Genomic DNA, 56042 nt, shown 5'->3' on the forward strand with positions numbered 1-56042 from the left:
CTGGCCGTCGTTCTCCAGCCGGTCAAGCGACAGCGAAAACCAGAACTTGCCGACGCGGTTCGCGATCCGCGCGGTCTGGTGATTGCCGCCGAAGCTGTCCGCGAACCCGTAACCGTCGTGATAGCGCTGCGTGAAGAACTGCGTCGACAGCGACGCCTCGAGCGCGTCGGGGCGCCGCGTCGTCAGCAGCACGGTCGAGCCGATCGCGTTGCCGGGATACAGCGCGGAAAAGGGACCATACAGCACGTCGACGCGCGCGATATCGTCGGGCGCGATCAGCGACCAGCGCGGCGGATACGCATAGCTCGAACCGAGCAGGTTCGACAGCAGCAGGCCGTCGGCGTAGACGAGCCCGCGCGCGCTCTGCAACTCGTTGAAGTCGCGGCCGGCGAACACGCTGTTGCGGTCGCCGATGTAGCGCTTGCGAACCATCAGGTTGGGCGCGTACTTCAGCGCGTCCTCGGTGGTGACGTTGGTGTGCGCGTCGATCTGCTCGCGCGTGATCGACTCGACGACGGCCGGCGTATCGGGATCGACGGGTTGCCGCCGGGCGGAGACGCTGACGGCGGTCAGCGTGTCGCCCGTCGGCGCGAGCGCGGCAACCGGTGCGGCACGGCCGGCCGGGTTGCCCAGACCGCCGGGCGCGGGGTCGGCGGATGCGCCATCGATCGTGGCGGCCTGCGCGGCAGGCCAGACAAAAGCGGCCGCGCAGGCGAGCGCGAGCCGGCCGCGCGACGACCGCGCGGGGAAGGTGAACGACATGGATGAATTCCTGAAAACGTGACCAGACGCCGCCGGGCGCGAGCCGACGCGCCGGGCGCACATGGCGCGGCGCGCGGACCGGGCCGCGGGCGGCACGCGCGCCACCGGAGCGCGCGTACGAAATCAATCAGATCGGGACGTTTTCAGGCGGACCGCGCGGCTGCGCGAGACGGATGCCCTTGCGGGGAAAAACGGGAACGGCCGGGGCGGCCGCCCGGTACGCGAATGCGCGCACGAAGCCCGGCAACGCAGGCAGGCTCGTGCCGAGCGCCACGTTCGCCGCGAAGCCGGGACAGTACACGCAGTGCGGCACGCCGGCATGGTCGAACGACGATGTGCCGCGGTCGTCGCCCGACTGCGCGAAGGCGATGTGGCGTACGCCTGCCGCACTGCACAATTCGAGCGTGAGCTCGCCGGAACCGCTCGATGCGAGACGCGCGTAGCCGATGACGGGCGACAGTACGTTCAGTACGAGCGCCAACCATACGAGGCCGATCCATCGCGTCGTTCGTTTCATCGCGGTCCAGGAAAAAGAGCGCGCAAGTATAACAAGCGGCCCGATTGTTGCCGACGTGCGAGGTGCAATAGTCGGAATCGCACAGTGCGCAGCTGCGCATGTGCCGTTAATACAACAGAGACAAAATCTAACGATTCGCCACTGGCATAAATCCAAGCGCGAGGTTGATAATCATTGAACCTGCTGGAGAAATGACCATGGACGAAAGACCAACCCGCATGCCCCCGCCCGAGCAAGTGATGAGCCCGGATCCGGAACCCGTCGGCGTGGAATTCCTCGCCGAGTTGCCCGAGCATGTCCGGGCATTCTTCGACGAGCAGCACAAGCTGTACTCGCCGAAGTGAACCTACGTTCCGTTCTGTAACCGCCACGTGTCGATCGATATCGTGCGGTACATCGCTGCGTTTTCGGCGCAGATCGCTTCGCACCCGGGCTGCAACGGCCTGACGGTGCCGGATCAGCGCGTCCGCTGATTCTTCTGTCGCGTCGTTCCGCCGCGCGACTGTCTTCGTCTATTCTTCTGGTTTTCCACCTCCGGCCCGCCCGGCTCTCCCGATCGTTCCGATGAAACAAGCCATTCGTGCCAGCGTCGCTGTCGCCGCGCTCGGCGTCGCCTTTTTCTCGTCACCGCACATCGCACGCGCGGACGGCGACGACACCGCGCTCACCAATCTCGTCGCGCTCGCCTCGCAGCGGCTCGCACTTGCCGAACCCGTCGCGCGATGGAAATGGGCGAACCACAAGGCGATCGAGGACCGGCCGCGCGAAGCGGCCCTGCTCGCATCGGTGGAAAAGCGTGCCGCACAGTCCGGCGTGGATCCCGCGTTCGCACGCACGTTCTTCGAGGATCAGATCGCCGCGAGCAAGGACGTGCAGAACGCGCTCTTTGCAACGTGGCGCGCGACGCGGCCGCCGGAAGGCTCGCCGCCCGACCTCGCGACCAGCACGCGGCCGGCGCTCGACCAGCTCACGCAAAAGATGCTGGCCGGCCTCGCGCAAGTCGCACCGCTGCGCGACGCACCCGATTGCCAGGCGCGGCTCGCGCGCAGCATCGCGAACTGGAAGACGCTGACGCGCTACGACCCCACCCAGACGCGGGCACTCGGCCTCGCGCTGTCGCACGTCTGCTCGGCCGGCGGCGCCAGCGCGATCGGCTGATGGCACGCGGCCATGGCGCGCTGCAGCCGGCGGCGCTCATCAGTCGGCAGGCGTGAGCGCCGCTATCGGAATCAGTTGCAAGCCGCGCGCGAGATGCGTCTGCAGCAGGCGATGGGTATGCGGCTCGACCGCACCGTCCGCACCGTCGGCCGCGAGCCGCGCGGCCGCATCGAGCGATTCGGCCACACCGAGGTAGCGCCAGCCGTCGATCACGTGAAACAGGCGGCGCTCGCCGCTCGCCTCGAACGCGACCGGGCCGTCGAACGGCCAGGGCACATTGCCGGCACGGGCGCTTTCGGCCGCGGGACGCCGGTTGTATGACGGACGCAGGCGAGCGATCCACTGCGCTTCCGCAAGCATTGCGCCGAGTTCGTTGCCGGTCTCCCGCCATTCGACGCGCCGCACCTGTTGCGCAATCCGCATTTCCTTCGACGAACGCCGCTCGCCGGTCAGCAGCGCGCGCAAGCGCTGCCGCACGCGCACGCTGCGGCCAACGTACAGCGCTTCGTCGCCCTCCCCGAACAGCGCGTACGCGCCGCATCCGGCCGGCGCGGTATCGAGCCACGCTTCGGTCATGCCGCCCGCGAGACGGAAGTGGCGCGTCGTGCGCGCAATCTGGTCGCGCAGACGCTCGAGCGGCACGATCTCGTGCAATTGCCGCCAGAACTGCCAAAGGAGATCCGCATCCGCGAGCGCCCGGTGGCGGGCGGCGGGAACGAGGCCATGCCGCTCGATCAGCGCATCGAGTCCGTGTCGCGCCTCCCGCGGAAACAGCGCGCGCGACAACCGCACCGTGCACAGCACGTCCGGATTGAATGCGAAGCCGGCGCGCTCGAATTCGGCACGCAGGAAGCCCCGATCGAAGCTTGCGTTGTGCGCGACGAACAGCTTGCCGTCGAGCCGCTCGAACAGCGCGGGCGCGAGCGACGCGAACGACGGCGCGTCGCGCACCATCTCATCGGAAATGCCCGTCAGTTGCTGGATGAACGGCGGAATCGATTGCCCCGGATTGACGAGTGTCGTCCATGTCGACACGCCCAGCGGGCCGATTTCGACCACGCCGATTTCAGTGATACGGTGCTCGGCGGACGAACCCCCGGTGGTTTCGAGATCGACGAAGACGAGCGACTGTTCGCAGGCGGGATCGGACGGACGGAAATCGGACATGAAAAGGCGGGAAAGACGATGCTTCCGTGAGTATGCACCGGCAGGCGTGTTCGCGACCAGTCCGATGCGGATTCGATTCGCCGGTCACGGGTTTTCGTGCCCCAAAAAGCAAAAGGCCCCCGCGATGCGGGGGCCGGACGTGATCGGCAATGCGTGGCGCGTCAGACCGCCTGGATATTCGCTGCCTGCTTGCCTTTCGGCCCGACTTTCACATCGAAAGAAACGCGCTGGTTTTCCTTCAGCGTTTTGAAGCCGTCCATCCGGATTTCGGAAAAGTGCGCAAACAAATCTTCGCCACCATTGTCGGACGTAATAAAGCCGAAACCTTTAGCATCGTTAAACCATTTTACGATACCGGTATCCATACCTTCGTTCCCCACTCGATTAGATCAAAAAAGCTACTGTTTATAGCCGCTTCCCGAAATCCCGCAACGGCGCGCCGACACTCACCCCCAGCGCTCCGCCCGGGGACGGAGTGCTGACTTTATAAATTGGACAATCCGGGTGCGTCAAGGGAATTTTTGGTGCTTTCTTTATCAAAAAAACGTCAATACCACTGGAATCGGTACACCATCGTCTTTTATTAATTGATCCGCATCAAAAACCTGTCAATATTACCGGGATCGAATCACTCATAATCGAAAACATGAAAAACCTACCGGGGACAAATCGGACCGGTAAAATCATCGGGTTTTTTCCGGATTGCAAAGAACCGAAGACGTTGCGATGCTGGCCCAAGGCATTGGAAGGAGAAGGTCATGTGGCTGGACGGAATCAAACGCCTTGCGAGCCGGCTCGCACGCGTACGCCGCAAGTCCCGCGCGCTGGCCGAGTCTCGTGAAACGCCATGCGACACCGAGTTCGACCCGACTTGGCACGGCGATCATTGGCAGAACCTGCTGGCTTCACCACTGGACGCCCGTCACTACGTGATGGAAGACTGGACGTACACGCCGCCGCTGGCCGAGGCCGATGACACGCAGCCGACAGGCAAGCGCAAGCGGCGCTCGTACAAGCAATAGGGATCCGGGAGACGGGCAAAAAAAAGCGCGACTGGGAAGTCGCGCCGACAAAGGTTTGGAGATCTTTTCCGTCAACGAAAAAGTCTGCTTCGGAAAGCAGAGATCGCAGTATAGCGAGAGAACATCCTTTCATTATCCATGCTACACACAAACCTCTATTGCCGATGCGTCAATAATCGCGCTACGTCTGCCCCGGCCCGCCACTGATTGCCTGTCGCGATCGCGCAACGCCCACGACACCCGTTATGCAGTCCTGAGCACATTCTCCGCCTGCTGCGCTGCCGCAAAGTCTTGATGGCCGGGGCTCCCGGCGCATACACTCATTCTTGCGGGATTCAAAATACAGTATTGCCGGAAGCAATTTCCTTCTGCACCCGGCCCCATCCTTACACTGCAAATGGATTTCCGATGAAGGCGCCGCGCTCAACGCGCACGGCGTTGCCGACCCGCGACGCCGCCGATGCCCGCAACAGGTTCGATCGACACCATCCTGTTTGGAGACAGATCATGAAAAAGCCCCTGATCGTCGCCGCATTGACCGGCGTGTGTGCCACTGCCGCCCATGCGCAAAGCAGCGTCACGCTGTACGGCCTGATCGATGCCGGCATCACCTATACGAACAACCAGGGTGGTCACAGCGCGTGGCAGGAGACGAGCGGCTCGATCAACGGCAGCCGCTGGGGCCTGCGTGGGACCGAGGATCTCGGAGGCGGGCTGAAGGCAATCTTCACCTTGGAAAACGGCTTCGGCATCAACAACGGTTCGCTCAAGCAGAACGGCCGCGAATTCGGCCGCCAGGCTTTCGTCGGCCTCGCGCACCAGAGCTACGGCTCGCTCACGCTCGGCCGCCAGTACGACAGCGTCGTCGATTTCCTCGGCCCGCTATCGCTGACCGGCACCCAATACGGCGGCACGCAGTTCGCGCACCCGTTCGACAACGACAATCTGAACAACTCGTTCCGGATCAACAACTCGGTCAAGTATCAGAGTGCCAATTACGGCGGCCTGAAATTCGGCGCGCTGTACGGCTTCTCGAATTCCAGCGATTTCTCGAACAACCGCGCATACAGCGTGGGCGCGTCGTACAGCTATCTGGGCTTCAACGTCGCGGCCGCGTACATGCAGCTCAACAACAACATCAACGCACTGTCGCTCGCAGCCAGCGACCCCGGCGCGGTGGCCGGCGACTGGACGTTCGCCGCCAGCCGTCAGCGCACCTGGGGCGCAGGCCTCAACTATACGTTCGGGCCCGCGACGGCCGGCTTCGTGTTCACGCAGACGCGCCTGACCGATTCGGCCGGGATCAGCGCCGGGCAGTCCGGCGTGTCGGGCGGCATCCCGCTCACCGGCGGCACGCGCTTCAACAATTACGAAGTGAATGGCCGCTACGCGCTGACACCGGCATTCTCGTTCGCGGGTTCGTACACGTACACCGACGCCCGCCTCGACGGCCAGACGCCCAGCTGGCACCAGTTCAACCTGCAAGCCGACTATGCGCTGTCGAAGCGCACCGACCTGTATCTGCAGGGCGAGTACCAGCGGGTCAATACGGACGGCCTGGCGGTCGGCGCGAACATCAACGGGCTCGGCACCGCGTCGTCGACGAACAAGCAGATCGCGGTCACGGCCGGCATGCGCCACCGCTTCTGAGCATTCCGATCGGCCCCCGCCCGGCGAGAACCGTCATGACGAAGCGCCCCACCCGGGGCGCTCATTGTTTCAGCGCTGCGCTGCGCGAATGCGCCGCGCCCTGCTCACGCGCTGCCCGGTGCCGGATAGCGAACGTCGAGCACGTCGATCGGCTGGGGACCAGCCGGCGTCATCAGCGTGACGGTGTCGCCGATCTTCGCCTTGATGAGGGCGCGCGCGACCGGTGAAATCCAGCTGACATGGCCGCGATCGAGATCGACCTCGTCGATCCCGACGATCGTGACGGTGTGATCCTCGCCATCCGGCGTCGCGTAATCGACGGTCGCGCCGAAGAAAACCTGGTCGACATTCTCCTGCCGGCTCGCGTCGACGACTTCGGCGAGATCGAGCCGCTTCGTCAGGAAGCGGATCCGGCGGTCGATCTCGCGCAACCGCCGCTTGCCGTAGATGTAGTCGCCGTTCTCCGATCGATCGCCGTTCGACGCGGCCCACGACACCAACCGCACGACCTCGGGACGCTCGACGTCGATCAGGTTCAGGAGTTCGTCCCTGAGCCGCTTGTGGCCGGCCGGGGTGATGTAATTCTTCGTGCCCGCAGGAATCGCGGGTTGACTCGGGTCGAGATCGTCGTCGTCGCCGTCCGACTCTTTGACAAACGCCTTGTTCATGATGCAGATTCAACACTTGGATGACTGATGCATCAAGGGTACACGAACGTGGCCGCCCACGATCGGGTGACATTTTTTGCGAACAAGGCTTCCATTTTTATACAACCCTGCTATACTTCCGCTTCTGCGTGCGGCTGTAGCTCAGTTGGATAGAGTACTTGGCTACGAACCAAGGGGTCGTGGGTTCGAATCCTGCCAGCCGCGCCACCTTTTTCGAGGGCCTTCCAAACCGAAGGCCCTTTCAGTTCGATGTTGTAGCGTTTTGTTTTTGCGTGCGGCTGTAGCTCAGTTGGATAGAGTACTTGGCTACGAACCAAGGGGTCGTGGGTTCGAATCCTGCCAGCCGCGCCACCTTTTGGGGGCCTTCCCATCGCAGAAGGTTCCGACAGTTGAAGTAGTACCGCTTTGCGTGCGGCTGTAGCTCAGTTGGATAGAGTACTTGGCTACGAACCAAGGGGTCGTGGGTTCGAATCCTGCCAGCCGCGCCACCTCAGAAGGGCCTTCCTCCGGGAAGGCCCTTTTTTCTTTTCCACCCCCTCTTCTGTTCGCCCACCGCCCGCTCGAGTCGGGTTGCCACTTCACGACACCGCCCGCCCCGGGGCACACATGAAAACGGCGGCCCGTGGCCGCCGTCGCATCCCGCCGCAAACCACCGCGCGGCGTCAGTAATCCTGCCGCTCGCGCTCGATGCGCATGCCGCCGTCGTGACGCGCATGCACGCTGTCGTCGGTCGAGCGCTCGCGCATGATCCGCATCACGTCCGGATTGGTCCGCACGCGCCGCATCACGTTCGCGAGATGCACGCGATCGCTGACCTGGATCACGAACCGCAACACCGTCGATTCGTGCGTGAGATCCTCGTCCATCGCGATGTGAACGATGTTCGCGTCGGCCGACGTGATGTCCGCCGCGACGCGCGCGAAGATGCCCTTCGTGTTCTTCACCAGCGCCTTCACCGCGACGTCGAACAGGCGACCTGGCTGCGGCGCCCACTCGACGTCGATCCAGCGGCCCGGATCGCGACGATGGATGCGCTGCGCGACCCGGCAATCGGTCGTATGAATCGCCATCCCGAGGCCGATGCCGATATAACCCATGATCGCATCGCCCGGAATCGGCCGGCAGCACGCCGACAGTTGCACGGACATCCCTTCGGTGCCGGTAATCACGACCGGCGGCGCATTGTGCGCGGGATGCCGCTCGGACTTCGGCAGATCGTCGTCCGCATCGCGGCCGGTCATCAGCACCTCGATGCGCTTGGCCATCACCGCGGCGACGCGGCGGCCGAGGCCTATGTCCGCGAAGATTTCCTGGCGGCTCTTGTTGCCCGTCCACTGGACGAGCTTCTCCCACACCTCCGGCGTGACATCGGCGAGCGCGAGCCCGTAACCCTTCAGGCTCTGGTCGACGAGCCGCTCGCCGAGCTGCACCGACTCGTTCAGGCGCATCGTCTTCAGGTAGTGACGAATCGCCGAACGCGCCTTGCCGGTGCGCACGAAACCGAGCCACGCGGGGTTCGGCTTCGAATACGGCGCGGTGATCACCTCGACGATGTCGCCGCTCTTCAGCTCGGTGCGCAGCGGCAGCAACTCGTTGTTGATCTTCACGGCCACGCACTGGTTGCCGAGATCGCTGTGGATCGAATACGCGAAATCGAGCGCCGTCGCGCCGCGCGGCAACGCCATGATTTTCGACTTCGGCGTGAACACGTAGACCGCATCCGGGAACAGGTCGATCTTCACGTGTTCGAGGAATTCGCTCGAATCGCCGGCTTCGCTCTGGATGTCGAGCAACGACTTCAGCCACTGATGCGCGCGCTTTTGCACGTCGTTCAGATCCGCGCCGCCGTTCTTGTACAGCCAGTGCGCGGCCACGCCGGCCTCGGCGATCTCGTGCATCTTGCGCGTGCGCACCTGGAACTCGATCGGCGCGCCGAACGGGCCGACGAGCGTCGTGTGCAGCGACTGATAGCCGTTGATCTTCGGGATCGCGATGTAGTCCTTGAACTTGCCGGGCACGGGCTTGTACAGCGCGTGCAACGCACCGATGCACGTGTAGCAGTCGAGCGGACTCTCGACGACGACGCGAAAGCCGTATACGTCGAGCACCTGCGAGAACGACAGCTGCTTGTCGCGCATCTTGCGATAGATGCTGTAGATCGTCTTCTCCCGGCCGGTGATCTCCGCGTCGAGCTTCGCGTCGCTCATCGCGCGCTGAGCGGCCTCGAGGATCTTGCTGATCACTTCGCGGCGGTTGCCGCGCGCGGCCTTCACGGCCTTCTCGAGCGTCGCGTAGCGATGCGGGTTGAAGTTCGCGAAGCTCATGTCCTGCAGCTCGCGATACGTGTTGTTCAACCCGAGGCGGTGCGCGATCGGCGCGTAGATGTCGAGCGTCTCGCGTGCGACGCGCCGGCGCTTTTCCATCGGCACCGCGCCGAGCGTGCGCATGTTGTGCAGACGGTCGGCGAGCTTGACGAGGATGACCCGCACGTCGCGCGCCATCGCGAGCAGCATCTTGCGAAAGTTCTCCGCCTGCGCTTCCTCGCGGCTGCGGAACTCCATCTTGTCGAGCTTGGACAGGCCGTCGACCAGTTCGGCGACCTTCGGGCCGAACCGTTCGGCCAGCTCGCTCTTGGTCACGCCCTGGTCTTCCATCACGTCGTGCAGGAGCGCGGCCATCACGGCTTGCGCGTCGAGCTTCCAGCCGGCACAGATTTCCGCGACGGCGACGGGATGGGTGATGTAGGGTTCGCCGCTCTGGCGATATTGACCGAGGTGGGCTTCGTCACTGAAGTGGAACGCCGCCTTGACCTCTTTGATTTCTTCCGGAGGGAGATACTCGGCAAGCGCGGCCGTCAGTTTCGCGATCGAAACGACGCCGTGCTTGCGCGGCTGCTCCGGCGTGGCGGTCGGCCCGAACAGATGCCGGAAGGACTGTTCGAGGACCGCGTCGATGTACTGGCGCGCAGGCGACTGGGCCGTGGCTTCGGTGGTCGAATCCGCGGAGGCGGACGATGGGGTGGTGCTCATATTCGCCTCCAGGTCGAGTCGTTGCGCGCGTGGACTACATGGCTGGAACGGGCCGGATGCGCGTTACACCGGCACCTTCTTCAGCATCTCGACGCCGACCTGGCCGGCAGCGATTTCGCGCAGCGCGACGACGGTCGGCTTGTCGCGGCTCTCGATCTTCGGCGTATGGCCTTGCGCGAGCTGCCGCGCGCGGTAAGTGGCGGCGAGCGCCAGTTCGAAGCGGTTGGGGATTTGCTTCAGGCAGTCTTCGACGGTAATGCGAGCCATGTTGGTAATTCCTTCTGAATATAGTCCCTATTCTACCTTATGTCCCTCTACCCCCGCGTCATTCCGCGTGGGGCAAATGGATGCCGAGCTCGATGAACAGCTCCGTGTGTCGCGCGTACTGCGAAGCAAAGCGCAGGCGCGTCGCCGCGACGATGCATTCGAGCTCGGCCAGTGCACGATCGAAATTTTCGTTGATCACGACGTATTCCGCTTCCGACGCGTGCGCCATCTCGCTGCCCGCGGCGAGCAGGCGTCGCGTGATCACGTTCGGCTCGTCCTGGCCGCGCTTCTTCAGACGTTCCTCGAGCGCGTCGAGCGACGGCGGCAGAATGAAGATGCCGACCGCGTTGCGGAACTGCTTCTTCACCTGCTGCGCGCCCTGCCAGTCGATCTCGAGCAGCACGTCGTGGCCGCTCATCATCTGCTCCTCGATCCAGACGCGCGACGTACCGTAGTAGTTGCCGTGCACTTCCGCGCTTTCGAGGAATTCGTGCGCGGCGTGGCGCGCGCGGAAATCCTCGACGGTCGTGAAGTGGTAATGCTGGCCGTCCTGCTCGCCCGGGCGCGGCTTGCGCGTCGTGTACGAAATCGACAGGCAGATGTCGCTGTCCTTCGACAGCAGCGCGTTCACGAGCGTCGACTTGCCGGCGCCCGACGGCGCGATGACCATGAACAGGTTGCCAGGATAGACGCCGCCGTGCAGCGCATGCGACGCGTGGCCGTCGTGAATGGGATGGGTCATGTTGCGTTACTCCAGGTTTTGCACTTGCTCACGCATCTGCTCGATCAACAGCTTGAGCGCCATCGATGCGTCGGCCAGTTCCTTCGCCGCCGCCTTCGAGCCGAGCGTGTTTGCTTCTCGATTCAGTTCCTGCATCATGAAGTCGAGACGCTTGCCGACGCGGCCGCCCTTCTCGATCACGTGACGCGTTTCGTTCAGGTGCGCGGTGAGCCGCGACAGCTCTTCCGCGATGTCGATCCGGATCCCGTACATCGTCACTTCCTGACGAATGCGTTCCGCGGCTTCCTCGCGCGTGACGATCGGCGCGCTGCCTTCGGGCGCCGCGATGCCGAGCGCCTCCTGCAGCCGCTCGACGATCTTCTGCTGATGCTTCGCGATCAGCTCCGGCACGAGCGGCGTGATGCGCGCGACGATCGCCTCCATCTCGGTGACGTTCGACAGCAGCATCGTCGCCAGCTGCGCGCCTTCGCGCGAACGCACGACGACGAGTTCACCGATCGCTTCCTTGCCGCACGCGAGCACCGCGTCGCGGATCGCTTCCGCCGACACGCCGCTCTCGGCGAGCACGCCTGGCCAGCGCAGGATCTCGCCCGCACGCAGGCGACCGACACCCGGAAACGAATCGAGCACCGAGCGCTCGAGCTCGGCAAGCTGGCCGAGCGCCGTCTGGTTCAGCGCACCGGCACCGATGCTCTGCTCGCCGCGCTGCAGGTTGATGCGCACGTCGACCTTGCCGCGCGACAACTTGTTCATCAGCATTTCGCGCAGCGCGGGCTCGCACGCGCGCACGTCGTCCGGCATGCGGAAATTCAGGTCGAGGAAGCGCGAGTTCACGGTGCGCAGTTCGACCGACACGCTGGTGCCGCCGTTGCCGGTGGCCGTCGCGAGTTCGCGCGTCGCGCTCGCGTAGCCCGTCATGCTGTAGATCATGGTTCGTCTCGCCGTCTGGGTGCCCTTCTCGGGCGGGAATATGTCGAGGCGCCCGGCGCATTGCAAGGCGCGGGGCGGGAAGCGCGCATTATCCCATTTTTGCGCCCCACCCCGCCGGGCAAGGCCGCCGTTCGGCGCTAAAATCGGGGTTTCCTCTTCCGTCCACGATTCCCCATGACGTCTTCCCTGTCCCGCCCGAGCGGCCGCCGCGCCGACGAACTGCGCAAGGTCGCCCTCACGCGCCATTACACGAAACACGCCGAAGGCTCGGTACTCGTCGAATTCGGCGATACCAAGGTGATCTGCACCGCGAGCGTCGCCGAACGCGTGCCCGAATTCCTGCGCGATCGCGGCCAGGGCTGGCTAACGGCGGAATACGGGATGCTGCCGCGCGCGACGCACACGCGCAGCGACCGTGAAGCCGCGCGCGGCAAGCAGACGGGCCGTACGCAGGAAATTCAGCGCCTGATCGGCCGCGCGCTGCGCGCGGTGTTCGATCTCGAAGCACTCGGCCCGCGCACGATTCACATCGACTGCGACGTGATCCAGGCCGACGGCGGCACGCGCACGGCCAGCATCACCGGCGCCTTCGTCGCCGCGCACGACGCCGTGTCGAAGCTGATCGCGGCCGGCAAGCTCGCCCGCTCGCCGATCACCGACCACGTCGCCGCGATCTCGGTCGGCGTGTACGAAGGCGCACCCGTGCTCGATCTCGATTACGCGGAAGATTCGCGCTGCGACACCGACATGAACGTCGTGATGACGGGCGCCGGCGGCTTCGTCGAAGTCCAGGGCACCGCCGAAGGCGTGCCGTTCTCGCGCGCCGAGATGAACGCGCTGCTCGACCTCGCGCAAAGCGGGATCGGCCAGCTCGTGCAGTTGCAGAAGGACGTGCTGGGCGCCGGCCATGTCTGACGATCGCACCCTCGCGCCGCTGTCGCGCATCGTGCTCGCGTCGAACAACGCCGGCAAGCTGCGCGAGTTCACCGCGCTGTTCTCGACGGTCGGCATCGAGATCGTGCCGCAGGGCGACCTGGCCGTGCCGGAGGCGGACGAGCCGTTCGGCACGTTCATCGAGAACGCGCTGACGAAAGCACGGCACGCGTCGCGGCTCACCGGCCTACCGGCGATCGCCGACGATTCGGGCCTGTGCGTGCGCGCGCTGCGCGGCGCACCGGGCGTCTATTCGGCACGCTACGCGCAGCGCGCGGGCGGCGACAAGGGCGACGCGGCGAACAATGCGTACCTCGTCGAGCAGCTGCGCGGCGTCGACGACCGGCGCGCATACTATTGCTGCGTGCTCGCGCTGGTGCGCCACGCGGACGATCCCGAGCCGCTGTTCGCCGAAGGTCGCTGGGAAGGCGAGATCGTCGACACGCCGCGCGGCGAGCACGGATTCGGCTACGACCCGTATTTCCACCTGCCGTCGCTCGGCGCGACGGCGGCCGAACTCAAGCCGGCCGTGAAGAACACGCACAGCCATCGCGCGCTCGCGCTGAAGGCACTGCTCGCGCGGCTCGCGGAGGAACCGGCATGATCGTCTTCGTTACGCATTCGCAACTGGAGGCCGCATGAGCCAGGCGGCGGAAACAGGCGCGCGCGTCGTCGCGACCTTCGCGTCGCCCGGGCAGGTACGGCTCACGTCGCTGCCGCCGCTCGCGCTGTACGTGCATTTTCCGTGGTGCGTGCGCAAGTGCCCGTACTGCGATTTCAACTCGCACGAGTGGAAGGGCGAACGGTTTCCGGAAACCGAGTACCTCGACGCGCTGCGCGCCGATCTCGAACAGGCGCTGCCACTCGTCTGGGGCCGGCAGGTGCATACGGTGTTCATCGGCGGCGGCACGCCGAGCCTGCTGTCCGCGGCCGGCCTCGACCGGCTGCTGTCCGACGTGCGCGCGCTGCTGCCGCTCGATGCCGACGCCGAGATCACGCTGGAGGCGAACCCGGGCACGTTCGAGGCCGCGAAGTTCGCGCAGTTCCGCGCGAGCGGCGTGAACCGCCTGTCCGTCGGCATCCAGAGCTTCAACGAAGGCCATCTGAAAGCGCTCGGCCGCATTCACGACACCGCGCAGGCGCGCGCGGCCGTCGAGATCGCCGCGAAGACGTTCGACAACTTCAACCTCGACCTGATGTTCGCGCTGCCGAACCAGACGCTCGACGAATGCCGGGCCGACATCGAGACCGCGCTGTCGTTCGCGCCGCCGCATCTGTCGCTGTATCACCTGACGCTCGAACCGAACACGCTGTTCGCGAAGTTTCCGCCCGTGGTGCCCGACGACGATGCGTCGGCCGACATGCAGGAATGGATCCACGCGCGCACGGCCGAGGCTGGTTACGGCCGCTACGAAGTGTCCGCTTACGCGAAGCCGAATCATCAGTGCAAGCACAACCTGAACTACTGGCGCTTCGGCGACTATCTCGGGATCGGCGCGGGCGCGCACACGAAGCTGTCGTTCCCGAACCGGATTCTGCGGCAGGCACGCTACAAGCATCCGGCGACCTTCATCGAACAGGCGATGGCCGGCACGCCGGTGCAGGAAGAACGTGAAGTCGGTGCGCGCGACCTGCCGTTCGAGTTCATGCTGAACACGCTGCGGCTCGTCGAGGGCTTCCCCGTGCACAGCTTCGTCGAACGCACGGGCTTGCCGATCGGCACGATCGAGACGGCACTCAAGGATGCGGAGCAGCGCGGACTGATCACGCGCGATTTTGCGCAGATCGCGCCGACGCCGCTGGGTCAACGGTTCCTCAACGACCTGCAGGAATTGTTCCTGCGCGACGATTGAGGCGGAACGACGCGGTATTTCGGTTACAATGCCGCCTCGTGTGGAAGCGTGGCCGAGCGGTTTAAGGCACCGGTCTTGAAAACCGGCGACGGGAAACTGTCCGTGAGTTCGAATCTCACCGCTTCCGCCAGGAAGTTCGCCAAACCCCGTCCATTCATCGAATGACGGGGTTTTTGTTTGTGCGACGCGCGCCGTGCACGGTGCCCGCCCCGCGTGCCGACGCATCTCGCCCGATGCCGTTACAATCCGGCGCTCCGATTCGCGAAACGGGAAACCACGTCATGAAGTCCTTCATCGCCTCGTCGCTCGTCGCGCTGGCTGCCGTTGGCACGCACGCCGCGGCCGCCGATTCCGCCTCCGGCACCGACGCGCAAACGCCGTCATGCGCGATCGCGTACGTGAAGGGTGTCGGCGGCTCGCCGCGCAGCCTGCGCGAATATCTCGCGAGCCCGACGCCGTACAACTACCTGAAGGAAAACGAGATCCAGTGCAAGGTGTCGGATGACGGGCGCGCATCGAACTGCACCGGCGTGACCTATATCCGCAACGAACAGGTCAGCGTGTACGACGATTCCGATCCGGCGACGCTGACGGTCGTCGCGCCGGTGGAACTCGAGCACGGCCAGAAGTATCCCGTGATCCTCGTGGTGCAGCGCAAGGACGCGCGCTGCGCGCGGTAACGCGCGCCACAGCACGCCCGCCGTCCGCCGACGACGATGCTCGCGAGCCTCACGGGCCGGGCCGCCATCGCCTAGAATTCGATCAGCACGGCGACACGACCGCCGCCGCGACTCGATGCCGCCCGCGCCACCCGCGCGTGCGGCCCACGGAGACCGCCATGACCGAACTGTCGACAGCGACGGATCACGTCGATTACGAAGGCTTCGAGATCCATGTGGTGCCGGGCATCGCGCCGGGCACCGACACGCGTTACACCTACACCGGCTATGTCTGCCATCCTGGCGCGAATCCCGCGCTGCCCGATCATGCGGTGCCCTTCCATGCGGACGGCGAGGAAAGCTTCGCGAGCGTCGACGAAGCGGTTCAGGAAGCCGTGCACATCGGCAAGAGCATCATCGACGGCACGCATCCGGACCTCTCCGTTCTGTCGCTCGTAACACACGGCTACTAAGCCGGCCGGTCGGGCCACGCCCACCGCCCTGCGTGCGACGCGCGTGCGCAAATCGCGCCCGCGCCGTCACATGTCACGTCACATCGGGACCCATGCCGGTCGGCCCGCCGATCGCCATCATCCGCGAATCGCTACGTCGCGCTTCGCGCACTATGCGTTTCTCCCGATAACAGGTCGCGGCCGGACGCCTATCATTTTTTTATCGTCACCCTCCGGCAGTCCGCCATGTCTCACCTTCCCCACCCAGGCGCCAGCCGGCTGTGTGTTGCCTCGCTGGTCGCCGCCGCGTTGCTTGCCGCCTGCACGATCACGCCGCCGCCATCGCTGCGCTCGCTGCAGACGATCCCGTCCGCCATCCGCAACGCGAGTCGCGACCAGTACCGCGTGGAAGTCGCGCGGTGCGTCACCGAGCACAATCCGTCCGGCGTCTCGCGCGGGACGCCGCAGGCGATGCTGCGCTCGCTCGTCGTCGTCGCGTTCACCGTCGATGGCAGCGGCCGCCTCCTCAACGCATCCGTTTATCGCAGCAACGGCGACAGCGAAGCGGAAGGGCTCGCGCTCGCGTCGCTGCGTCGCTCGGCGCCGCTGCCGCCACCACCGTCGAAACTGCTGGACGGCAATGGCCGGCTCGAGATGATGGAAGGCTGGCTGTTCAACGACGACGGCCGTTTCCAGTTGCAAAGCACCGCATCCGCACAGGCGCAATCGATCGACTGAGCCCGCGCCCGCCCGCGATTGCCGCTATGCCGAGGCGCTGGCTATAATTTTCCGCAATCGCGCGGCCACCCTCCCGCGCGCGTTCGCGCGCCGCACCCGGCATGCGAGCCGACCACGCCGGCACAGGGCGGCGGCGACCTATCCGTCTCCATCGTCGACCGGCGGGTGACGTCCGCGCCACGACGCGCGTTCACGCCGCTACCGCATCATCCGCCCGGCTGCGCTCTCCCGGCAGGCGTCCACCTGTCTGCCCGAGCGCACGCTCAGTCGAATGCCCCAAAGACAAAACGGAGACATCCATGTCCGCATCTCCCCCGGCCGTTGCACACGCAACCGGTTCGGCCGGCGCCGTCAGCCACCGGCGCATCGTGTTCGCGAGCTTCATCGGCACCGCGATCGAGTTCTACGACTTCTACGTCTACGCGACTGCCGCCGCACTCGTCATCGGCCCCGTGTTCTTCCCGCACGGCTCCGCGACCGCACAGGCGCTGTCCGCATTCGTCACGTTCGGTATCGCATTCATCGCGCGGCCGATCGGCTCGTTCCTGTTCGGCCACTTCGGTGACCGCATCGGTCGCAAGTCGACGCTCGTCGCGTCGCTGCTCGTCATGGGCGTGTCCACCACCGCGATCGGCTTCGTGCCCGGCTACGACACGATCGGCACACTCGCGCCGGTGCTGCTGTGCGTGCTGCGCTTCGGCCAGGGGATCGGCCTCGGCGGCGAATGGGGCGGCGCGGCGCTGCTCGCGACCGAGCACGCGCCGCAAGGCAAGCGCGGCTGGTTCGGGATGTTCCCGCAACTGGGCCCGTCGGTGGGCTTCCTGATGTCGAACGGGCTGTTCTTCGCGCTCGCGCTGTCGCTGTCCGACGAACAATTCCGCAGCTGGGGCTGGCGCATCCCGTTCCTCGTCAGCGCGGTGCTCGTCGCGCTCGGCCTGTACGTGCGGCTGAAGATCACCGAGACGCCGGCGTTCCAGGCCGCACTCGACCGCAACGAACGCGTGCGCGTGCCGGTCGCGACGCTCGTCTCGCAACACTGGCAGCCCACGTTGCTCGGCGCGCTCGCGATGGTGGTCTGCTACACGCTGTTCTATATCTCGACGGTGTTCTCGCTGTCGTACGGCGTGTCGACGCTGCACATTCCCCGCCAGAGCTTCCTCGGCCTGCTGTGCTTTGCTGTCGTGTTCATGGGGCTCGCCACGCCGCTGTCGGCGTGGGCGTCGGATCGCTTCGGCCGCAAGCCGGTGCTGGCCGTCGGCGCGATCGCCGCACTGCTGTCCGGCTTCGCGATGGAGCCGCTGCTCGGCAGCGGCTCGATGCCGCTCGTCGCGTTGTTCCTGACGCTCGAGCTGTTCCTGATGGGCGTGACGTTCGCGCCGATGGGCGCGCTGCTGCCCGAGTTGTTCCCGACCAACGTCCGCTATACGGGCGCGGGTGTCGCGTACAACCTCGGCGGGATCCTCGGCGCGTCGATCGCGCCGTACATCGCGCAGCTGCTCGCCGCGCGCGGCGGCCTGTCGTGGGTCGGCGGCTACGTGTCGGTCGCGGCAGCGATCAGCCTGATCGGCGTGCTGCTGATGCGCGAAACCCGCGACGCATCGCTCGTCTGAGCCTCCGGGGCGCCTCGGGTTGTGCGGCGGGCGACGCTGACTATACTCGATCCGGGGGCGCCATCGCGCGCCCCCGGGATCCCCGAAGGAGCCGCCGCGATGAACATCCACCTCAACAACGCCGACCTCGTCCTGATCCTGGCGCTCGCGCTGGGTGGCGCCCTGCTGCTCGCGGCACGCTTCCGGCCGAAAACCTGGCGCGGCCTCCTGTTCGAGGCGCTGCTCGCCAACCTGGCCGCCATCGCCGCGGTGCTCACGGTCGAAGCACTGCTCGCCTGAACCGGCCGGCTCCGTTTCCGCAGCGCCCATTCACGACGATAGCGGCCCTGTGCAGGCCCTAGGCCATCAGCCGCTCGCGCTGCGCGCCGTAGGCCGGCCCGACCGCATCGATCGCATCGAGTGCCTGCGCGACCGACGGCGGCACGCCGGGCTCGCCGATCGACACCGCATTCGGTGCCCCGCCGATGCCGCAATGGTGGCGCGAGGTCGCGACAAAGATCATCACGGACGGCCGCCGGAGCGCGTGCGCCATGTGCACGAACCCGGTGTCGACCCCGACCACGAGCGCAGCCCGGCCGATGGCCGCGCCCAGCTCGCGCACCGACATCGCGGGCAGCACGATCGCGCCCGGCGCGCGCGCGGCAATGTCCTGCGCATCGTCGTGCTCGGCGGCCGATCCCCACGGCAACAACACGCGCACGCCACGCGCCATCATCTGGATGGCTAGCGCGGCCCAGTCGTCGGCCGGCCATTTCTTGTCCGGATTGGACGTCGCATGAAACAGCAGCATGAACGGGGCGCCGTCGGTCACGGCGGGCGGCAGGCTCACATCCTGCGGCGGGACGATTCCGTACTCGGCGATGCCTTCGGGGACATAGCCGAGCGCCTCGCCGGCGCTCACGCGCATTCCGTGCCACGCGTCGCAGTCCGGCCGCGGGCCGAAGCGATGCGAGTACGCGAAACGGGCGCCCGTCTCGCCGAGATCCTGCGTCTGATAGCCGACGCGGCGGGCGGCGCGCGCGAGTGCCGAGATGATCGCGCTCTTGTAGACGCCGTGCAGGTCGATGACGGCATCGTAGCGATGCACGCGCAGCGCGCCAATCGATGCGGAGATCGCCTTCAGGTCACCGCCGTTGCGGAGCCTCTTGAACCGCCGCAGCGGCGCGCAGAGCACGTCGCTCACGCCCGGGTGCCAGCGCACGACCTCCGCGCACGATTCATCCACGGCCCAATCGACCGTCACGCCCGGGAAGGCGCGATGGAGGTCCGCGACGACGGGCAGCGTCTGGACGACGTCGCCGAGCGACGTCACTTTCACGATGAGGATGCGTTTCACGTTCGTCAGGAGGAATGGCTGGCCATTTCGCCATGCTAACGACGCTTGCGGCGCGCAAACATTACGCCGGCATTACATTTGCAACAAAGTGCGACGCTTTTGTGAATGTTTGTCGAGCCCCGGCCACGTCGGGTTCTTTCTATAATGCGTTCTTTGCCCTCCCGGCCCGCTGCCGATGCAACGCCCCGCCCTTTCTCCTCTGTTTCCTGCCCTCACCCGCCGCTCGCTGCGGATCTGGCGCCAGTACGGCGTGTTCTGGCTCGGTGCGATCGCCGTCGGCCTCGCGGCCGTGCTGTACGCGCGGCTGATCGACTGGGGCTACGACACCTTCCGCACGATGCGCGACCACGCCGCGTGGCTGCCGCTGCTGCTGACGCCGTCGATCGCCGCGGCGTCGGTATGGCTCACGCGCCGCTTCTTCCGCGGCGCCGAGGGCAGCGGGATCCCGCAGGTCATTGCGACACTGCATGCGAGCCCGAGCGCATTCGGTGCGCGGCTGCTGACGCTGCGCATCCTGTTCGGCAAGGTCCTGATCTCGCTCCTGGGAATCCTCGGCGGCTTCACGATCGGCCGCGAAGGTCCGACCGTGCAGGTCGGCGCGGCGCTGATGTTCAACCTGCGGCGCTTCTACCCGCGCTCGAACGCGCAGATCGAACGGCAACTGGTGCTCGCCGGCGCGGCGGCCGGCCTGTCGGCGGCATTCAATACGCCGCTCGCCGGGATCGTGTTCGCGATCGAGGAGCTGACCCGCAGTTTCTCCGCCCGCGCAAGCGGCGTGCTGATCACCGCGATCATCCTCGCCGGTGTCGTCGCATTGGGACTGAACGGCAACTACACGTACTTCGGCACGATCGACGCGGGCCAGCACTTTCCGAAGATGCTTGCCGTCGCCGTGCTCGTCACCGCGATCGTGACGGGCATCGCGGGCGGTCTTTTCAGCTGGCTGCTGCTCAATACGGGCCGCTGGCTGCCCGCGCGCCTGCTCGGCCTGTATCGCGAGCGCCCGATCGCGTTCGCGGCGCTGTGCGGCTTCGTGATCGCGGTCGTCGGCCTCGTGTCGGGCGGGACGACGTTCGGCAGCGGCTATGCCGAGGCACGCGGCCTGCTCGACGGCCACGAACGGCTGTCGGTGCTTTATCCATTCCTGAAGATGGTGTCGATGGTCGCGTCGTACCTGCCGGGCATCCCCGGCGGGATCTTCGCGCCTTCGCTGTCGATCGGCGCCGGATTCGGCAACCTGCTGCACATCGTGTTCGGCAACATGAGCCTGCCGATGCTGATCGCGCTCGCGATGGTCGGCTACCTCGCGGCGGTCACGCAGTCGCCGATCACGTCGTTCGTGATCGTGATGGAGATGATCAACGGTCACGCGCTCGTGATTTCGCTGATGGCGACCGCGCTGGTCTCGAGCCGCATGGCGCGCTTCTTCGCACCGCCCCTCTATGAAACGCTCGCCGAGCGCTATCTCGCGCCGCCCGCGGCCACCGCTGAACCCGCCCCGGCACCGGCGGCTGCGGCCGTCGAGCCGCAGGATGCGGCCGCCGCGCCCGCCGATCCGCTCGACACGCTGCGCGAGCAGGACGGCGGCGAGCCGGAGGCCCCAGTGGCCGGCGACGTCGCCACGCACACGCCGGCGACGTCGCACGAGCCCGGCCTGTCCGCATCCGGTGCGAGCGGCCCGGCGCGGGCGGCCCCGCGTGACCTTCAGTAGATCACCACCGGCGCCGGCCGATAGTAGACGGGCCGGGCCGGCACGACGATACAGCCGGCGAGCGTGATCGCGACGAGCGCGATGGCGATGGCGGTTCGTTTCATCGCATGCCCCCGTCAGGCCCAGTGGCCACGGGTCCAGAACCAGTTCGGGCCGCGCTGATCCCAGTGGCCCGGCACCCAGTGCATGCCGATGCGCTCGGTTTCCCAGTGGCCGCCGATCCAGACGTAGCGACCATGATCCCAGTGCCAGTGCCCGCGCTCCCACACATAGCCGACGCGCGCGTCGGGCACGACCTCGTAGCGCACGGGCGGCGGCGCGTTCGGCGCGACGACGACGACTTCCTCGACGGGCGCGGCCACCGGTTCGGCGACGACCATCCGGCCCGACTGCACCATCACCGGCGCACCGACGAGGATTTCGTCCGCGCGTGCGGCGAGCGGCGCGGCGATGGCTGACAGGCCCGCGGCGAACAGCGCGAGCGAAACGATACGACGTCGAACGGTAGAGACAGCCATGACAACCTCCTGATTAACAAATGACGCGAGCGTATTCGTTCAATGCGGGAGGTCGACCAACGGCCGACAGACGCCGTGTTACGGCGAGCCCTAAAGTGCAACAGGGCGTAAGACGCGCACGGCGACGTGCGCCGCCGTGCGGGGGGACATGCAAGCGTCAGGCTTGCGGGATCTCGATCTTCACTTCGAGGACTTCGAGATCGTCCTGGCGCTCGAGGCTCACGCGGATGTCATCGTTCGAAATATGGACGTACTTCGAGATGACCGCGACCAGCTCCTTCTGCAGCGCCGGCAGGTAATCGGCCGGCGGCCGGCCGCCAACCCGCTCGTGCGCGATGATGAGCTGCAGGCGCTCCTTCGCGACCGATGCGGACTTCTTCTTCTCGCCGAGGAGAAACGAAAGGATGGACATGGGCGGCCTCCGTTACTTGCTGCCGAAGAGGCGCTGCAGCAGGCCCGGCTTCTGATAGTCGGTGAAGCGCAGCGGCTTGTCCTCGCCGAGAAAGCGAGCGACGACGTCCTTGTACGCTTCGGCAACGTCGGTGCCGTCGATATGCACCGCCGGCAGACCCTGGTTCGATGCGTGCAGCACGGCTTCCGATTCCGGAACCACGCCGATCAGCTTGATGCGCAGGATCTCGCTGATGTCCTCGAGCGACAGCATTTCGCCTTCGCTCACGCGCTTCGGGCTGTAGCGCGTGATCAGCAGATGTTCCTTGATCGGATCCTTGCCTTCGGTCGCGCGCTTCGTCTTCGACGACAGGATGCCGAGAATGCGGTCCGAGTCGCGCACCGACGACACTTCCGGGTTCGTGACGATCAGCGCTTCGTCCGCGAAGTACATCGCGTGCAGCGCGCCCGCCTCGATGCCGGCCGGCGAATCGCAGACGATGAATTCGAAGTCCATCGCGCTCAGATCGTTCAGCACCTTCTCGACGCCGTCACGCGTGAGCGCATCCTTGTCGCGCGTCTGCGACGCCGGCAGGATGAACAGGTTCTCGCACTTCTTGTCCTTGATCAGCGCCTGGTTCAGGTTCGCTTCGCCCTGGATCACGTTGACGAGGTCATACACGACGCGACGCTCGCAGCCCATGATGAGATCGAGGTTGCGCAGGCCGACGTCGAAGTCGATCACGGCCGTCTTGTGGCCGCGCAGCGCGAGGCCGGACGCGAAGCTCGCGCTCGTCGTCGTCTTGCCCACGCCGCCCTTGCCCGAAGTCACCACGATGATTTTTGCCATTTACCCAATACCCTGTGTTCGTCAATGAGAGCCGATCGATCCGGAGCGTGCCGCGTGAATCACGTCAGGCGCAGCGGTTCGATCATCAGTTTTTCCTCTTCGAGCCGGATCTGCACCGATTTGCCCAGTATGTCGGCGGGCAACGGGTTCTCGGTCGTTCGATAGATACCCGCGATCGAAATCAGTTCCGGTTCCAGACACGTGCAGAAAATGCGCGCGTCGTGATTGCCGTGCACGCCCGCGAGTGCGCGGCCGCGCAACGGCGCGTAGATGTGGATGTTGCCTTCCGCGATGATCTCGGCGCCGTGACTGACCGGCGCAAGCACCACGAGGTCTCCTTTCGCGTAAATCTGCTGTCCCGAACGCAGCGGCCGATCGATCACCAGCGTCTGGCCGCCCGCCGGAATCGACGTCGGGCCAGGCTCCGGCGCAGGTTCGGCCGCCACGGCAGCCGCCGCGGCAACGACAGGCGCCGGCTCCGCTTCCTCGGCCGGCTTCGCGGTCGACACGCGGCGGTCGCGCGCCTCGAGCAACGGCAGGCCGGCTTCCCCCGCCCAGCCCTGCGTGGCGAGTGCCACGACGCCCACCGGGCGCATCCGCACGTCGTTCAGCATCTGGCGGATGTCGGCAAGCGCGACGCGTTCGCCGTCCGCGAGGCGGCGGACGTCGATCACGACGACATCATCGGCGAAAAACTCGGGAGTCGCTTCGAAGCGCTTGACCAGTTCGGTACGCAACGCATCGAGATCGGTCGTCTTCACGGTGAACAGCAACGTATCGACCGATCCGCTGCGCAGCTCGAAGAATGGCGATTTTTTAAGCGACATGGACACTCTGCAAAAAATTTTTGCGTATTTTACAGGCGTCCACGCGTGCGGCCATTATTTTTGGGGAACCGGGTGGCGCCGGTCGCGGCGAGCGCGCAACCGGCAAGCCGGTAGTCGGGCGGGCGGCCGGGCCTTCATCGCACCGTGCGGCCCGCGCATTCATGCGTCAGGGCGTGTTGAAGTGCGACACGAACAACGACTTCATCGCGCCGGGCATCCGCGCGATCGGCGCATGCTCGCCCGTGTTGCCGAAACCCGCGCGTTCGTAGAAACGAATCGCGTTGCGGTTCGCATCGGCGATCCATGCATAGACGTCCTGCGCACCGCGTTCGGCCAGCCACGCAGTGGCCGTTTCGAGCAACAGCACGCCGCCGCGCAAGTGGCGGACCGCGTGCGCGACCCACAGCTCGCTGACGAACGCGCGCCGCTCGGGCGTGTTGTCGAAATACGCGCCAATCATGCCGGCCGGATGACCTTCGGTATACAGCAGGAAAGTCGTCGACTCGTCGGACGCGGCGCGCAGCGCGGCAACGGCCGCCGCCGCGTCGGCATCGACGTTCAGCAATTCGGCCTCCGGCGCTTCACCGGGCGCGTAGGGCTCGCGCAGCGATGCGGCGCGGAGTTCGCGATACACGCGGCCTTGGTCGGCAGCGATACGACGAACGGTCAAGGTCGAACTCATGCAGGCACAGCCCCCTTCGGACAGCAAGCTATTAGCTTCAACCGAAAGCGGGGCATGAGTCAAATCGTAATTTTCAAATGACAGCGCCGATCGAAAGGCAACAGATGTCGTGCACACGCCGGTGTGCAGGTGCAGCATCGATGCGTCGACGTGCGCCAACGCATGCAACCCCAACTGCGAGACCGGACGCGTCGCCTCGCTCGCCTTGTCATGCATGGCACGCATGCGGCGAGCGTCCGGCATTTCATCATCGAGGCCGTAATGGTTCGTTACATCTGTATGCAAAAGAACCGCGCAGCCGGGCGGCGTCGCGCCAGACCTGCTGCATCGCAACATTCGTTGCGGACTTCGCCGATGGATGCACGCATGCGTCACGCCAGGCATTCATCTGACAAGAATGCCGGTCGCGCCAGCGGATCGGCCCAAGGCTGCGTGTTTCAATCACCCCGTGCCGGCCCTTCCCGACCGTCGTCATGCACGGCGCACCGTTTGGAGTTGCACGCCTAGCGCCAGGATTTGGAAAGCGTGCGCGACGGTCGTATAACTGGCACAACCGGACGACCGATCCGGTGCCGCGGACCCACGACGATTCGAACGATGACAAACGCGTCACTCGGCCACTGCTTCCGCACACGCGGGAGCCGGCCCCAACAAGGAGGGAGACAATGGCAATGACCGACACATCGGCCTCGGGCTGGTCGGATGGCAAACGTTATCTATGGCTGCTCGGCGCGGTGACGATCACGCTGCCGATCCTCTCGGCCCAGCTCGCACTGTCGACGGGCCTTCACGTGTTCTGGTGGTTCGGCCCGCTGTTCGCGTTCGGCGTGATCCCGGTCCTCGACACCCTGATTGGCGACGATCGCGACAATCCGCCCGAAGCCGCCGTACCGCACCTCGAACGCGAGCGCTACTACCGCTATATCGTCTATCTCGCGACGCTGGTCGAATACCTCGCGTTCTTCATGTGCGTATGGATCGTCGGTACGCATGCGCTCGCGTGGTACGACTACGTCGGCTTCGCGCTGTCGCTCGGCGCCGCGACGGGCATCTCGATCAACACCGCGCACGAACTCGGGCACAAGACCAACCGCTTCGAGCGCTGGCTCGCGAAAGTCACGCTCGCGCCGGTCGCTTACGGGCACTTCTTCGTCGAGCACAATCGCGGCCATCACGTGCGCGTCGCGACAGCCGAGGATCCGGCAAGCGCGCGCTACGGCGAATCGTTCTGGGCATTCCTGCCGCGCACCGTGACGGGCAGCATCCGCTCGGCGTGGCGGCTCGAGACAGCGCGCCTCGAGCGCCTCGGGCATTCGCCATGGACCTGGCGCAACGAGGTGCTGCACGCATGGGCGATGACCGTCGTCGTGTGGGGCATCGCGATCGCGATGGCCGGCAAGGTCGTGATTCCGTTCCTCGTGATCCAGGCCGTGTACGGCGCGTCGCTGCTCGAAGTCGTCAACTACGTCGAACACTACGGGCTCGGCCGCCGCAAGCTGCCGAGCGGCCGCTACGAACGCTGCACGCCGCAGCATTCGTGGAATAGCAATCACGTCGTCACGAACCTGTTCCTGTATCAGTTGCAGCGGCACGCCGACCATCACGCGAACCCGACGCGCTCGTACCAGGCGCTGCGCCACTTCGACGACTCGCCGCAACTGCCGGCCGGCTACGCGACGATGATCCTGTTCGCGTACGTGCCGCCGCTCTGGTTTCGTGTGATGAATCCGCGTGTCGTCGCGCACTATGGCGGCAACATGGCGCAGTCGAACATCAAGCCGTCGATCCGCGCGCGCGTGCTCGCGCAGTATTCGACCGCGGCCTGATACGCGACGATATCGCCGATCGCGATCGGCGATATCGTCACGCGGCCTGCGGCAGCCTGAACACGGCGACCGCGTGTCGCAGCGCGCTCGCCTGCTCGGCCAGCGCCTGCGTCGCGGCAGACGCCTGTTCGACCAGCGCCGCGTTGCGCTGCGTCGCCTCGTCCATCTGCGTGACGGCGACGTTCACCTGCTGGATGCCGCCGCTCTGCTCCTGCGATGCCGACGAGATCTCGCCGACGATCGACGTAACTCGCTGAACCGCGCCGACGATCTCGTGGATCGATTCGCCCGCGCGGCCGATCAACACCGCGCCCTCGTCGACCCGCCGCGTCGATTGCTCGATCAGCGCTTTGATCTCCTTCGCGGCGGCCGCGCTGCGCTGCGCGAGCGTGCGTACTTCCGACGCGACGACCGCGAAGCCGCGCCCCTGCTCGCCCGCGCGCGCCGCCTCGACGGCCGCGTTCAGCGCGAGGATGTTGGTCTGGAACGCGATGCCGTCGATCACCGCGATGATCTCGCCGACCTTCGCCGAGCTGGCGGCAATCCCGCTCATCGTGTCGACGGCGTCGGTCATCACGCCGCGGCCAGCGGACGCGATGTCGGAGGCGTCCCGCGCCAGCTGCGCCGCGTGCTGCGCGTGCTCGGCCGACTGGCGCACGATGCCCGTCAGTTCGGTCATGCTGGCGGCGGTTTCCTCGAGCGACGCAGCCTGCGCCTCGGTTCGCGACGACAGGTCGTGATTGCCCGCCGCGATCTGCGCGCTCGCGGTCGCAACGGCTTCGGCATGCGTACGTACCTCCAGCACAACGCCCGACAGGCTTGCCTGCATCGTCCGCAACGCGCGCAGCAGATCGGCGATCTCGTCCCGACCGGCCGCATCGACGTGGCGCGTCAGGTCGCCGTCGGCCACCGCCTGCGCACAGGCGACGGCGCGATCGAGCGGCCGCAGGATCGCGCGGCTGAACAGGTACGCACCGATCATCGCGATGCCGAGCACGATCAACATCAGCACGACGCTCGCCGCGGTGGCGTGGCTCGCATCGCGGCTCGCCTGCGCTGACACGGCGGCGCTCTCGTCGGCAATCGCCTTCGCCGCGCGCTCGAGCAGCGCGGCGGGCGCACGGTCGACGCCCGCGACGGCCGCATCCCCGGCCGTCGGCTCGAAGCCTGCGGCCTTGAATGCGTCGAACCCGCGCCGGTAGCCGTCACCCATCGCCGCATGCGCGCGCATGAACTGCTCGACGAGCGTGCGGCTCTCGCCGGGCGGCAACTGGTTCACGAGCTGCGCGGCGAGCGTATCGACCGTGCGCTCGCGCGTCTGGAATGCCTGCCAGTACTTGTCGAGCTTGTCGGGCTGCTTGCCGCGCAGCAGCGTGTCCTTCCATTCCTGAACCTGCAGCTTGAACTGCACGAGTGTCGCCGACACGAGCCGCTCGTCGGCGACCCGGGTCTGCACGTCGTTCGCGAACGTGTCGATCGAGCGATTGAGGATGCGGATGCCGTACAGCGCGCCGCAGAACATCAGCAGCAGCGCAACGGCGAATGCGAAGGGAATCTTGTAGCTCAGCTTCATGGGACCTTGAATCGACGGTAAACGGCGACGACGCAAAAGACGCTTGCCGCCGCCCTCTGTTAACGGCACGCGAAGCCAAGGCTGAAGCGGGACATCGGCAGCGGGAATCCGGCGCACCGGCCGCGAGGAAGACGGCGATCCGGCGACAGTGAGAACCGGGGCCGCCTGCAAGCGAGCGGGCATTGCGACTCTGGCGTCGCGCGATCAGGTCGGGCTTGCCGCGTGCGGTCCGGCCGCCTCGATCGCGCGTCGACCGGCCATCCAGCGCCGCACCGCGGCGATCGACAACGCGCCGCACACGATCCCGGCGATCACGTCGGCGAAATAGTGACCGCCCTGCGTCGGCGTCGACGCGATCATCACCGCATTCAGCACGATCGCCGCCGGAAACACGTAGCGGACATGCCGCACCGCATACGCGAACAGCAGCGCCAGCATCACGTGAAACGACGGCAACGACACGAGCCCCTGCGCGTCGGTCAGATTCAGTTGACGAAGCTGCCCGCTGCGCAACAGGTCGTAGTGCGTCACCGTCGATGCGGTGCCCGGGTCGGTGATGGCGAAATGGATGAATGCGCTGGCGGCGGGGAACGGCGTGGAGACGAGCACGACCACGATCACCGCGAACATGAACTGCGCGACGAACTCGGCCAGATCGTCGACGCGGCGGACCGCCGCGAGGATGAACGGCACCGCAAACAGTTGCGGCATGCCGCTGCGATAGGCGAGGTCGAGCATACGGTGCACGCCGGCGTGCGCCGTCACCCATCGGTACAGGTCCGGCCAATGGAAACCGAGCATCGCATCGAAGCGAACGAGATGGTTTTCGATCGACGGCGGGGCGATCGCCACGCAAAGATAGTCGAGCACGGCGACGGCCGCGCTGAGCGTTGCGAGCAGCGCCACGCTCAGTAGCGCGAATGCGAATTCGCGACAGCGCAGCGTTCGCGTGATGTCGCGATAGCGGCGCACACGAGACAGGACGGCAAGGAACGCGCTTGCGGCGAACCCGAGCGCGACGTGCTGCGCGAACGCGACGATGCTGCCAGGATTCACGACCCAATCCGCGTGCATGACGCACAGGCTGGCGGCAAGCACCGTCAGCAATACGGCGCCGGTCAGCATCCCCCAGATTCGCGTGCTCGCTCTCATCGTGGCTTTTGTGTGGTTCGTGTGGCCGGCCCGTACGCCTGCGCGCTATCGTACACCGCCATCGACGCAGCGTTCACTCGCGCGCGACCCAAACGAAAAACCCCGTGATCCTTTCGGATCACGGGGCTTCGTATTTTGGCGGAGAGGGTGGGATTCGAACCCACGGTACGGGGAAACCGTACGCCTGATTTCGAGTCAGGTACATTCGACCACTCTGCCACCTCTCCTTCCTTGCTGCTTCATTTCCCGGTTGGTCATGTCCGGGAAAGAAAAGATTATAGAACGATCTCTTCGAAACTCACAAGCCCTTTTTGCAAATTTTTTTGGGCCTTCGAAGACCGATCGCGGAGCGATCTTACGACGCCTGCGCAGGCGCTTCGATTCGCTCCATGCCGCCCATGTACGGACGCAGTGCCTCCGGCACCGTGACCGAACCGTCGGCATTCTGGTAGTTCTCCAGCACGGCGACGAGCGTGCGGCCGACCGCGAGGCCGGAACCGTTCAGCGTATGCACGAGTTCCGGCTTGCCCTGCGCGTTGCGGAAGCGTGCCTGCATGCGGCGCGCCTGGAACGCCTCGGTGTTCGAGCAGCTCGAGATCTCGCGATAGGTGTTCTGCGCGGGCAGCCACACTTCGAGGTCGAACGTCTTCGCGGCCGAGAAGCCCATGTCGCCCGTGCAAAGCGTGATCACGCGATACGGCAGGCCAAGCTTCTGCAGGATCGCTTCCGCGTGGCCGACCATCTCGTCGAGTGCCGCGTAAGAAGTGTCCGGCGCGACGACCTGCACCATCTCGACCTTGTCGAACTGGTGCTGACGGATCATGCCGCGCGTGTCGCGGCCGTACGAACCGGCTTCCGAACGGAAGCACGGCGAATGCGCGGTCAGCTTGATCGGCAGCGCGGCGCCTTCGACGATCGATTCGCGCACGGTGTTCGTCAGCGAAATTTCGGACGTGGAGATCAGGTATTGCGTGATCGTGTTTTCGGCGCCGCCCTTCTCGACGCGGAACATGTCGTCGGCGAACTTCGGCAGCTGGCCCGTGCCGTAAAGGATTTCGGGATTCACGATGTACGGCGTGTACGTCTCGCTGTAGCCGTGCTGCAGCGTGTGCGTGTCGATCATGAACTGTGCGAGCGCACGGTGCAGGCGTGCGATCGAGCCGCGCAGCATCGTGAAACGCGCACCGGCGAGTTTCGCGCCGGTTTCGAAATCGAGGCCGAGCGGCGTGCCGACGTCGACGTGATCCTTCACCTCGAAGTCGAACACGCGCGGCGTGCCCCAGCGGCGCACCTCGACGTTGTCGGCCTCGTCCTTGCCGACCGGCACGCTTTCGTGCGCGATGTTCGGCATGCCCAGCATCAGGTCGGACAGGCGCGCCTGAATCTCGCCGAGCTTGGCCTCCGACGCTTTCATCTCGTCGCCGATCCCGCCGACTTCGGCCATGACGGCCGACGTGTCCTCGCCCTTCCCCTTCATCGCGCCGATCTGCTTCGACAGGCTGTTGCGGCGCGCCTGGAGCTCTTCGGTACGGGTCTGGATCGCACGGCGTTCCGCTTCGAGCGCGGAGAACGCGGCGACGTCGAGGGTGTAGCCGCGATCGGCGAGGCGCTTCGCGACGCCGTCGAGGTCTTTGCGCAGCAACTGGATGTCGAGCATGGGAGGACTTGGAAAATCGTTGTGTAAGACGGGAATTCTAACGCACCGCGGGGCCGCCACGGCACTGGCCGGATGGACAGTGCCGCAAACGCGCGACGGGCGTGGGCATATCGCTTCGCCGGCTGCGCGTTTGCAGCCGGCAATGCGCGTTGCGCGGCGCCGCTGCTCAGCTTGCGACGGCAGCCCCCGCAAGCGCTGACGCGCCCCGGGGCCGCACGCGGCCGGTCAGTCCTTCTTGCCGGCCTCGCGGTCGAGTTCGCGCAGCCACGCGAGCTTGTCGGCGATCTTCGATTCGAGCCCGCGCGGCACCGGCTTGTACCAGCGCGGCTCGCGCATCCCTTCCGGCAGGTACGACTCGCCGGCCGCATAGGCATTCGGCTCGTCGTGCGCGTAGCGATACGCGTGACCGTAGCCGAGTTCCTTCATCAGCTTGGTCGGCGCATTGCGCAGATGCACGGGGACCTCGCGCGACTTGTCCTGCTTCACGAACGCCATCGCCTGGTTGAACGCGTTGTAGCCCGCGTTGCTCTTCGCCGCGCACGCGAGATAGATCACCGCCTGCCCCAGCGCCAGCTCGCCTTCCGGCGAGCCGAGCCGCTCGTACGTCTCGGCCGCGTCGTTCGCCACCTGCAGCGCGCGCGGGTCGGCGAGGCCGATGTCTTCCCACGCCATCCGCACGATCCGGCGCGCGAGATATTTCGGATCCGCGCCGCCGTCGATCATCCGGCAGAACCAGTACAGCGCGCCGTCCGGGCTCGAACCGCGCACCGACTTGTGCAGCGCCGAGATCTGGTCATAGAAGTTGTCGCCGCCCTTGTCGAAGCGCCGCGCGTTCAGCGTCATCGCGCTGCTGACGAAATCGGCATCGATGGTCGTGACTCTGGCGGACGATGCGGCCGTCTGCGCCTGCTCGAGCAGGTTCAGGAAACGCCGCGCGTCGCCGTCGGCATAACCAATGAGCGTGTCGATCGCCTTGTCGTCGAACGCGAGGCCGCCGAGCGCGATTTCCTGCGCGCGCTTGAGCAACTGACGCATCTCGTCGTCGCTCAGCGACTGCAGCACGTACACCTGCGCCCGCGACAGCAGCGCCGAGTTGACTTCGAAACTCGGGTTCTCGGTCGTCGCGCCAATGAAGGTCACGAGCCCCGACTCGACGAACGGCAGCAGCGCATCCTGCTGCCCCTTGTTGAAGCGGTGGATTTCGTCGACGAACAGGATCGTGTGGCGGCCGGTGCGGTTCAGCGTGTCCCTCGCCTGCTCCATCGACTCGCGGATGTCCTTCACGCCGCCGAGCACCGCGGACAGCGCGATGAACTCGCAGTCGAACGCGAGCGCGGTGAGGCGAGCGAGCGTCGTCTTGCCGACGCCGGGCGGCCCCCACAGGATCATCGAATGCGGCTTGCCGGATTCGAACGCGAGCCGCAGCGGCTTGCCTTCGCCCAGCAGATGCGTCTGGCCGATCACCTCGGCGAGCGTCTTCGGCCGCAGCGCCTCGGCGAGCGGCCGGCGCGGCTCGACTTGAAACAGGTCGGACATGAACCCTCGCTCCAGATCAAACGATGGCGGCCGAACCGGCCGCCGGACCTCACATTATGACAGCCGCACGACGGCACCGCCGCGCCCGGTGCCCGCGCCGGATGCCCGCGCCGGATGCCCGCGCCGGATGCCCGCGCCCGGTGCCCGCGCCCGGATGCCCGCGCCCGGATGCCCGCGCCTGGTGCCCGCGCCGCAAAACAACACGGGCCTGCCGTTGCCGGCAGGCCCGTGTCGGGAAAATGGCGCGGCGCCGTTCAGCCCGCGATCACGTCCGCGCCCTTCGGCACGACGAACTTGAATGCATCGCTCTTGAGCGGCGGGTTCGTCTGGATGTTCGTGAAGGTGAGCAGCGTGACGTTGCCGAACACGTCGTGCAGTTCCATCGCGGCGAGCGTGCCGTTGCGAAAGCCAATGCCGATCCGCTGGAACTGCGTGTCCTGCGCCTTCGGCAGCATCTCCAGCCACTCGATGCCGCCCTTCTCGCCGGCGTCGCGCAGCGTGTAGTTCTTGTCGAGATCGTTGCTGCCGAACAGGATCGCGGCCGGGCTCGCGCCCAGCGCGCCGTTCAGCTTGCGCTCGGTGACCTGGTTCAGGTCGCGGTCGTACACGTAGAGCTTGTCGCCGTCGGCCTGCAGCACCTGCTGGTACGGCTTCTGGTACGTCCAGATGAACTTGCCCGGACGCGAGAACACGAACGTGCCGCTCGAGTTGTCATTCGGCTTCGGCGCGGCCTGTGCGGCGCTCGCGCCCTTGGCCGGCGCCTTGACGATCTGCTGCGTGAAATCGCCCTTCGCCGAATGCACCTGCGACACGAAAGCCTTCAGTTGCTCGGTGCCGCCCGCGAACGCGTGCGTCGCCGCGAGCATCAGCGATGCGCCGGCGAGCGCCGCGCCGAGCCAGCGCCGCGTCGAACGAAGGGAAGGGACGAACGAAAGTTGCTGCATGTTGCGGTTTTCTCCCTGGGTGGCCGGCGCTGCGTGCGCCGCGGACTCATTCCGCGTCGCGCGCCGGCACAAGAATTTCGCGGTTGCCGCTCGACGACATCGCCGACACGAGCCCCGACTGTTCCATCTGTTCGAGCAGCCGCGCCGCGCGGTTGTAGCCGATCCGCAGATGGCGCTGAACGAGCGAAATCGACGCGCGGCGGTTCTTGATGACGATCTCGACCGCCTGGTCGTACAGCGGATCAGACTCGCCGCCGCCTTCGCCGGTTCCCGCGCCGGCCGAACCCTCGTCGCCGTCGGCGGTGCCGCCCTCGAGCAGCCCTTCGACGTAATTCGGCTCGCCCTGCTCCTTGAGCTTCTCGACGACGCGATGCACTTCGTCATCGGCGACGAACGCGCCGTGCACGCGCACCGGCAGCCCGGAGCCCGGCGGCAGGTACAGCATGTCGCCCATCCCGAGCAGCGATTCGGCGCCCATCTGGTCGAGAATCGTGCGCGAGTCGATCTTCGACGACACCTGGAACGCGATCCGCGTCGGCACGTTTGCCTTGATCAGGCCCGTGATCACGTCGACGGACGGACGCTGCGTCGCGAGAATCAGGTGGATGCCGGCCGCGCGCGCCTTCTGCGCGATGCGCGCGATCAGCTCCTCGACCTTCTTGCCGACGACCATCATCAGGTCGGCCAGCTCGTCGATCACGACGACGATGTTCGGCAGGCGGCCGAGCGGCTCGGGATCGTCCGGCGTCAGGCTGAACGGATTCGGGATCTTTTCCTCGCGCTTTGCCGCTTCGTCGATCTTGTTGTTGTAGCCCGCCAGGTTGCGCACGCCGAGCTTGCTCATCAGCTTGTAGCGGCGTTCCATCTCGGCGACGGTCCAGTTCAGCGCATGGCCGGCCTGGCGCATGTCGGTGACGACCGGGCACAGCAGGTGCGGAATGCCCTCGTAGACACTCATTTCGAGCATCTTCGGATCGATCAGGATCAGGCGCACCTGCTCGGCGGTGGCCTTGTAGAGCAGCGACAGGATCATCGCGTTGATCCCGACCGACTTGCCGGACCCGGTCGTGCCGGCGACCAGCAAGTGCGGCATCTTCGCGAGATCCGCGCACACCGGCTTGCCGCCGATGTCCTTGCCGAGGCTCAGCGTCAGCGCCGACGACGCGGCCGCATAGACTTCCGAGCCGATGATCTCGGACAGGTGGACCGTCTGGCGGCGCTGGTTCGGCAGCTCGAGCGCCATGTAGTTCTTGCCGGGGATCGTCTCGACCACGCGGATCGACACGAGCGACAGCGAGCGAGCAAGATCCTTCGCGAGGTTGACGATCTGGCTGCCCTTCACACCGGTGGCCGGCTCGATCTCGTAGCGCGTGACGACCGGGCCCGGATACGCGGCGACGACGCTCGCCTCGACGCCGAAGTCCTTCAGCTTCTTCTCGATCAGGCGCGACGTGAATTCGAGCGTATCGGCGGAAATTGCTTCCTGTGTCTTCGGCGCGGGATCGAGCAGCGACACCGGCGGCAGCGTCGAATCGCCCGGCAGGTCGGTGAACAGCGGCACCTGGCGCTCACGCTCGACGCGCTCGGACTTCGCCGGCGTGACGACCGGCGGCACGATCGTCACCGGCTCGTGATCCTCGATGCGCACGCGCTCCTCTTCGACCTTCCCCTCGCGGCGCACGGCCGCGGCCTCGCCGAGCTTGCGGTCGCGTTCGGCCTCGCGGCGCAGCTTCGCGACGTTGACGGCGGACAGGATCGCGCCGCCGACGCGCTCGGCGACCGACAGCCACGAGAAGCGGAAATACAGCGACAGGCCGATCGCGAGCAGGATCAGGAGCAGCAGCGTGCCGCCGGTGAAACCGAACGCGTGCGACATCGCGCCCGCCACGGCCTCGCCGATCACGCCGCCCGGCGCGCGCGGCAGTTGCACCTTCAGCGACCACATCCTCAGCGCCTCGATACCGTCACACGCGAGCACGACGAGCACGAACGCGAAGACCTCGGTGAGCCAGCCGATCGGCCGCTCGGGTTCGTCGGCGACTGGCTCGTGACGCGTGATGCGCCGGTAGTTGACCGCGATGCGCCGCCCGAGCGGCACGATCAGCCAGTAGGCCGACAGGCCGAACAGCAGCAGGATGATGTCGGCCGTCCACGCGCCGACACGGCCGGCCCAGTTCGAGATGTGGTCCACCTGCGCGGCGTGCGTCCAGCTCGGATCGCGCCGGCTGTAGCTCAACAGGGCCATCACCAGAAAAGCGCAGAGCGCGACCTGGAGAATCCAGCGGATCTCCGTGAGGAGCTTCGACATCCGGTGCGGCAACGCCTGTGCCTGGGCGGAATAAGGAGCTTTTGCCATGAATCCGTATAAAGAGGACGGGCCGCGCGCCCGCCTGTCGTTCGATCGCGCTTATTGTAAACGCTGCATCGGGGCGTCAAGTGTAAATGACGGTTACATAACAGGGACGGGGTGCCAAACCGGGCGCCTCAAGCGACCGCAAGCCGGACGGACGCGCCCTTGCCGGGGCCTGCGACATCGCGCCGCCGCCCGGCCCGCCGCGCCGGCCCGGGAGGCGCGCCGCGAAACGCTATCGCCACGATTGAAACTCTCGTTCGGCAGCGCAGCAACGAGGCCTTTATAATGCGCGTCTGATACCCATCTACGACGGCATCCCGGTCAACCCGGACCGTACGGCGGGCCTACCCCACCCGCCGCGGCCGCCTTTTACGGATTCGCACATGTCCACGCCCAAACACGCCAAAGTCCTGATTCTCGGTTCCGGCCCCGCCGGCTACACGGCTGCCGTCTACGCGGCACGCGCCAACCTGTCCCCGGTGCTGATCACCGGCATCGCGCAGGGCGGCCAGCTGATGACCACGACCGACGTCGAAAACTGGCCGGCGGACGCGAAGGGCGTGCAAGGCCCGGAACTGATGGCGCGCTTCCAGGAGCATGCCGAGCGCTTCAATACCGAAATCGTATTCGACCACATCCACACCGCGAAACTGCACGAAAAGCCGATCCGGCTGATCGGCGACTCGGGCGAATACACGTGCGACTCGCTGATCATCGCGACCGGCGCGTCCGCGCAGTATCTCGGCCTGGCTTCCGAGGAAGCGTTCATGGGCAAGGGCGTGTCGGCCTGCGCGACCTGCGACGGCTTCTTCTATCGCAACCAGGAAGTCGCGGTGATCGGCGGCGGCAACACGGCCGTCGAGGAAGCGCTCTACCTGACGGGCATCGCGAAGAAGGTCACGGTGATCCACCGCCGCGACAAGTTCCGCGCCGAGCCGATCCTGATCGACCGCCTGCTGGAGAAGCAAAAGGAAGGCGTCGTCGACATCAAGTGGGATCACGTGCTCGACGAGGTGACGGGCGAGGAGTCGGGCGTCACGGGCCTGCGCATCAAGAACGTGAAGACCGGCGCGACGGAAGACCTGCAGGTCCAGGGCGTGTTCGTCGCGATCGGCCACAAGCCGAACACCGACCTGTTCCAGGGCCAGCTGGAGATGAAGGACGGCTACATCCTGACGAAGAGCGGCCTGCACGGCAACGCGACGTCGACGAGCGTGCCGGGCGTGTTCGCCGCGGGCGACGTGCAGGACAACGTGTACCGCCAGGCGATCACCAGCGCGGGCACGGGCTGCATGGCCGCGCTCGACGCGCAGCGCTACCTCGAAAGCCTGCACGACAAGAAGTAAGCTGCGGGCCTTGCCGCGGCGGGCGCTACAATGGCGTCCGCTGCCGCGAAGCGGGCTCGACCGGAAAGCCGCTGCCGCCGCGCAGCGGCTTTTTTCTGTCCGCGCGCCCGAACGCGCCTGCCCTGTTACCGAATCATGGCAAAGAACCAGCCCCATCCGAGCGATCCCGCGAAGCGGCAGATCGCCGCCCGTCCCTCGAACCCCGCGCCCGCCGCGCCGCCGCCCGCGCCCGATCCCGCCGCGTTGCGCGGCCAGGGGCTCGCGGGCCTCGGCGCACTGCGCAAGTCGCTGCAAGGCGAAGCCGATCGGCGCGACCGCGAGCGCATCGAAGCGGCCAAGGCCGAGCGCAAGGCGGAAGCCGACGCGAACCTGTTCCGCAACGAGATCGGCGCCGTCCGGCCGCTGAACGCACCGCCGCGCGCGGCGGCCGGACGCACGCCGCCCGATCCGGTGCCGAAGCAGACGCAGCGCGACGAGGAAGCCGTGCTGAACGCGACGCTGTCCGACGAATTCGATCCCGAGACGCTGCTCGACAGCGACGACTCGCTGTATTACCACCGCCCCGGCATCAGCCGCGACGTCGTCCGCAAGCTGAGGAGCGGCGCGTGGATCGTGCAGGCGCAGATCGACCTGCACGGCATGCGGCGCGACGAAGCGCGCGATGCGCTCGCCGAATTCATCCGCGAAGCCGGCAAGAAAGGGCTGCGCTGCCTGCGCGTGATCCACGGCAAGGGGCTCGGCTCGATCGGCAAGGAGCCCGTGCTGAAGGGCAAGGTCCGTGCGTGGCTCGTGCAGAAGGAAGAAGTGATCGCATTCTGCGAGGCGCGCGGCCACGACGGCGGCGCGGGCGCGGTGCTGGTGCTGCTGCAGCCGTTCGCGGCGCCGGGCGACCGGGGGCCGCGTGCCGCATCCTAGGCTGACGCTCGCGATCGCGATACTGGAGGCAATCGCCACGCTGGCCTTTGCGATCTCGGGCTTCATCGAGGCACGCAAGAACCGCCTCGACTCGGTCGGCACGTTCGTCGTCGCGCTCGCCACCGCGTTCGGCGGCGGCACGCTGCGCGACATCCTGCTCGAGCGCCGGCCGTTCTACTGGGTCGTGCACGACGACTACGTGATCGCGATCTTCGTGCTCGCGCTGTTCGCGCCGTTCGTGCTGCGCATGCTGTCGCGGCTGTCGGCCGAGCGGTTGCTGCTCGTCGCCGATGCGATCGGGCTCGGCATCTTCAGTATCTCGGGCACGGCGATCGCGCTCGATGCCGAGATGCCGCGCTTCATCGCGGTGATGATGGGCGTGATTACCGGCGTGGTGGGCGGGATCGTCCGCGACGTGCTGTGCAACGACATCCCGCTGATCCTGCGCGATTCGCGGCCGTATGCAACCTGCGCGTTCGTCGGTTGCTGGTTCTACCTGCTGCTCGTGTGGCTGCAGTTCGACTCGGTGTACAGCGTGTTGCTCGCGACCGGCTTCATCCTCGTCGCACGGCTCGCGACGTTCAAGTTCGACGTGAGATTGCCGCACTGACGCCGCCGTGCCGCCGCGTCGCACTGCCGTGCCTGGCCGGCACGCCGGAACAAAAAGGGGCCGTTCAAGACGGCCCCTTTACTTTCGTTCAGCGCATACGCGTCCTCACGCGATCCGCTCTTCCGACGCCGGATCGAACAGCACCGCCTTCGACACGTCGAACAGCAGCGACTGCGTCTGCCCCGGCTGCGGATTCGCGGCCGGATGCACGCGGCTCACGATCCGCTTGCCGTTGACCTGCGCGAACACGTGCGTGTCCGGCCCGGTCGGCTCCGTCACGTCGACGCGCACGTCGATCGGCTGCAGCTGCGACGTCTCGCCGTGGTGCGCGTTGCGCGCGTCGGTGATGCGCTCCGGGCGCAGGCCGAGGATCACCTCGCGGCCGACGTGGCCGTTCATTCGCTTCGCATCGAACGGCAGGTTCAGCGCGCTGCGCGCGAGGCCCGTGTCGATCTCGAGCGCAATCCCGCTGCCCTGCTCGACCAGCTTGCCGTTGATGAAGTTCATCGGCGGCGCGCCGATGAAGCCCGCGACGAACAGGTTCGACGGCGAATCGTAGATCTCCTGCGGCGCGCCGAACTGCTGGACCACGCCGTCCTTCATCACCGCGATCCGGTCGCCGAGCGTCATCGCCTCGATCTGGTCGTGCGTCACGTAGACGATCGTCGTGCCGAGGCGCTGGTGCAGCAGCTTGATTTCCGCACGCATCTCGATGCGCAGCTTCGCGTCGAGGTTCGACAGCGGTTCGTCGAACAGGAACAGCGACGGATCGCGTGCGAGCGCACGGCCCATCGCGACGCGCTGGCGCTGGCCGCCCGACAGCTGGCCCGGCTTGCGGTCAAGCAGATGCTGGATCTGCAGCATCGCCGACACGCGCTCGACGATCTGCTGCTGCTCGCTCTTCGGCACCTTGCGGATGTTCAGGCCGAACGAGATGTTCTCGCGCACCGTCATCGACGGATACAGCGCGTACGACTGGAACACCATCGCGATGTCGCGATCCTTCGGCGACAGGTCGTTGACGACCTTGCCGTCGATGCAGATCTCGCCGCTCGTCACGGTTTCGAGCCCGGCAATCATGTTGAGCAGCGTCGACTTCCCGCAGCCCGACCCGCCGACCAGGATCAGGAACTGTCCGTCCTCGATCTCGATGTCGACACCCTTCAGGACCGGCACCCCGTTCGGGTAGGTCTTGTACACGTCACGGATGGAAAGGCTTGCCATGCTGTGAATCCTCTGTCTCGTCTCGCGCGGCGCGCTGCGGCGCCGCGTCGGGTTCGTTTCGATGCGCCGCGCGTCGTGCGCGGCCGGTTCGTCGTTCCGGATGAAACCGCGCTTACCCCTTCACCGCGCCCGCCGTCAGCCCGCGCACGAAGTAGCGGCCGGCGACCACGTAGACGAGCAGCGTCGGCAGCGCGGCGATGATCGCGCCGGCCATGTCGACGTTGTATTCCTTCACGCCCGTCGACGTGTTGACGAGGTTGTTCAGCGCAACCGTGATCGGCATCGAATCGACGCCGGAGAACACGATCCCGAACAGGAAGTCGTTCCAGATCTGCGTGAACTGCCAGATCAGGCACACCATGAAGATCGGCAGCGACACCGGCAGCAGGATCTTCGTGAAGATCGTGAAGAAGCCCGCGCCGTCGATGCGCGCGGCCTTCACGAGCTCGGCCGGCACGCTCACGTAGAAGTTGCGGAAGAACATCGTCGTGAACGCGATGCCGTACACGACGTGCACGAACACGAGGCCCGGAATCGTGTTGGCGAGGCCGAGCATCCCCTGCAGGCGCGCCATCGGCAGCAGGATCACCTGGAACGGGATGAAGCAGCCGACCAGCATCATCGTGAACAGCGCATCCGCGCCGCGAAAGCGCCAGTGCGTGAGCACGTAGCCGTTGAACGCGCCGATCAGCGACGAGATCAGCACGGCCGGGATCACCATCTGCAGCGAATTCAGGAAGAACGGCTTCATGCCGTCGCAGCGCACGCCGGTACACGCGCCGCTCCACGCCTTCACCCACGGGTCGATGGTCCAGCTGGTGGGCGGCGTCAGCAGGTTGCCGGTGCGCAGCTGGTCGAGATCCTTGAAGGACGTCGACAGCATCACGTAGATCGGGAACAGGAAATACAGCGCGAACAGGATCAGCGCCGCATAGATCACCGCCCGGCTGATCGTCATCTTAGGCTGCATTACGGGTGCTCCTCGATTCCATATACATCAGCGGCACCAGCACGGCGACCACGGTCGCGAGCATCATCACCGACGACGCCGCGCCGAGCCCGAGCTGGCCGCGGTTGAACGAAAACGTGTACATGAACATGGCCGGCAGCGACGACGACGTGCCGGGGCCGCCCGCCGTCAACGCGACCACCAGATCGAAGGTCTTGATCGTGATGTGGCAGAGAATCAGCAGCACCGAGAAGAACACCGGGCGCATGCTCGGAATAACGATCTTGCGGTAGATGGTCGGCAGCGTCGCGCCGTCGACCTGCGCGGCCTTGAAGATCTCGGCGTCGACGCCGCGCAACCCGGCGAGGAACAGTGCCATCACGAAGCCGGTCGACTGCCACACGGCGGCGATCACGATACAGAAGATCGCCTTGTCCGGATCGTCGAGCCAGCCGAACGAGAAGCTCGTCCAGCCCCAGTCGTGCATCACCTTCTCCAGGCCGAGGCCCGGGTTCAGGATCCACTGCCATGCGGTACCCGTGACGATGAACGACAGCGCCATCGGATACAGGAAGATCGCGCGCAGCGCGCCTTCGTTGCGGATCCGCTGGTCGAGCAGGATCGCGAGGAACAGCCCGAGCGCGACGCAGATCGCGATGAACGGAATCCCGAACCAGCCGAGGTTCGCGGCGGAGGTCCACCACACGTCGTTCTGGAACAGGTCCGTGTAACGGCCGAAGCCGTCGAATTCGTAGTTCGGCAACAGCCGCGAGTTGGTCAGCGACAGATAGCCGGTAATCAGAATGAAGCCGTAGATGAACACCACGGCGATCGCGAGGCTCGGCGCGAGCACGAGCTTCGGGATCCAGCGATCGGCGAAGGCCGACATCGGCGACGTGCGCCGTGCGGCGGCAGCGCCGGATCCGTTTCCGCTAAGAGGGGCAGCCACTTGATTCGACTCCTGGAACGAGGGTGACGCAGGCCGGGCCGGCGCCGGGTACGACACGGGCCTCGCGGGCGAGCCCGTTTGCTGCACTTGCAAAAACGCCCGGCCGACGAATTGCTTCGGGCCGGGCGCCTATCGCGTTTTACTTCACCTTCGCGGCTTTCGCGAGCGCGGCGACCGCGCTCTTCGAATCCTGCTGCGAGTTCATGAACTTCGTCACGACGTCGGTGATCGCGCCGGCCGTCGCGTCGCCCTGCGCCATCCCGTGCGCGAGCGACGGCACGAAGCCGCCCGACTTGATCGCGGTCTGCTCGTCGGCGTATGACTTCTTCGCGCAGTCGTCGAACTTGTCCATCTTCACGCCGAGACGCACCGGCACCGAACCCTTCAGCAGGCTGAACTGCTCCTGGAAGGCCGGCGTCATGATCGTCTTCGCGAGGGAGAGCTGGCCCGGCGTCGCATCCTTCTGGCCCTTCTGCTGGAAGAACACGAACGAGTCGACGTTGAACGTGTACGAATTCGCCGTACCCGGCACCGCCGCGCAGATGTAGTCCTTGCCCGCCTTCTTGCCCGCGTTCTCGAACTCGCCCTTCGCCCAGTCGCCCATGAACTGCATGCCGGCCTTGCCGTTGATGACCATCGCGGTCGCGAGGTTCCAGTCGCGGCCGTTACGGCCGGTATCGAAGTAGCCCTGGATCTTGCGCACCGTGTCGAACACGGACAGCATCTGCGGCGACGTCAGCGTCGCCTGGTCGAGATCCACCAGCGCCTTCTTGTAGAACGCCGGGCCCTGCGACAGCACGACGTCTTCCCACAGCGTCAGGTCCTGCCACGGCTGGCCGCCCATCGCGACCGGCTGGATGCCCGCGGCCTTCAGCTTGTCGGCGACCGCGAAGAATTCAGGCCAGGTGGTCGGCACCTTCGCGCCGACCTTGTCGAGCGCGGCCTTGTTGATATAGAGCCAGTTCACGCGGTGCACCGAGAACGGCGCCGCGACGGTGTGGCCCTTGTACTTGATGATCTTGTCGATTTCCGGCGGCAGGTTCTGCTTCCAGTCGCCGGCGGCGGAATCGATGTTGACGAGCACGCCCTGGTCGGCCCAGTCCTGGATCAGCGGGCCCTTGATCTGCGCGGCCGACGGTGCGTCACCGCTGATCACCTTGGTCTTCAGCGCGGTCATCGCCGCGGCGCCGGCGCCGCCCGCGACCGCGAAGTCCTTCCACACGTAGCCCTGCTTCTGCAAGTCGTCCTTCAGCACGCCGACGGCCTTCGACTCGCCGCCCGAGGTCCACCAGTGCAGCACGGTTACGTTCTCGGCCGCCTGCGCCGCCACGGCGCCAGCCATCAGACCCGCGGCGCAGAGCGCACCCATGATCGAGCGAACTTTCATTACTTATCTCCTCCAGACTGAATCAACTCGTGAGGTTCCCTGACGGGGAACCGGCTTCTTGATAAACGACGGGGAAATCGAGCCGCGGGACGCATGCAGCGTACGGGCCGATGACCGGCCGGGCTCTTACAGAAAGCGTGAATCGAGATTCAACGGCGTGTCTCCTCTTTGTGTTTCTGGCCCGCCGCGATGCCACGGCGCGAGCCCGGGGGCGACGGCGCGCGGACGATGCGCACCGTCAATGTCCGATAACATTCGGCACAAGGCGTTCCCGAAGGCGAAGCTCGCGCAGTTCATCGACCGCACTTCTTTTTTTCTTCGCCCAGGAGCTACCCCTTGCGGCGGATTGTAGTTAAACTACAATTCAGTGTCAAAAATATTTTTATCGCACTACGGATCGCTTCCCAGCACCCCAACCGGCGGAGACACATGCATACCGATTCCAGCTTTACCTTCGTACTTTTCGGCGGCACCGGCGACCTGTCGATGCGCAAGATCCTGCCCGCGCTGTTCGAAGCGCACCGCGGCAACATGCTCGCGGAAAGCGGCCGGATCGTTGCCGTCGCACGGCACGAATCGGATCGGGCCGGCTATCTCGAATGGGTCGACACGCACGTGAAGCCGCACGCGGCGAAGGCCGCCGGCAAGGCCTTCGACGAAACCGCGTGGAAATCCTTCCTCGAACGCATCGAATACGTAAAGCTCGACCTCGGTCGCGCGGAGGACTACGTCGTGCTGCGCGACGCGGTCGCGCAGCTTCCCGGCATCCGCGTGTTCTATCTCGCGACGGGGCCGTCGCTGTTCGTGCCGATCTGCAAGGCGCTCGCGTCGGTCGGCCTGAACGAAGGCGCGCGCATCGTGCTCGAGAAGCCGCTCGGCTACGACCTGCGCTCGTCGAACGCGATCAACGACGCGGTCGGCGAGATCTTCGCGGAAGACCAGATCTACCGGATCGACCACTATCTCGGGAAGGAGCCGGTGCAGAACCTGCTCGCGCTGCGCTTCGGTAACGCGCTGTTCGAGCCGCTGTGGCGCCGCGAATGGGTCGAGAGCATCCAGATCACGATCGCCGAGGAGCTCGGCGTCGAGGCGCGCGGCGATTTCTACGACAATACGGGCGCGCTGCGCGACATGGTGCAGAACCACCTGCTGCAGCTGCTGTCGATCGTCGCCATGGAGCCGCCGCATTCGATGGACTCCGACTCGGTGCGCGACGAAAAGCTGCGCGTGCTGCGCGCGCTGAAGCCCGTCGATTCGCGCGACATCGGCAAGGTCGCGGTGCACGGCCAGTATCATGCGGGCGTGATCAAGGGCGCGCAGGTGCCGGCCTACGCGACCGAGCCTGGCGTGAAGCCGGACAGCCAGACCGAAACCTTCGTCGCGCTGAAAGTCGAGATCGAGAACTGGCGCTGGGCCGGCGTGCCGTTCTTCCTGCGCACCGGCAAGCGTCTCGCCGATCGCGTCGCGGAGATCGTCGTCAACTTCCGGCCGGTGCCGCACTCGGCCCTCGGGCCGACCGCGCTGCGCGCCGGCTCGAACCGCCTCGTGATCCGGCTGCAGCCGAACGAGACGATTCGCCTGTACTGCCTCGCAAAGCAGCCCGGCGAAGGGATGAACCTCGCGAGCGTGCACCTCGACCTCGCGTTCGACCGTTTCTTCAAGGAAGGGCAGATGGAGGCGTATCAGCGCCTCTTGCTCGACGTGATCAACGGCCGCCTCGCCCTGTTCGTGCGTCGCGACGAACAGGAAGCCGCGTGGCGCTGGGTCGAGCCGATCCTGAACGAATGGGCCCGCTCGCTGAAGCCGCCGAAGCCGTATGCTGCAGGCACGTGGGGGCCGGCCGCGGCGAGCGCGATGCTTGCGCAGCACGGCACCTGCTGGCTCGAAGAAGAAAACTGATGAAAACCGTTGCCGTGTACACGCGGCAACGTGCCCCATGATTCGCACGAATTGAACAGACAAAGCAGTCCGGAGGAGATGTGATCGAGATCCACGCTTTCGACACCCAGGAAGCGCAAAGCGAAGCGCTCGCGCGCGCCGTCGGCGATGCGCTGCGCGCCGCGCTCGGCGGCCCCGCGCGCCCGACGCTCGCGGTGTCCGGCGGCACGAGCCCGCGCCCGTTCCTGCAAACGCTGTCGCACGCGGCGCTCGACTGGGCCGGCGTCGACGTCACGCTGGTCGACGACCGCTGGGTGCCGGAAGACGACGCGGCCAGCAACGCGCAGCTCGTGCGCGACACGCTGCTGCAGCACGCGGCGGCCCCTGCCCGCTTCCTGCCGCTCGTCGACACGCGCGCGGCGCTCGACGCGCACGTCGCCGCACTCAACGCGAACGCCGACTACCGCGTGCCGACCGTCGCCGTGCTCGGCATGGGCGAGGACGGCCACACCGCGTCGATCTTCGCCGATGCGCCCGAATGGGATCGCGCGATCACGACGCCCGAGCGCTTCGTCGCCGTGCATCCCGGCGCCGCGCCGCATGCGCGTGTGAGCTTCTCGCTCGATGCGCTCAAGCGCGTCGACCGGCTATTCCTGCTGATCGCGGGCGAACGCAAACGCGCGGTGCTCGACGCAGCAGCCGCATCGCTGCAGAAGAACGCGATTTCCCAACTGGCCAACGACAAGGGGACCAAGCTCGATGTCTACTGGTGCGCAAAGTAAGGCCGTCGTCGCGGGCCAGCATGCCGACGGCCCGCGCCTGCTCGCGGACGTCGGCGGCACCAACGCGCGTTTCGCGCTGGAAACCGGCCCCGGCGAGATCACGCAGATCCGCGTCTACCCCGGCGCCGACTATCCGACGCTCACCGACGCGATCCGCAAGTATCTGAAGGACGTGAAGATCAGCCGCGTGAACCACGCGGCGATCGCGATCGCGAACCCGGTCGACGGCGACCAGGTCACGATGACCAATCACGACTGGAGCTTCTCGATCGAAGCCACGCGCCGCGCGCTCGGCTTCGACACGCTGCTCGTCGTGAACGACTTCACCGCGCTCGCGATGGCGCTGCCGGGCCTGACCGATGCGCAGCGCGTGCAGATCGGTGGCGGCGCGCGCCGCCAGAACAGCGTGATCGGGCTGCTCGGGCCCGGCACCGGGCTCGGCGTCTCCGGCCTGATTCCCGCGGACGACCGCTGGATCGCGCTCGGCAGCGAAGGCGGTCACGCTTCGTTCGCGCCGCAGGACGAGCGCGAGGATCTCGTGCTGCAGTACGCGCGCAAGAAGTTTCCGCACGTGTCGTTCGAACGCGTGTGCGCGGGACCGGGCATCGAGGTCATCTACCGCGCGCTCGCCGCGCGCGACAAGAAGCGCGTGGCCGCGACCGTCGACACGGCGGAGATCGTCGAGCGCGCGCATGCGGGCGACGATCTCGCGCTCGAGGCGGTCGAATGCTTCTGCGGCATCCTAGGCTCGTTCGCGGGCAGCCTCGCGCTGACGCTCGGCGCGCTCGGCGGCGTGTACATCGGCGGCGGCGTCGCGCTGAAGCTCGGCGACCTCTTCACGCGCTCGTCGTTCCGCGCGCGCTTCGAGGCGAAGGGCCGCTTCACGCAGTATCTCCACAACATCCCGACCTACCTGATCACCGCCGAATACCCGGCCTTCCTGGGCGTGTCGGCGATCCTCGCGGAGCAGTTGTCGAACCGGTCGGGCGGCGCATCGTCGGCCGTGTTCGAGCGGATCCGCCAGATGCGCGACGCGCTGACGCCGGCCGAGCGCCGCGTCGCCGATCTCGCGCTGAACCATCCGCGCTCGATCATCAACGACCCGATCGTCGACATCGCACGCAAGGCGGACGTGAGCCAGCCGACGGTGATCCGCTTCTGCCGCTCGCTCGGCTGCCAGGGGCTGTCGGATTTCAAGCTGAAACTCGCGACCGGCCTCACCGGCACGATTCCGATGAGCCACAGCCAGGTGCATCTCGGCGACACGGCCACCGACTTCGGCGCGAAGGTGCTCGACAACACGGTGTCCGCGATCCTGCAGTTGCGCGAACACCTGAACTTCGAGCACGTCGAGAACGCGATCGAGATCCTGAACGGCGCGCGCCGCATCGAGTTCTACGGGCTCGGCAACTCGAACATCGTCGCGCAGGACGCGCATTACAAGTTCTTCCGCTTCGGGATTCCGACGATCGCGTACGGCGACCTGTACATGCAGGCCGCATCGGCCGCGCTGCTCGGCAAGGGCGACGTGATCGTCGCGGTGTCGAAATCGGGACGCGCGCCGGAATTGCTGCGCGTGCTCGAGGTCGCGATGCAGGCCGGCGCGAAGGTGATCGCGATCACGTCGAGCAACACGCCGCTCGCCAAGCGTGCGACCGTCGCGCTCGAGACCGACCACATCGAGATGCGCGAATCGCAGCTGTCGATGATCTCGCGGATCCTGCATCTGCTGATGATCGACATCCTCGCGGTCGGCGTCGCGATCCGTCGCGCATCCACCAACGGCGAGCTGCCGGAGGCCGTCGCGCAGGCGCGCGCACGGGCGAGCGACGACGAGACGGCCGACGTGCTCGACTGGCTGAGCCACGGCGCCTCGCCGGCGGCGAAGGACGTCGCACGGGACTGACGCCCGACACGGCACGGCACGGCACGGCGGCCGCTTTCCGCCCGCCCGAAAAAAAACGCCACCGACGCATCGCGCGGTGGCGTTTTTTCATGCCGCGACGGAAGCTGCCGCGCCGGCTCAGGCGCCCGCTTTCGCCGGCCGGCCATGCCAGCGCAGCACGAGGGAGCGGCCGACGAAACACAGCAGGCCGGTGACGCCGATCGTCACGCCCATCGCGAACGGCGTGCCGTCCGCGAGTGCGCCGATCGCGACGCTCGCGATCGCGCCGAGCGCGAGCTGCATCGCGCCGAACACGGCCGCCGACGCGCCCGCGTTGTGCGGATAGCGATGCATGAGGTCGGTCGTGCAGTTCGCGGACAGGATCCCGACCACGCCGACCACGAAGAACAGGCACACGACGATCGACCACAACCCACCCCACCCGGTCAGCGCGACGAGCGCGACCGCCAGCGACGCGATGCAACTCACGAGCGACGCGGCCGAGATGATGCGCAGCGAGCCGATGCGGCCGACGAGCCGCGTGTTCGCGAAGTTGCCGATCATGATCCCGACGACGTTCAGGCCGAACAGCAGCCCGTAGTGCTGCGGCGACACGTGGAAATACTCGATGTACACGAACGGCGTCGCGGTGATGTACGAGAACATCGACGCGAACGCCATCCCGCCGCACAGCATGTGCCCCCACGCGACCGGATCGGACAGGATGCGCCCGTACGATGCGAACGACGCGAGCACGGCCGCGCTCTTGCGCCGCTCCTTCGGCCAGGTTTCCGGCACGCGCAGGTACGCGGTCGCCGCGCACACCGCGCCGAACACGGCGAGCACGACGAACACGCCGCGCCAGCCCGAGAAGCGCAGGATCTGCCCACCGATCAGCGGCGCGAGCAGCGGCCCGACCGCAGTGACGATCGCAACCATCGACAGCACCTTCGCCGCATCGGTCGGCTCGTGCGCATCGCGCGCGATCGCACGCGACAGCACCGACGCCGCGCCGGCGCCGAGCGCCTGCAGGAACCGCACGAGGATCAGCATGTCGATCGAGTTCGACACGAAGCAGCCGACGCTCGCGAGCGTGAACAGCGCGATGCCACCGAGCAGCACGGGCCGGCGGCCCCACGTGTCGGACATCGGACCGTACAGCAGCATGCCGATCGAGAAGCCGGCCATGAAGCTCGTCAACGTGCGCTGCGCGGCGCCGGGACTCACGGAAAAGCCATCGGCGATCGACGGCAGGCTCGGCAGGTACATGTCAGTGGCGATCGGCCCGCAAGCGGCGAGCGCGCCAAGCAACAGGATCAGCCGGGCATCGGGCCGGCGCCGAACGACGTGGGACATGGGTATCCGGAATGGGGGCCCGCGCGCATCGGGGCGCGCGTGGCGGTGAAGACGGGGGCCGCGCCGCGGACGGCGCTCAGGCCCATGATTGTACGCGCAACTTTTTCGCGTGCCGGCGGCCGGGTCCAGCGCGCGGCCGGAAAGCGCCGTGCGGCCGATGTCGCACGAGGCCGCGCGCGGATTCGATTAAGCTTGCGGCTCCCCGCACTTCTTGTCCGACCCAATCGACGCACGACCGAACCGATGACCGCTTTCCTGCTGATCTGGAGCCCCAAGAAATGGCCGTGGCCCGAGCTGCCCGACGTCGCCGCCCGCGTGAAGGCCGGCGAGGCCGTGCATGACGTGTGGGGCTGCGGCTTCGCGCGCGGCATCCTGCCGGGCGATCGTGTGTTCCTGCACCGCGTCGCGAAGGAGCCGAAGGGCGTGTTCGGCTCGGGCTACGTGACGCGCGCGCCGTACGAGGTGCCCGACCCGGCGACGAAGCGCGGCTACCGGCTGTGCATCGATTTCGTCTACGACTGGCTGGTCGACGCCCACCAGGACGTCGTGATCCCGCGCGACGCGCTGCGCGTCCATCCATACTCGGTGCAGACCTGGGACGCGCAGTCCTCCGGCACGTCGATCAAGCCGATGGTCGAAGGCCCGCTCGAGAAGCGCTGGGCCGAACTGACCGGCAAGCGCAAGCCGCCGCGGTAAACGGGTCGGATCGGACGCAGGCCGTGCGCGCCGGCCGGTCGCGCGCGCGCCGAAAGGCCGCAGACCGCCCGGCGGGCCCGTCATGCGCGTCTCCGGTACAATCAGACGATCGTTCCGCTCAGGCGCCGCGGCCCGTGCACAGGCCCCCCCGCGCCCTTCTCTCGCAGGTTTCGCACATGTCCAACAATCAGATCCTCTTCGAACGCGCCCAGAAGACCATTCCCGGCGGCGTCAACTCGCCGGTGCGCGCCTTCCGTTCGGTCGGCGGCACGCCGCGTTTCGTCTCGCGCGCGCAGGGCCCGTACTTCTGGGATGCCGACGGCAAGCAGTACATCGACTACATCGGCTCATGGGGCCCGATGATCGTCGGCCACGTTCATCCGGAAGTGCTGTCGGCCGTGCAGAACGTGCTCGCCGACGGCTTCTCGTTCGGCGCGCCGACCGAAGCGGAAATCGAAATCGCCGAGGAAATCTGCAAGCTCGTCCCGTCGATCGAGCAGGTGCGGATGGTATCGAGTGGCACCGAGGCCACGATGAGCGCGCTGCGTCTCGCGCGCGGCTTCACGGGCCGCAGCCGCATCGTCAAGTTCGAGGGTTGCTATCACGGCCACGCGGACAGCCTGCTGGTCAAGGCCGGCTCCGGCCTGCTGACGTTCGGCAACCCGACGTCGGCCGGCGTGCCCGCCGACATCGCGAAACACACGACCGTCCTCGAATACAACAACGTCGCCGCGCTTGAAGAAGCGTTCGGCGCGTTCGGCGACGAGATCGCCGCGGTGATCGTCGAGCCCGTCGCGGGCAACATGAACCTCGTGCGCGGCACGCCCGAATTCCTGAACGCGCTGCGCGCCCTGTGCACGAAGCACGGCGCCGTGCTGATCTTCGACGAAGTGATGTGCGGCTTCCGCGTCGCGCTCGGCGGCGCGCAGGCGTACTACGGGATCGCGGCCGACCTCACCTGCCTCGGCAAGGTGATTGGCGGCGGGATGCCGGCCGCCGCGTTCGGCGGGCGCCGCGACATCATGGCCCACCTCGCGCCGCTCGGCGGCGTCTACCAGGCCGGCACGCTGTCGGGCAACCCGATCGCTGTCGCCGCGGGCCTGAAGACGCTGCAGCTGATCCAGGCGCCCGGCTTCTACGATGCGCTCACTGCGCAGACGAAACGCCTCGCCGACGGCCTCGCGGCCGAAGCGCGCGCGGCCGGCGTGCCGTTCGCGGCCGACTCGATCGGCGCGATGTTCGGCCTCTACTTCGCGGAGCGTGTGCCGACCAGCTTCGCGGAAGTCACGAAGAGCGACACCGAGCGCTTCAACCGCTTCTTCCACCTGATGCTCGACGAGGGTGTGTATTTCGCGCCGTCCGCGTACGAGGCCGGCTTCGTGTCGAGCACGCACGACGACGCGGTGATCGACGCGACGCTCGCGGCCGCACGCCGCGCATTCGCAGCCCTCGCTGCCTGACCCGGGTCCGCACGCATGTTCTCGGATACCGATTTCGCCCACATGCAGCGCGCGCTGACGCTCGCGGCGCGCGGCATGTATACGACCGCGCCGAACCCGCGCGTCGGCTGCGTTATCGTCAAGGACGGCAACGTGATCGGCGAAGGCTTCACGCAGCCGGCCGGCCAGGACCACGCGGAAGTGCAGGCGCTGAAGGACGCGCGTGCGCGCGGCCATGACGTCGCCGGCTCCACCGTGTACGTGACGCTCGAGCCGTGCAGCCACTTCGGCCGCACGCCGCCGTGCGCGAACGCGCTGATCGACGCGCGCGTCGCGAAGGTCGTCGCGGCGATGGAAGACCCGAATCCGCAGGTGTCGGGGCGCGGCCTCGGGATGCTGCGCGACGCGGGCATCGACGTGCGCTGCGGGCTGCTCGCGAACGAAGCGGGTGAACTGAACATCGGCTTCGTGTCGCGGATGACGCGCGGCCGCCCATGGGTGCGGATGAAGACGGCCGCGTCGCTCGATGCACGCACCGCGCTGCCGTCCGGCGAAAGCCAGTGGATCACCGGCGAGGCCGCGCGCCTCGATGGCCACGCCTGGCGCGCGCGCGCGTGCGCGATCCTCACCGGGATCGGCACCGTGCGCGAGGACAACCCGCTCTTGACCGTTCGCGGCATCGACACGCCGCGCCAGCCGCAGCGCGTGCTGGTCGACAGCCGCCTCGACCTGCCGCTCGATGCGCGCCTGCTCGAAGGCGCGCCGCTGCTGATCTTCTGCGGCCGGCTCGATGCCGCCGGCGAAGTGCGCGCGAACGTGCTGAAGTCGCGCGGCGCGGAAATCGTGCCGCTCGCGAATGCGTACGGCAAGGTCGACCTGCCCGCGATGCTGGCGGCGCTCGGCGGGCGCGGCGTCAACGAGTTGCACGTCGAGGCCGGCCACAAGCTGAACGGCTCGCTGCTGCGCGAGCAGTGCGTCGACGAGCTGCTGGTCTATCTCGCGCCGAGCCTGCTCGGCAGCGACGCGGCCGCCATGTTCGACCTCGCCGCGCCGGCGAGCCTCGACGCCCGCACGCGGCTCGCGTTCCACAGCGTCGAGCGGATCGGCGACGATCTGCGAATCCTGGCGCGTGTCGCGCCGCCCCCCGCCACTCTTTGAACGGAGCCGTCAGGATGTTTACCGGAATTGTCGCGGCCGTCGGCCGCATCGAAGCGATCAACCCGCTCGGCGCGTCGCCCGAGGCGGGCGTGCGGCTGACCGTGCAGGCCGGCGGGCTCGACCTGGCCGATGTCGCACTCGGCGACAGCATCGCGATCCAGGGCGCGTGCATGACGGTCATCGAAAAGACCGACACCGGTTTCGACGTCGACGTGTCGCGCGAAAGCCTGAACCGCACGGTCGGTCTCGCGCAGCCCGGCGAAGTGAACCTCGAGAAGGCGCTGCGCGCGCACGACCGCCTCGGCGGGCATATCGTGTCGGGCCACGTCGACGGCCTCGGCACCGTGACGCGCTTCGCGCCGGTCGGCGAATCGCACGAGCTGCGGATCGTCGCGCCGCGCGAACTCGGCCGCTATCTCGCGTACAAGGGCTCGATCACGGTCAACGGTGTGAGCCTGACCGTCAACACGGTCGACGATCGCGCCGACGGCTGCGAGTTCTCGATCAACCTGATCCCGCATACTGTCGAGGTCACGACACTGCGTCACGTGAAGGCCGGCGACAAGGTCAATCTCGAAATCGACATGATTGCGCGGTATGTGGAGCGGATGATGTCGGCATCGCAGGGCGTGCATCAGGACTGACCAGACTGTTCCGCCCCCTGGATGGTAAATGGCGGCCGGTGGTGCGGCCCGGCACCTGACCGGATGGCCAACGACGCGCACGGGACATCCCGTCGCGCTAAGATGCAACGGCAGCGGTTTCGGCGCCGCGGCGCACGGTGCGCCGCGTACCGGCTGCCCCCTTTTCCTCCAGGAGTCGTCCCATGTCCATCTCGATGTACCAGGCTTCGCTGCCCGTCCTGATCCGCGGCCTCACCAACCTGCAGCACATCCTCGGCAAGGCGCAGGCGCATGCGGCCGAGAAGCAGATCGACCCGTCGGTGTTCATCGGCGCACGCCTCTATCCGGACATGCTGCCGCTCGTCCGCCAGGTGTATATCGCGACCGACACGGCCAAGGGCTGCGCCGCGCGGCTCGCCGGTGTCGACATCCCGAGCTATCCCGACGTCGAGCAGACGTTCGACGAACTGCACGCGCGCATCCAGAAGACGATCGACTATCTGAAAGGCTTCGACGCCGCGCAGATCGATGGCACCGAAGCGCGCCAGGTCGTGCTCAAGATGCGCGTCGGCCCGATCGAGTTCACCGGCCAGTCGTATCTGCTGAACTTCGTGCTGCCCAACTTCTTCTTCCACGTGACGACCGCGTACGACATCCTGCGCCACAGCGGTGTCGAACTTGGCAAGCTCGATTACCTCGGCGGCCGTAACGAACACGCGTGACGCACGGCCGGGGCCCGGCCGGCCTGCGGTGGCCCGTCTTCGGGCGGGCCGCGACGGCCCGGGCAGGCCCGGCCCGACGGCCGGTCGCGCCGCTTTCCGGCGCGCTCGCCGGCCGCGCGCAGCCGGTGCCAGCCGAAACGCGGCCCGGCTGGCGTAAAATACGCACTTTCCTCTTTCTCGCCCCCTTATGACGCTCGCCTCCACGCTCGACATCATCGCGGAGTTGAAAGCCGGCCGGATGGTGATCCTGGTCGACGAAGAAGACCGCGAAAACGAAGGCGACCTCGTGATCGCCGCCGAATTCGTCACGCCGGAAGCGATCAACTTCATGGCCAAGTACGGCCGCGGCCTGGTTTGTCTGACGTTGACGCAGGAACGCTGCAAGCAGCTGCACCTGCCGCTGATGACCTACCGCAACGGCACGCAGTACGGCACCGCGTTCACGGTCAGCATCGAAGCGGCCGAAGGCGTCACGACCGGCATCTCGGCCGCCGACCGCGCACACACGATCGCCACGGCGGTCGCGCACGACGTGCGCCCCGAGCACATCGTGCAGCCGGGGCACGTGTTCCCGATCATGGCGCAGCCTGGCGGCGTGCTCGTGCGCGCCGGCCACACCGAGGCCGGCTGCGACTTCACCGCGCTCGCCGGGCTCACACCCGCCGCGGTGATCTGCGAGATCATCAAGGACGACGGCACGATGGCGCGCCTGCCCGACCTGATCGAATTCGCGAAGGAACACGGTCTGAAGATCGGCACGATCGCCGACCTGATCCAGTACCGCAGCCGCACCGAATCGATCATCGAGCGGATCGCCGAGCGCACGATGCAGACCGCGCACGGCACGTTCCGCGCGGTGCTGTACCGCGACCAGCCGAGCGGCTCGCCGCACATCGCGCTGGTGCGCGGCACGCCGTCGCCCGACGTCGATACGCCAGTGCGCGTGCACGAGCCGCTGTCGGTCCTCGATCTGCTCGAGACGAGCATCTCGACGCACTCGTGGACGCTCGACGCGGCGATGCGCGAGATCGCGGAACGCGACCTCGGCGTGATCGTGCTGCTCAACTGCGGCGACACGAAGGAACATCTGATCGACGTCTTCAAGGCGTTCGACGAGGAAGAAAAGGCCGCTGCGCTGAAGCGCCGGCCGGTCGATTTCAAGACGTTCGGCATCGGCGCGCAGATCCTGCGCGATGTCGGCGTCAGCAAGATGCAGGTGCTGTCGAATCCGCGCAAGCTGGGCAGCATGTCCGGCTACGGCCTCGAAGTCACGGGCTTCATTCCGATGCCCGGCGGCGAAGCCAAGTCCTGCCCGGCGTCCCACGCGTAACCCGCCACGACGCTTTCGCCCTATAACCGTTCATCCACACCACGGACCAGATCATGGAAATCGGACAATACCAACCGAATCTCGAAGGCGACGGCCTGCGTATCGGCATCGTGCAATCCCGCTTCAACGAACCCGTCTGCAACGGCCTCGCCGATGCGTGCGTCGAGGAACTCGAGCGCCTCGGCGTCTCCGGTGAAGATGTGCTGCTCGTGTCGGTACCCGGCGCGCTGGAAATCCCGCTCGCGCTGCAGAAGCTCGCGGAAAGCGGCCAGTTCGACGCGCTGATCGCGCTCGGCGCGGTGATCCGCGGCGAGACGTACCACTTCGAACTCGTGTCGAACGAAAGCGGCGCGGGCATCACCCGCATCGGCCTCGACTTCAACCTGCCGATCGCCAACGCGGTCCTGACGACCGAAAACGACGAGCAGGCCGTCGCGCGCATGACCGAAAAGGGTCGTGACGCCGCGCGCGTCGCGGTCGAGATGGCCAACCTGACGATGGCACTCGACCAGCTCGGCGACGACGACGAGGACGACGAAGAGGAAGAAGACGAAGAGGAGCGCGCATGAAGAAGAGCGCCCGCCGACAATCGCGCGAGCTGGCGACGCAGGGCCTGTATCAGTGGCTGCTGTCGAACGCGGCCTCCGGCGAGATCGACGCGCAGCTGCGCGGCGCGCTCGGTTACGACAAGGCTGACAAGGAGCTGCTCGAAGCAATCCTGCACGGCGTGATCCGCGAGCACGCGACGCTCGTCGAAGCGCTGACGCCGTCGCTCGACCGCCCGATCGACCAGTTGTCGCCGGTCGAACGCGCGGTGCTGCTGATCGCGACGTTCGAGCTCACGCACCATGTCGAAACGCCGTACCGCGTGATCATCAACGAAGCGGTCGAACTCGCGAAGACGTTCGGCGGCTCCGACGGCTACAAGTACGTCAACGGCGTGCTCGACAAGCTCGCCGCGAAGCTGCGCCCCGCCGAAACGCAGGCGCGCCGCAACGGCTGATTCCGTTTGTTTGTCCACGGGCGCGCAAGCGCCCGTTTTTCATTCTCTCCCCCGCCCCGCCCGACCGATGAATACCACCGCCGATTCGCTCGTCACGCTCGCCGCACGCGTCGACGCGATCCAGCCCTTCTACGTGATGGAACTGATGAAGGAGGCACAGCGGCTCGAGTCCTCCGGGCGCGATGTTATCCACATGGGCATCGGCGAACCGGATTTCACCGCACCGGAGCCCGTCGTCGAGGCGGCCGCGGCCGCGTTGCGCCGCGGCGTCACGCAGT

General features: G+C 66.6%; 55 protein-coding genes and 5 tRNA genes (2 of these 60 cut by a window edge). 33 read left to right on the top strand and 27 right to left on the bottom strand.

From position 1 onward, the window contains the following. Positions 1–762, bottom strand: partial view of a TonB-dependent receptor gene (locus tag WS75_RS12645; RefSeq protein ID WP_059680764.1) — the beginning only. 1587 nt of this gene lie to the left of the window's left edge; the window shows 762 of its 2349 coding nt (coding positions 1–762); its start codon is at positions 760–762; its stop codon lies beyond the left edge, outside the window. Between the two features lie 127 nt (positions 763–889). Continuing rightward, complete coding sequence (locus tag WS75_RS12650; RefSeq protein WP_059680765.1) at positions 890–1279, bottom strand: DUF2946 domain-containing protein; 390 nt, start codon at positions 1277–1279, stop codon at positions 890–892. Between the two features lie 197 nt (positions 1280–1476). Between WS75_RS12650 and WS75_RS34095 the strand changes: the two genes are divergently transcribed. Further along, positions 1477–1623, top strand: coding sequence for a hypothetical protein (locus WS75_RS34095; RefSeq protein WP_009690993.1), 147 nt, complete (start codon positions 1477–1479; stop codon positions 1621–1623). A 220-nt stretch (positions 1624–1843) separates the two neighbouring features. Beyond that, positions 1844–2437 (top strand): chorismate mutase, encoded by a 594-nt coding sequence (locus WS75_RS12655; RefSeq protein ID WP_059680766.1) that lies wholly within the window; start codon positions 1844–1846, stop codon positions 2435–2437. A gap of 39 nt (positions 2438–2476) precedes the next feature. Here WS75_RS12655 and WS75_RS12660 read toward each other — a convergent pair whose 3' ends face one another. Both WS75_RS12660 and WS75_RS12665 read right to left on the bottom strand, forming a co-directional pair. Next, a complete protein-coding gene (locus tag WS75_RS12660; RefSeq protein ID WP_059680767.1) occupies positions 2477–3604 on the bottom strand; it encodes an exonuclease domain-containing protein in 1128 nt (375 codons plus the stop codon). A 161-nt stretch (positions 3605–3765) separates the two neighbouring features. Further along, a complete protein-coding gene (locus tag WS75_RS12665; RefSeq protein WP_006476615.1) occupies positions 3766–3969 on the bottom strand; it encodes a cold-shock protein in 204 nt (67 codons plus the stop codon). 393 nt (positions 3970–4362) lie between these two features. On the opposite strand from WS75_RS12665, the gene WS75_RS12670 reads away from it, so the two are divergent. Together WS75_RS12670 and WS75_RS12675 are read left to right on the top strand one after the other, a co-directional pair. Beyond that, on the top strand, positions 4363–4626 hold the full coding sequence (locus WS75_RS12670) for a hypothetical protein (RefSeq protein ID WP_059680768.1): 264 nt from the start codon (positions 4363–4365) through the stop codon (positions 4624–4626). Between the two features lie 507 nt (positions 4627–5133). Beyond that, positions 5134–6276: a porin gene (locus WS75_RS12675; protein ID WP_059680769.1), complete on the top strand. Its 1143-nt coding sequence runs from the start codon at positions 5134–5136 to the stop codon at positions 6274–6276. Between the two features lie 104 nt (positions 6277–6380). On the opposite strand, the gene greB is transcribed toward WS75_RS12675, so the two are convergent. Continuing rightward, on the bottom strand, positions 6381–6944 hold the full coding sequence (gene greB, locus WS75_RS12680; protein WP_059680770.1) for a transcription elongation factor GreB: 564 nt from the start codon (positions 6942–6944) through the stop codon (positions 6381–6383). A 130-nt stretch (positions 6945–7074) separates the two neighbouring features. On the opposite strand from greB, the gene WS75_RS12685 reads away from it, so the two are divergent. The 3 genes from WS75_RS12685 to WS75_RS12695 all read left to right on the top strand — a co-directional run bounded on the left by WS75_RS12685 (position 7075) and on the right by WS75_RS12695 (position 7432). Then, positions 7075–7151: transfer RNA gene (locus WS75_RS12685), tRNA-Arg, on the top strand. A gap of 67 nt (positions 7152–7218) precedes the next feature. Further along, positions 7219–7295 (top strand) — tRNA-Arg (locus tag WS75_RS12690). Positions 7296–7355: 60 nt separating this feature from the next. Continuing rightward, positions 7356–7432: transfer RNA gene (locus WS75_RS12695), tRNA-Arg, on the top strand. 174 nt (positions 7433–7606) lie between these two features. On the opposite strand, the gene WS75_RS12700 is transcribed toward WS75_RS12695, so the two are convergent. From WS75_RS12700 to WS75_RS12715, 4 genes are all read right to left on the bottom strand, one after another. After that, positions 7607–9973, bottom strand: coding sequence for a RelA/SpoT family protein (locus WS75_RS12700; RefSeq protein ID WP_059598969.1), 2367 nt, complete (start codon positions 9971–9973; stop codon positions 7607–7609). Between the two features lie 63 nt (positions 9974–10036). Continuing rightward, entirely contained in the window at positions 10037–10240 is a 204-nt protein-coding gene (gene rpoZ / locus WS75_RS12705; RefSeq protein ID WP_006025620.1) for a DNA-directed RNA polymerase subunit omega, read from the bottom strand. A gap of 58 nt (positions 10241–10298) precedes the next feature. Continuing rightward, the gene (gene gmk / locus WS75_RS12710) at positions 10299–10982 is read right to left on the bottom strand and encodes a guanylate kinase (protein ID WP_059680771.1); all 684 of its coding nucleotides are present in this window, start codon (positions 10980–10982) and stop codon (positions 10299–10301) included. A 6-nt stretch (positions 10983–10988) separates the two neighbouring features. Further along, positions 10989–11912: a YicC/YloC family endoribonuclease gene (locus tag WS75_RS12715; protein ID WP_059598967.1), complete on the bottom strand. Its 924-nt coding sequence runs from the start codon at positions 11910–11912 to the stop codon at positions 10989–10991. Positions 11913–12086: 174 nt separating this feature from the next. Between WS75_RS12715 and rph the strand changes: the two genes are divergently transcribed. From rph to WS75_RS12760, 9 genes are all read left to right on the top strand, one after another. Beyond that, positions 12087–12827, top strand: coding sequence for a ribonuclease PH (gene rph, locus WS75_RS12720; RefSeq protein ID WP_059530129.1), 741 nt, complete (start codon positions 12087–12089; stop codon positions 12825–12827). Beyond that, on the top strand, positions 12820–13449 hold the full coding sequence (gene rdgB / locus WS75_RS12725) for an RdgB/HAM1 family non-canonical purine NTP pyrophosphatase (protein WP_059680772.1): 630 nt from the start codon (positions 12820–12822) through the stop codon (positions 13447–13449). Before rph ends, rdgB begins: the two co-directional genes overlap by 8 nt. A 34-nt stretch (positions 13450–13483) precedes the next feature. Then, positions 13484–14698, top strand: coding sequence for a radical SAM family heme chaperone HemW (gene hemW / locus WS75_RS12730; protein ID WP_059680773.1), 1215 nt, complete (start codon positions 13484–13486; stop codon positions 14696–14698). Between the two features lie 42 nt (positions 14699–14740). Continuing rightward, positions 14741–14828 (top strand) — tRNA-Ser (locus WS75_RS12735). A gap of 151 nt (positions 14829–14979) precedes the next feature. Further along, positions 14980–15378 (top strand): hypothetical protein, encoded by a 399-nt coding sequence (locus WS75_RS12740; protein WP_059605435.1) that lies wholly within the window; start codon positions 14980–14982, stop codon positions 15376–15378. A 158-nt stretch (positions 15379–15536) separates the two neighbouring features. Continuing rightward, positions 15537–15830, top strand: a complete 294-nt coding sequence (locus WS75_RS12745; RefSeq protein WP_059680774.1) for a hypothetical protein — start codon at positions 15537–15539, stop codon at positions 15828–15830. Between the two features lie 225 nt (positions 15831–16055). Then, on the top strand, positions 16056–16547 hold the full coding sequence (locus tag WS75_RS12750; protein WP_059680775.1) for an energy transducer TonB family protein: 492 nt from the start codon (positions 16056–16058) through the stop codon (positions 16545–16547). Positions 16548–16846: 299 nt separating this feature from the next. Continuing rightward, positions 16847–18157 (top strand): MFS transporter, encoded by a 1311-nt coding sequence (locus WS75_RS12755; RefSeq protein WP_059680776.1) that lies wholly within the window; start codon positions 16847–16849, stop codon positions 18155–18157. Positions 18158–18256: 99 nt separating this feature from the next. Next, positions 18257–18436 (top strand): hypothetical protein, encoded by a 180-nt coding sequence (locus WS75_RS12760; RefSeq protein WP_059680777.1) that lies wholly within the window; start codon positions 18257–18259, stop codon positions 18434–18436. 58 nt (positions 18437–18494) lie between these two features. Here the strand turns inward: WS75_RS12760 and waaC are convergent, their stop codons facing one another. Next, entirely contained in the window at positions 18495–19493 is a 999-nt protein-coding gene (gene waaC / locus WS75_RS12765; RefSeq protein WP_059680778.1) for a lipopolysaccharide heptosyltransferase I, read from the bottom strand. 175 nt (positions 19494–19668) lie between these two features. Here waaC and WS75_RS12770 point away from each other — a divergent pair, with 175 nt between their 5' ends. Then, entirely contained in the window at positions 19669–21204 is a 1536-nt protein-coding gene (locus tag WS75_RS12770; RefSeq protein WP_059680779.1) for a chloride channel protein, read from the top strand. Positions 21205–21320: 116 nt separating this feature from the next. Here the strand turns inward: WS75_RS12770 and WS75_RS12775 are convergent, their stop codons facing one another. The 5 genes from WS75_RS12775 to WS75_RS12795 form a co-directional block, all read right to left on the bottom strand. Next, positions 21321–21722 carry a YXWGXW repeat-containing protein gene (locus WS75_RS12775; protein ID WP_059680780.1) on the bottom strand — a complete coding sequence of 134 codons (402 nt, stop codon included), beginning with the start codon at positions 21720–21722 and terminating at the stop codon, positions 21321–21323. Positions 21723–21879: 157 nt separating this feature from the next. After that, positions 21880–22134: a cell division topological specificity factor MinE gene (minE, locus tag WS75_RS12780; RefSeq protein ID WP_006486661.1), complete on the bottom strand. Its 255-nt coding sequence runs from the start codon at positions 22132–22134 to the stop codon at positions 21880–21882. 12 nt (positions 22135–22146) lie between these two features. Beyond that, positions 22147–22962: a septum site-determining protein MinD gene (gene minD, locus WS75_RS12785; RefSeq protein ID WP_059680781.1), complete on the bottom strand. Its 816-nt coding sequence runs from the start codon at positions 22960–22962 to the stop codon at positions 22147–22149. Positions 22963–23021: 59 nt separating this feature from the next. Continuing rightward, entirely contained in the window at positions 23022–23789 is a 768-nt protein-coding gene (gene minC / locus WS75_RS12790) for a septum site-determining protein MinC (RefSeq protein ID WP_059680782.1), read from the bottom strand. A gap of 166 nt (positions 23790–23955) precedes the next feature. After that, entirely contained in the window at positions 23956–24609 is a 654-nt protein-coding gene (locus WS75_RS12795; protein WP_257129366.1) for a GNAT family N-acetyltransferase, read from the bottom strand. 527 nt (positions 24610–25136) lie between these two features. Between WS75_RS12795 and WS75_RS12800 the strand changes: the two genes are divergently transcribed. Continuing rightward, positions 25137–26297: an alkane 1-monooxygenase gene (locus WS75_RS12800; RefSeq protein ID WP_059680783.1), complete on the top strand. Its 1161-nt coding sequence runs from the start codon at positions 25137–25139 to the stop codon at positions 26295–26297. Positions 26298–26334: 37 nt separating this feature from the next. On the opposite strand, the gene WS75_RS12805 is transcribed toward WS75_RS12800, so the two are convergent. From WS75_RS12805 to WS75_RS12835, 7 genes are all read right to left on the bottom strand, one after another. Further along, positions 26335–27870, bottom strand: a complete 1536-nt coding sequence (locus tag WS75_RS12805) for a methyl-accepting chemotaxis protein (protein ID WP_059680784.1) — start codon at positions 27868–27870, stop codon at positions 26335–26337. Between the two features lie 204 nt (positions 27871–28074). Beyond that, positions 28075–29022, bottom strand: coding sequence for a phosphatase PAP2 family protein (locus tag WS75_RS12810; protein WP_257129364.1), 948 nt, complete (start codon positions 29020–29022; stop codon positions 28075–28077). 136 nt (positions 29023–29158) lie between these two features. Then, a tRNA-Ser gene (locus tag WS75_RS12815) sits at positions 29159–29249 on the bottom strand. 128 nt (positions 29250–29377) lie between these two features. Beyond that, complete coding sequence (serS, locus tag WS75_RS12820) at positions 29378–30679, bottom strand: serine--tRNA ligase (protein ID WP_059680785.1); 1302 nt, start codon at positions 30677–30679, stop codon at positions 29378–29380. 225 nt (positions 30680–30904) lie between these two features. Then, positions 30905–32215 (bottom strand): replication-associated recombination protein A, encoded by a 1311-nt coding sequence (locus tag WS75_RS12825; protein ID WP_059680786.1) that lies wholly within the window; start codon positions 32213–32215, stop codon positions 30905–30907. A 254-nt stretch (positions 32216–32469) separates the two neighbouring features. Further along, positions 32470–33159, bottom strand: coding sequence for an outer membrane lipoprotein chaperone LolA (gene lolA, locus WS75_RS12830; protein ID WP_059680787.1), 690 nt, complete (start codon positions 33157–33159; stop codon positions 32470–32472). Between the two features lie 46 nt (positions 33160–33205). Then, positions 33206–35515, bottom strand: coding sequence for a DNA translocase FtsK (locus tag WS75_RS12835; RefSeq protein WP_059680788.1), 2310 nt, complete (start codon positions 35513–35515; stop codon positions 33206–33208). A gap of 380 nt (positions 35516–35895) precedes the next feature. Here WS75_RS12835 and trxB point away from each other — a divergent pair, with 380 nt between their 5' ends. From trxB to WS75_RS12850, 3 genes are all read left to right on the top strand, one after another. Next, a complete protein-coding gene (gene trxB / locus WS75_RS12840) occupies positions 35896–36858 on the top strand; it encodes a thioredoxin-disulfide reductase (RefSeq protein ID WP_059680789.1) in 963 nt (320 codons plus the stop codon). Positions 36859–36993: 135 nt separating this feature from the next. Beyond that, positions 36994–37773: a Smr/MutS family protein gene (locus WS75_RS12845; protein ID WP_059680790.1), complete on the top strand. Its 780-nt coding sequence runs from the start codon at positions 36994–36996 to the stop codon at positions 37771–37773. After that, complete coding sequence (locus WS75_RS12850) at positions 37760–38383, top strand: trimeric intracellular cation channel family protein (RefSeq protein WP_059680791.1); 624 nt, start codon at positions 37760–37762, stop codon at positions 38381–38383. The genes WS75_RS12845 and WS75_RS12850 overlap by 14 nt, the downstream gene beginning before the upstream one ends. 105 nt (positions 38384–38488) lie before the next feature. Here the strand turns inward: WS75_RS12850 and WS75_RS12855 are convergent, their stop codons facing one another. From WS75_RS12855 to WS75_RS12870, 4 genes are all read right to left on the bottom strand, one after another. Further along, positions 38489–39607 (bottom strand): ABC transporter ATP-binding protein, encoded by a 1119-nt coding sequence (locus tag WS75_RS12855; protein WP_059680792.1) that lies wholly within the window; start codon positions 39605–39607, stop codon positions 38489–38491. Positions 39608–39719: 112 nt separating this feature from the next. Continuing rightward, positions 39720–40577: a carbohydrate ABC transporter permease gene (locus tag WS75_RS12860; RefSeq protein WP_059680793.1), complete on the bottom strand. Its 858-nt coding sequence runs from the start codon at positions 40575–40577 to the stop codon at positions 39720–39722. Next, positions 40567–41505, bottom strand: a complete 939-nt coding sequence (locus WS75_RS12865; protein ID WP_059509685.1) for a carbohydrate ABC transporter permease — start codon at positions 41503–41505, stop codon at positions 40567–40569. Before WS75_RS12865 ends, WS75_RS12860 begins: the two co-directional genes overlap by 11 nt. Before the next feature lie 139 nt (positions 41506–41644). After that, a complete protein-coding gene (locus WS75_RS12870) occupies positions 41645–42892 on the bottom strand; it encodes an ABC transporter substrate-binding protein (RefSeq protein WP_059680794.1) in 1248 nt (415 codons plus the stop codon). Between the two features lie 429 nt (positions 42893–43321). On the opposite strand from WS75_RS12870, the gene zwf reads away from it, so the two are divergent. From zwf to WS75_RS12885, 3 genes are all read left to right on the top strand, one after another. Further along, positions 43322–44791 carry a glucose-6-phosphate dehydrogenase gene (zwf, locus tag WS75_RS12875; RefSeq protein WP_059680795.1) on the top strand — a complete coding sequence of 490 codons (1470 nt, stop codon included), beginning with the start codon at positions 43322–43324 and terminating at the stop codon, positions 44789–44791. A gap of 80 nt (positions 44792–44871) precedes the next feature. Then, positions 44872–45552, top strand: coding sequence for a 6-phosphogluconolactonase (gene pgl / locus WS75_RS12880; protein WP_059605346.1), 681 nt, complete (start codon positions 44872–44874; stop codon positions 45550–45552). Then, entirely contained in the window at positions 45530–47458 is a 1929-nt protein-coding gene (locus WS75_RS12885; protein WP_059680796.1) for a bifunctional transcriptional regulator/glucokinase, read from the top strand. Before pgl ends, WS75_RS12885 begins: the two co-directional genes overlap by 23 nt. Before the next feature lie 117 nt (positions 47459–47575). On the opposite strand, the gene WS75_RS12890 is transcribed toward WS75_RS12885, so the two are convergent. After that, positions 47576–48793, bottom strand: a complete 1218-nt coding sequence (locus WS75_RS12890) for a Bcr/CflA family multidrug efflux MFS transporter (RefSeq protein WP_059680797.1) — start codon at positions 48791–48793, stop codon at positions 47576–47578. Positions 48794–49036: 243 nt separating this feature from the next. Here WS75_RS12890 and WS75_RS12895 point away from each other — a divergent pair, with 243 nt between their 5' ends. The 9 genes from WS75_RS12895 to WS75_RS12935 all read left to right on the top strand — a co-directional run. After that, positions 49037–49489 (top strand): hypothetical protein, encoded by a 453-nt coding sequence (locus tag WS75_RS12895; protein ID WP_059448147.1) that lies wholly within the window; start codon positions 49037–49039, stop codon positions 49487–49489. 176 nt (positions 49490–49665) lie between these two features. Then, positions 49666–50949: a glutamate-1-semialdehyde 2,1-aminomutase gene (gene hemL, locus WS75_RS12900; protein ID WP_059680798.1), complete on the top strand. Its 1284-nt coding sequence runs from the start codon at positions 49666–49668 to the stop codon at positions 50947–50949. Between the two features lie 15 nt (positions 50950–50964). Beyond that, on the top strand, positions 50965–52086 hold the full coding sequence (gene ribD / locus WS75_RS12905; RefSeq protein WP_059680799.1) for a bifunctional diaminohydroxyphosphoribosylaminopyrimidine deaminase/5-amino-6-(5-phosphoribosylamino)uracil reductase RibD: 1122 nt from the start codon (positions 50965–50967) through the stop codon (positions 52084–52086). 14 nt (positions 52087–52100) lie between these two features. After that, on the top strand, positions 52101–52730 hold the full coding sequence (locus WS75_RS12910) for a riboflavin synthase (RefSeq protein ID WP_059680800.1): 630 nt from the start codon (positions 52101–52103) through the stop codon (positions 52728–52730). Positions 52731–52912: 182 nt separating this feature from the next. Then, on the top strand, positions 52913–53431 hold the full coding sequence (locus WS75_RS12915; protein ID WP_059680801.1) for a DUF1993 domain-containing protein: 519 nt from the start codon (positions 52913–52915) through the stop codon (positions 53429–53431). A 187-nt stretch (positions 53432–53618) separates the two neighbouring features. Continuing rightward, positions 53619–54761 carry a bifunctional 3,4-dihydroxy-2-butanone-4-phosphate synthase/GTP cyclohydrolase II gene (gene ribBA, locus WS75_RS12920; protein ID WP_059680802.1) on the top strand — a complete coding sequence of 381 codons (1143 nt, stop codon included), beginning with the start codon at positions 53619–53621 and terminating at the stop codon, positions 54759–54761. Positions 54762–54814: 53 nt separating this feature from the next. Continuing rightward, positions 54815–55330: a 6,7-dimethyl-8-ribityllumazine synthase gene (gene ribH, locus WS75_RS12925; protein WP_059680803.1), complete on the top strand. Its 516-nt coding sequence runs from the start codon at positions 54815–54817 to the stop codon at positions 55328–55330. Continuing rightward, positions 55327–55764 carry a transcription antitermination factor NusB gene (gene nusB, locus WS75_RS12930; RefSeq protein WP_059605377.1) on the top strand — a complete coding sequence of 146 codons (438 nt, stop codon included), beginning with the start codon at positions 55327–55329 and terminating at the stop codon, positions 55762–55764. The genes ribH and nusB overlap by 4 nt, the downstream gene beginning before the upstream one ends. A 67-nt stretch (positions 55765–55831) precedes the next feature. After that, on the top strand, positions 55832–56042 hold the start of the coding sequence (locus tag WS75_RS12935) for a pyridoxal phosphate-dependent aminotransferase (RefSeq protein WP_059680804.1). The gene runs 986 nt beyond the window's last position; 211 of the gene's 1197 nt are visible here — the first part of the coding sequence; the start codon lies at positions 55832–55834; its stop codon lies off the right edge, out of view.

The sequence above is a fragment of the Burkholderia sp. FL-7-2-10-S1-D7 genome (assembly GCF_001524185.1).
GTDB classification, from domain to species: Bacteria; Pseudomonadota; Gammaproteobacteria; order Burkholderiales; family Burkholderiaceae; genus Burkholderia; species Burkholderia diffusa.

Bases quoted from the DNA above. Each gene is read 5' to 3' on its own strand.
- WS75_RS12650 (WP_059680765.1), bottom strand. From the start codon at position 1,279: ATGAAACGAACGACGCGATGGATCGGCCTCGTATGGTTGGCGCTCGTA.
- WS75_RS34095 (WP_009690993.1), top strand. From the start codon at position 1,477: ATGGACGAAAGACCAACCCGCATGCCCCCGCCCGAGCAAGTGATGAGC.
- WS75_RS12655 (WP_059680766.1), top strand. From the start codon at position 1,844: ATGAAACAAGCCATTCGTGCCAGCGTCGCTGTCGCCGCGCTCGGCGTC.
- WS75_RS12660 (WP_059680767.1), bottom strand. From the start codon at position 3,604: ATGTCCGATTTCCGTCCGTCCGATCCCGCCTGCGAACAGTCGCTCGTC.
- WS75_RS12665 (WP_006476615.1), bottom strand. From the start codon at position 3,969: ATGGATACCGGTATCGTAAAATGGTTTAACGATGCTAAAGGTTTCGGC.
- WS75_RS12670 (WP_059680768.1), top strand. From the start codon at position 4,363: ATGTGGCTGGACGGAATCAAACGCCTTGCGAGCCGGCTCGCACGCGTA.
- WS75_RS12675 (WP_059680769.1), top strand. From the start codon at position 5,134: ATGAAAAAGCCCCTGATCGTCGCCGCATTGACCGGCGTGTGTGCCACT.
- greB (WP_059680770.1), bottom strand. From the start codon at position 6,944: ATGAACAAGGCGTTTGTCAAAGAGTCGGACGGCGACGACGACGATCTC.
- WS75_RS12700 (WP_059598969.1), bottom strand. From the start codon at position 9,973: ATGAGCACCACCCCATCGTCCGCCTCCGCGGATTCGACCACCGAAGCC.
- rpoZ (WP_006025620.1), bottom strand. From the start codon at position 10,240: ATGGCTCGCATTACCGTCGAAGACTGCCTGAAGCAAATCCCCAACCGC.
- gmk (WP_059680771.1), bottom strand. From the start codon at position 10,982: ATGACCCATCCCATTCACGACGGCCACGCGTCGCATGCGCTGCACGGC.
- WS75_RS12715 (WP_059598967.1), bottom strand. From the start codon at position 11,912: ATGATCTACAGCATGACGGGCTACGCGAGCGCGACGCGCGAACTCGCG.
- rph (WP_059530129.1), top strand. From the start codon at position 12,087: ATGACGTCTTCCCTGTCCCGCCCGAGCGGCCGCCGCGCCGACGAACTG.
- rdgB (WP_059680772.1), top strand. From the start codon at position 12,820: ATGTCTGACGATCGCACCCTCGCGCCGCTGTCGCGCATCGTGCTCGCG.
- hemW (WP_059680773.1), top strand. From the start codon at position 13,484: ATGAGCCAGGCGGCGGAAACAGGCGCGCGCGTCGTCGCGACCTTCGCG.
- WS75_RS12740 (WP_059605435.1), top strand. From the start codon at position 14,980: ATGAAGTCCTTCATCGCCTCGTCGCTCGTCGCGCTGGCTGCCGTTGGC.
- WS75_RS12745 (WP_059680774.1), top strand. From the start codon at position 15,537: ATGACCGAACTGTCGACAGCGACGGATCACGTCGATTACGAAGGCTTC.
- WS75_RS12750 (WP_059680775.1), top strand. From the start codon at position 16,056: ATGTCTCACCTTCCCCACCCAGGCGCCAGCCGGCTGTGTGTTGCCTCG.
- WS75_RS12755 (WP_059680776.1), top strand. From the start codon at position 16,847: ATGTCCGCATCTCCCCCGGCCGTTGCACACGCAACCGGTTCGGCCGGC.
- WS75_RS12760 (WP_059680777.1), top strand. From the start codon at position 18,257: ATGAACATCCACCTCAACAACGCCGACCTCGTCCTGATCCTGGCGCTC.
- WS75_RS12770 (WP_059680779.1), top strand. From the start codon at position 19,669: ATGCAACGCCCCGCCCTTTCTCCTCTGTTTCCTGCCCTCACCCGCCGC.
- WS75_RS12775 (WP_059680780.1), bottom strand. From the start codon at position 21,722: ATGGCTGTCTCTACCGTTCGACGTCGTATCGTTTCGCTCGCGCTGTTC.
- minE (WP_006486661.1), bottom strand. From the start codon at position 22,134: ATGTCCATCCTTTCGTTTCTCCTCGGCGAGAAGAAGAAGTCCGCATCG.
- minD (WP_059680781.1), bottom strand. From the start codon at position 22,962: ATGGCAAAAATCATCGTGGTGACTTCGGGCAAGGGCGGCGTGGGCAAG.
- minC (WP_059680782.1), bottom strand. From the start codon at position 23,789: ATGTCGCTTAAAAAATCGCCATTCTTCGAGCTGCGCAGCGGATCGGTC.
- WS75_RS12795 (WP_257129366.1), bottom strand. From the start codon at position 24,609: ATGCTGCACCTGCACACCGGCGTGTGCACGACATCTGTTGCCTTTCGA.
- WS75_RS12800 (WP_059680783.1), top strand. From the start codon at position 25,137: ATGGCAATGACCGACACATCGGCCTCGGGCTGGTCGGATGGCAAACGT.
- WS75_RS12805 (WP_059680784.1), bottom strand. From the start codon at position 27,870: ATGAAGCTGAGCTACAAGATTCCCTTCGCATTCGCCGTTGCGCTGCTG.
- WS75_RS12810 (WP_257129364.1), bottom strand. From the start codon at position 29,022: ATGAGAGCGAGCACGCGAATCTGGGGGATGCTGACCGGCGCCGTATTG.
- serS (WP_059680785.1), bottom strand. From the start codon at position 30,679: ATGCTCGACATCCAGTTGCTGCGCAAAGACCTCGACGGCGTCGCGAAG.
- WS75_RS12825 (WP_059680786.1), bottom strand. From the start codon at position 32,215: ATGTCCGACCTGTTTCAAGTCGAGCCGCGCCGGCCGCTCGCCGAGGCG.
- lolA (WP_059680787.1), bottom strand. From the start codon at position 33,159: ATGCAGCAACTTTCGTTCGTCCCTTCCCTTCGTTCGACGCGGCGCTGG.
- WS75_RS12835 (WP_059680788.1), bottom strand. From the start codon at position 35,515: ATGGCAAAAGCTCCTTATTCCGCCCAGGCACAGGCGTTGCCGCACCGG.
- trxB (WP_059680789.1), top strand. From the start codon at position 35,896: ATGTCCACGCCCAAACACGCCAAAGTCCTGATTCTCGGTTCCGGCCCC.
- WS75_RS12845 (WP_059680790.1), top strand. From the start codon at position 36,994: ATGGCAAAGAACCAGCCCCATCCGAGCGATCCCGCGAAGCGGCAGATC.
- WS75_RS12855 (WP_059680792.1), bottom strand. From the start codon at position 39,607: ATGGCAAGCCTTTCCATCCGTGACGTGTACAAGACCTACCCGAACGGG.
- WS75_RS12860 (WP_059680793.1), bottom strand. From the start codon at position 40,577: ATGCAGCCTAAGATGACGATCAGCCGGGCGGTGATCTATGCGGCGCTG.
- WS75_RS12870 (WP_059680794.1), bottom strand. From the start codon at position 42,892: ATGAAAGTTCGCTCGATCATGGGTGCGCTCTGCGCCGCGGGTCTGATG.
- zwf (WP_059680795.1), top strand. From the start codon at position 43,322: ATGCATACCGATTCCAGCTTTACCTTCGTACTTTTCGGCGGCACCGGC.
- WS75_RS12885 (WP_059680796.1), top strand. From the start codon at position 45,530: ATGTCTACTGGTGCGCAAAGTAAGGCCGTCGTCGCGGGCCAGCATGCC.
- WS75_RS12890 (WP_059680797.1), bottom strand. From the start codon at position 48,793: ATGTCCCACGTCGTTCGGCGCCGGCCCGATGCCCGGCTGATCCTGTTG.
- WS75_RS12895 (WP_059448147.1), top strand. From the start codon at position 49,037: ATGACCGCTTTCCTGCTGATCTGGAGCCCCAAGAAATGGCCGTGGCCC.
- hemL (WP_059680798.1), top strand. From the start codon at position 49,666: ATGTCCAACAATCAGATCCTCTTCGAACGCGCCCAGAAGACCATTCCC.
- ribD (WP_059680799.1), top strand. From the start codon at position 50,965: ATGTTCTCGGATACCGATTTCGCCCACATGCAGCGCGCGCTGACGCTC.
- WS75_RS12910 (WP_059680800.1), top strand. From the start codon at position 52,101: ATGTTTACCGGAATTGTCGCGGCCGTCGGCCGCATCGAAGCGATCAAC.
- WS75_RS12915 (WP_059680801.1), top strand. From the start codon at position 52,913: ATGTCCATCTCGATGTACCAGGCTTCGCTGCCCGTCCTGATCCGCGGC.
- ribBA (WP_059680802.1), top strand. From the start codon at position 53,619: ATGACGCTCGCCTCCACGCTCGACATCATCGCGGAGTTGAAAGCCGGC.
- ribH (WP_059680803.1), top strand. From the start codon at position 54,815: ATGGAAATCGGACAATACCAACCGAATCTCGAAGGCGACGGCCTGCGT.
- nusB (WP_059605377.1), top strand. From the start codon at position 55,327: ATGAAGAAGAGCGCCCGCCGACAATCGCGCGAGCTGGCGACGCAGGGC.